This is a genomic window from Lentibacillus salicampi (assembly GCF_004565465.1).
Taxonomy (GTDB): Bacteria; Bacillota; Bacilli; order Bacillales; family Amphibacillaceae; genus Lentibacillus; species Lentibacillus salicampi.
The window spans coordinates 1-57671 of the sequence record NZ_SRHY01000010.1 but is presented as its reverse complement, the minus strand read 5'-3'; the positions used below and the strand labels follow the sequence as shown (position 1 = coordinate 57671).

Here is a 57671-nt window from a genome sequence, read left to right as displayed (position 1 = left end):
TAAGATGTGGAAAGGCATGAAAAGCGTGATGGTGTTTGACCCGAAGGATAGCCAAGTGGAGACCGACAGGAAATGGCGGGAATGGATGCAACATAAAAGCGCCGTTGGTGACAAATATGTACCAACGGCAGCTGAAACAAGAAAATATCTTCATGAACTGGAAAACAGAAAGCAACGACACGCCTAAATATCAAACTTTCTGATGTTCAAAAAGATATTTTCAATTATACCATGCTTAGCTGATATGTGGAATCGTCAAATAAATAAATCTAATCGAGGAGGATATAGATGCAAGTGATCAATAAAAGTGATGACAAGACATTGGTGATTCATGCCGGCTATTCGGAAGCACACCTTATGCGAGAAGCGTTATCTTTATACAGGCTGCGGATGGAAGCATTGAATGGAAAAAATAGTGAAGAAGAAAAAATGATAGGTGAGTTGCTGCATGATCTCATGAATCCGGATCCAGAAAAGACAATGACTGAATGATAGGGGGATCAAAATGAACATCAATCAGTCTATTTGCGAAGCTAAAAGTAACTTGACGTATATGAAAGCAGTGAAGAGAAGGTTGTTTTGGCTAAAAATCACGAATCCGAAAGCCGGATTTTATGAGCGCTTGTGTTTAGCAAATGGTTATTCCAAAAGTCATATCGAGAATTTAGCAAACGAATATGGCATTACGTGTGAGGAGTTCTGCGAGGAAGAAGTGGTGGCATGGCAAAGCTGATTAAAGCTGTTTATATAAGATTTAATAAACGGGGTGAGTGTAAAATGGCCGACCAACTGCCTAACAAGATCATTCATATGGATCAAATTCGAATCAATCGGGGGATGGAAAAGATATGTAAATGCCAAAAAAGAAAATACATGCTTGATACACGAAACAGAAGGGTCATGTGCTCAAGCTGCGGGGCAATGATTGATCCCTATGATGCCATGTATGATATGGCATCACGTTGGGAGCAAATGAATGAACAATTGGAATACATGCTTGAACAACGAAAGCGAATGATTAATTATAAACCATGGTTAAAGACAATACGCTATTTAGAGCAAAAGTATCGAGGAAAAAAGATGCTGCCATCCTGTCCGCGTTGTGAAGAACCATTTTATTTGGAGGAATTGACGATTTGGACCGGACGTAACTTCGCAGATGCAAGAATACGCAGATGGAAGGAAGAGCATCGTGATTGACATAGCTCATCAATTAAACGTTTATGAATACCTGGGAAAAGCCTCTGATCCTTTATATATTGCCATCGGTATGTTGCAAGGTGAAGAATCATTGTTTGTTTCTGAAATAAAGGCAACTGTTCAAGTCAATCAGCACGGCCTGTACGAAATGATCACTAAATCCAACCATGAATGCTATTCCAATATAGAAGATTTATATGATTGTGTCAGTGAGCTTTTAAGTAACAACTTATAAAGGGGGATATAGTTGTGTCTCAAATTGATCAAGCGTATATGAAACAAGAATGGAATTATTATGATATGAATCTAGCTAAAGCCTTGGAAGCTATCCAACAAGATGATTTGGATCATGCCTCAATTTATTTTCAACGGCTAGCATGGGTCATACATTCATTGGCTAAGCTTCATCCTGCCAATTAAAAAAAATCGAGCTTGAAATCAATACCTAAGATGTCAGAAAGGGTGAACCATTTCATGCAATTCAGCACGGATGTTGAGAACATATTCACGCAAGAGGAAATTAAAGACATTTTGAGGGATGAACAGAATTTCTATATTGAACATGCGGAAAAGAACTGGCTAAACCGGTATTTTAAAGTTAAAGCAATGGCAAACGAAACGCAAGTACCGAGCATTGTTTCATCCATATCGGATATGCCTCATGGGTCCAGCAATTTTAAAAAGAGCAAGACGGAAATGTACGCCATAAGAACAATACAAGTATCGGAATGGTTGGAAATGCTGCATTCAGCCATTCAATCATTAAGTCCAATAGAACAAGAGTTGATTGATTTAAAGTATTTGCGAAAACGAAATGATGGATCAAGGTATAGTGATGAAATTATTTATCCCCAATTATATATTGGAAGAAAGAAATACTACAAAATGAAAAGAGAAGCATTAGATATATTGGGGCGCAAACTGTATGGGGTTTTTTCTGAAAGAGGATATTCTTAATGATTACTTTTGTTCATACAGTTAAGAAAACGTTATTCGCAATGCTGCTTATATTTTTGTTTATTGCTTTTTCAGTTTTCTGTGGTATTGTGTTTTTGTCTCTCTTTCAGTGGTTTATGCACACTGACTTTTATTTAAACATGCTCAACTCACCTGAATTTTGGATGTGGGTGCTAGGAATTCCATTCGTCATTCTCTTTCTTATTTTTTGCACAAGGATTTAACATGAACCAACTAATTAACACAAATTTGATTTGATCCATGATAATTCTTTTTCAGAAATAAATTTAAAATGAAGTTGCGAAGATTTTCCCCTTTGAGATATGATTATCTTAAAGGGTGTTTTTTTTGGAAAAAAAACTGTGATGATTATTCCATTAACGGGCCAGATTCTGGAATAATAGAGGGAAACCGTGGCTTCAATTAAAGAGGTGATAAATTATGTGGGGGATAATGACTCTAGAATCTTTTCTGGGCACAGGATTAACATTTATAATAAGTTTATTACTTACTTTACGATATAAAAAAATGAAACTTGTTCTTATAATTCCAATAAGCGCTATAGCTGGAAGCTTGTTTTCTGAAATCATTGAATGGAATCTGGAAGGAATTTTATACGGTAGACTTATAACCAATGGACTTGTTTCACTTTGCACGATTGGGTTAACGAAAATGTTTATAAAAATATTTTTAACACTAAGACCTAAACTATTGAAATTGAGCAACTTTCTTGAACGAAATTCTTTAGATTATGAAGAGTTAACAGATAAAGAAATAAAACAGCTAAATGAACTGGATTCAGAAAATGTATTTGGATTACCAATATTAATTTTGGGTATTATTGGTTTTCTTTTTGGTCCTCAATTTTTATTCATTCCAATAGCCACTTTACTTTTAGGTGTAATACTGCTTGGAAGTTTGGATAGAAGTAAAGGTCAAAATCCCTGGACTTTTTATATGGGAATAATGTTTTCCATTATTGGCATCTTTCTTCACCAAGCAGATTATGTCCACATTTTAAATCTTTAAAATGCAGATTATCTTTTCGTGAGGCTTGCAAATACTTGGTTAAATTACTTAAGCAATCGGGCGCAGTTACGGAATAAGAATTGCGTCCTTTTTGATTCATCGGGTCATTTTGTGGAGCAAAGTATGGGGAGGGGTAATTTTGTGAAATTGATTACTACCGTGTACATAACAGTGATTATTGCGGGTTTAATAGGGTTAATAGTGATATACATAGACAATAATATACTTCGTGCTACACTTCTTGGATTATTAGTTCTTATTGTTGGACTGTTTTCAAAATATGTAAAGGAACGGAATTAAAAGACTTTCCTCAATCGGGCGCGATTCGCTAATAAGAGATCGCGCCAATATCGCATATAAGGGTTATTAATGAATGCCTGGGGGAAGGAAGTTATACATTTGATTCTTTTTGCAGAAATTTTGCGAGTCGTAGCTAGCGTTTTGCTTATTTTAAGTTCTGGTTTCTATCTAAGGCATTTAGAAAAAACTAAAAGACAAAGAAAACTTGGGTCACTTGAATTGATTATGTACATCATGATACAGCTAGCATTTATCCTTTTTACCATCAGTTTATTGATTGGAGTATTTTTTATATAAAAATTGCTCATCAATCTGGCGTTATTTGAATACCGCAAGCATAGGTATTGTGGAATGAAACGAATAAGACAGATTAATGGGATAGGAGAATGTTTAATGTTTGAAGACAAGATACCTTCTAAGGAATCCGTGAAACAATATGAAGATACTTTGAAAAGTGTAAATATGATGAATGGAGAGGATGCCAAAGCTTTTTTAAAGCAAGTGTATGCGAGGTTGGATATTGTCCAGAATGGAAACGGTGAATATAAAAGTGAGCAATGTGTAAGAGACTTAATATCTAAATTCCAAGACCTTACAAAAATAACATTGAAAAATAATCGGGAACAAAATTGAAGATCACTACCGCCAACATAACATACATCTATCTTCTGTAAACGGGTGCATTTCTGAAAGAAAATTTCTTGACACTCGGCTTTGTATAGCAATTTGATAGGTATAGATGGGGTACATGAAAATGTGCTCCTTATTTTGTATACTAAACTGGGAGGGATACCGTGAAGCATGATATAGAATTAAATAACCGGCAAGCTCTTGAAAAATTCTTAATGGATGTAGAAATATTGGAGAAAATCGAAAGCAAATTATCTAACTTCAATGTGTTTGAAACAATGGGAATGATTAACACGGAAATACGTCACAGTAATGTTTTAAGCTGGCTGTTAACGCCAATGGAAAATCATGAGCTTGGTGATTATATTATAAAAAATTTAGTTCAAAAAGTAGTGTATCAAACTAGTAACGACATTCCAGGCATAAATTATAATCCACTGGAAGTATCATTGCTTGACTACCATGATTTTTCCGTCAGAAGAGAATGGAAAAACATTGACATATTGGCCGTATCAGAAGCAAATAAGTTTGTAATTGTCATCGAAAACAAAGTGTGGAGCAGTGAATCTAATCATCAGTTAAAGAAGTACTACGACATTATTCAAGAGGAATTTTGGGATTACCACAAATTATTGATTTTTTTAACTCCGTTTGGTGAAGAGGCAAGTGATTCACAAAATTGGATAAGTTTTGATTATAATTCTTTGATAAACATCTTAGAAAAAGGAGTATCTTTCAAAGGTGATTCATTGAAGGATAGCGTTAGGTTATTCCTAGAACAATATATAGCAACTGTCAGGAGGTATATTGTGGGAGACAATGAATTAGAAGAAATATGCAGGAAAATTTATTATAAGCACAAAAAAGCACTTGATCTAATATATGAATATAAGCCTGACATATATTCGGACATTGCAAACGACCTAGAAAAACTAATTGAACAAACACCTTCTTTGATTTTGGATAATTCAAATAAAAGTTATATCCGTTTTACTACCGAAAAACTGGATAAAATTTTTGAGAAGAAAGGTTATGGGTGGACAGCAACTAAAAGACTATTGTTGTTTGAATTTCAAAACAAAAATAATAAGGTAGAGCTTAAACTTATGATTGGCCCGGGAGATACTGATCAAAGAAAAAATATTTATGAAATTGCGGAACACAATCAAGGTATTTTTAAGCCAAGAAAATATAGCCCTCAATATACACAAATATTTACTAAAGAGTTTTTACCAAATCATTTTGATGAAAATCCAGATTACGAAAAAATTTATAAACAAATTGAGAAAAAGTTTCAACAGTTCATTGACCAAGATTTGGCGAAAATACAAGAAGTGTTTGAGCAAAGCGTTTTATAGTGAGGTATTTTATCCTACCTTTAGGTATAATCATCCTTATATTGAATTGAGATTGCAAATAAAAACAGTCACTTTTTCACTCTTCAATAATACGAACGGGCGCGAATCTGGAACAAAGTTAAGATTCCACTTGAATTAATTGGTATAGAATAGTAAATGAGATTGTGAAAATAACACTTCAATATTAACACAAAGTCGCCCGCACTCAGTCTTCTATTATAGGGTTAACCGTCCCTCTCCGGGTACATATATACAATATAATAGGATGATTGACAGGATTTTTTGAAGGAGCTATGAAATATGGATTTAAACATACTAATCAGTTCGATTATCGCCGCAACAGCAGCGCTGGTTGCCATCATCGGCGGTTTTTTGGTGAGTAGGGTGATATCCCTTTCCAGTGAACGTTCTACAATTGAACGGAGACTGCGGGAAATCAATAATGATATTTCGGTAAAAGAGGAAATGTACGAGAGATCCAATGCTGCACTGCTTGAAGAGGATGCGAATGATTTCATCACAGAGCACCATGAAGATCTTATCCTCACCGATAAATCAATCGAGCAGTTGATTAATGAGAGCGACTATAATGGATTCACAAAAGCGAAATTGGATCCCTTCATCAAACAGTTTAACTCTGTAAAAGATGAAGTAATAACAATCATTCAAAAGCATGAGGGTAGTACCATTCCAGGTGATTTTGACGATATTATCACTGGGAAGTCCGATTTAAGTAATCCCGATAAAAAGTCTTGGTACGAACTTATATATGATGTTGTATACAAAAATCTACCGGAGGAAAAACCAGCAAACAGATTTGGGATTCCACATTTTACGCCACCTTCATTCGACTTTCCTGCTATTAAACCTGCCGGGGAGTACCAACGATATAGGGACATGGTAAAAGAATGCGATCAGCTGGCTGATGACCTCAGGGCTCTTAGAGCACAAAAGAAGGAACAGCAAAAAATACTGGATGATTACGGAACACCTCATGGCATGTGGGGCGGGTTAGGCGTACTCATTTATGCCTGTGTAGTTGGAATCGCATATCCAAGCACATTACTTCCTTATCCTGCGGATTATTATGATGATGTGGAAACCAAATGGTTTTTACTTATCTTGTTCTTCAGCGAACTGATCGTTTTGTTTGTCTATCTTGCATTTAGTCTGTATCGGCTAACAAGCAACCAAAAATAAAATTGACCTTATCGGACTTAAAAGATATTATTCATACAAAAGCATTTTATTTATAGTCGGTGTTGCAGGGAGTACTTTGAACAATAACAACGGCAAAGGATGGCTTGATTTATCAATGTATTTTCAATTATCGGGCGCCATTACGGAATAAAGGAAAACGCCCAATATGCAATTTAGATCCAGATTGGTTGAAGAGTGAATGTCTTAAATGCAATCTTAATGTAAGGGGACTAAATACTGTGATAATCACATTTAAACGTCCAATGTTTATGACAAAAAAATATTTAGATGTACATCAAGATGCCAAGAAAATAGGAAAAATGCGTTATTGGCGTCAAGGCAATTCCCATAATGCTAAATACGATGTGAATATTGAAATGTTAGGATTCGATAAAACGTATGAAATTACCCAACAATATTTCACCATTCGCGATGGTGTGCAATGGGATGTCTTGAATAATGGGAATTTAATTGCAAAAATGAGTACTGGTAAAGGGTTATTAGCCAAGGACGGGGTGGGGTTCCAATTATTAAATGAAGAAATGACTCTTGCTATTGAAGCAAAAGCATTTAAAACGGAAGGCCATTTAATGCTTGATAATGAACATATCGGAAAAACAAAAGCAAAAGGATTGTTTTTCAATAGTCGTTATGTAGTTGATGTATTTGATTCACGTTTAACACTGGAGCCGATTCTGCTGGCAGGGGTGGTCTATGCATTTTGGGCGGCATCGAATCAGCGTTAGAGTATTTTTCCGGCGTACTTTCATAGTTCAGCATTAATTTGCCTTATACCACAATACGTTCGGGCGAATCACCAAATAATTGGGAGCGTTTATATGACAATATTTATACCAGCAATAATTTTATTTGTTATATTATTTTTGTTTCTGTCTATATGGATCTACAAAGGTACAAAAAAAGAACGTGAAGAAACAAAAGCAAATTTATTCCACGTTATTGGAACTGCTTTTATCCTTGCAATGGCTCCTACAGTGGCAATTACGTTAGTTTTATTAGCGTTGTTTGGGTCAACAAACGTTGCTAATACAGTGTTTTCATTGAATATAAGCACGAGTCAACTTATATTTTTAACTATTTCTCTGTTCCTATATTTATATACTATTGACAGCTTCATATGTGTATTAGTAGAACATATTATGGGGAACAACATATTTAATCACATTGCCTTGCTGCTCATACGGATACTTGCTTTTTATGGTATTGGCTTAATTTTTGGTTTAAGTCAAACAAGTAACTTCTTGATTGCAATAGTAGTAGCCTGTATTGTCTTTTTTATTGAGTACTTACAGGAAAATAATAAAGCAGAGAACAAAAGTTCAAGATAGCTGTCAATATAGATACAACGGATGTAATAAATAGTGAACGACTTTGTTAAAGAAAAGGGTGCTTACCAGGAACAAAAGTGCGATCATTGTGGTTCATCGGCCAAAATATGTAATGAAAAGGGAACGTAAGAAAGAATGCTTTAAAGGATGGTATTAAGTGTTTGAAGATTTCATTATTCCCTCTATTATTGCGGTAATCGTTGTTGTTACTTTATCCATTGTTTTTAAAGGGACAGCTAAAGTGGATAAAGGATTTAAATTAAATTATTTTAAATTATCTTACAGAAGAAAAATGATTAGAACCCTAACAAGCCTCCCCGTCGTAATATTAGCTCTGATTGTTGTCTACTTTTTTTCAGACTTCAGTATCTTAGCAAATATAATTATTGGATTATTACTTTTCTTGGTTTTTGCTATTCAACTACTTTATAATTTTAAAATGTGGAGGAAAATGGAAAGGTGACAACTATTCAATCATCGGGCGCATTAATCTAATAACTTTGTGTATGAATCGGTTATTGGTTAGGGGGGTTTTAAAATGAGCAAAAAAACTATCTTGATTTTAGGGATTGTTTATGCGGTTGCGACTCTTATCTTGAACAATGTCCTGCAAACTACTATCGGAGGATTTATGATGACATTAAGTTTCTTAGCATTGGTAGTGGCAATTGTAGGTGCTATCTATTGCTTAATTAAATTTTCTATCAAACAATTTATTTATAATCGAAAAAATCGGAACATCATTGAATAACTCAAAGTTCTTAAAATTACTACAATCAGGCGCGTTTCCCTAATACGAAAATGCGTTAGTATCCCATAGGGCCATTTAACGGAATAAATTAAATTAAAATTGAATCAATTAAAGAGCGAAGAAGGGAGCATTCTAATATGAGCTTGTCTTTGGAAATTGCGCGCATTTTACTACCTGTTGTAATAATAGGTGGGATTTCAGTATTTGTAATTTTAAGAATGGAATATAAGGATAAGAAAGGAACTCTGGGTAAGAAAGAAACAAAAAGTGCTGAAAATTTATTAGATAGTTTAATACCACTTGGAACGATGTCTGGTTGTGTTGTTGCTGTACTTCTTAGCATATTCACCCCCGTTTCCTTTCTATATGCAATGGCTTGGGGTTCTGGAATAGGGTTATTATTTGGATATTTTGCTTATGAAATTTATAGCCAAAAAAGAGAAAGTAATCTTCCAGAATAGGGCGCCATTCCGGAATAAGATTTGGTGCCTAGTCCATACATAGGGGCCACTAGGGGCCACATTTTCGGAAAAGGGAGAATAATTTTGTGGTTTCGTACATCCCTTATACGAGGGGGGTACATATGAAAAAAATAATTTCTTTTATTTCGTTAATTATGGTTTTAGCTATTGGTTCGGTGTTAGTTTTTACATCATTAGAGGATACTCAAGAGGTAAATGACACTTTTTTCTCCAGTCAACACATTGACGATACTGGAGTAAGAATGGCCGTGAAATCGGGAAAGGGCCAAGTACTTGACCAAACCTTCTACGACAAAGAACATGACATAAAGGTGCAATTTAAAAGGATTTTGACCGATGATAAAGAAACAAAACTCCTTTTGACCTATCATAGTAAAAAGACAAATTTAAAGAATTATTATATTGATCTTTGGGAAGGCGTTAGTAAGATTAATTTGATTGAGAATAATTTTTTCGGTGATGAAAAGAAATCCTTAGAAAATGTGGGGTGGGGAAGCCGATATTACAGTGAAACGGAAAACAAAGTATATGAGGCCTTATCTTTTGGATCAGTAAAGGAATATGAGGGAAAAAACATTCGTTTAGAGATTGAAGATTTGACTATCTGGAAAAACAGCGGAAATGGAAGTGTACAGACAACTTGGCCACTAGAGTTTAAGCTTAAACCATCTGCCACCTTTAACAGAAAAACAGTCAAGGCCAATAAAGAATTCACTTTTAAAGGTGAAACATACAACATTAAGAAGGTAGAGTTTTCTGCCTTGGAAACAAGAGTCGTCGCTACTGGCTCCGATATTACAACCTATACGGATGAAAGTGGAACACTATATGAAAAGCGAAGTAAACTAGAAGAACTATTCTTTAATCCCAGAGAATCAGGTAAGGAATATGGATATAGAGCTAATACGAATAAAACGGGTGTCTTTTTGAAGTCAGCTGGAAAAAAGGTTGTTCCGATTTATAGCAAGGAAGAAGTACATGATAAAGATAACTATGAAATGGTTTTTGCTCCAGTGAAGAATCGACAAAATTTGCTTCTTGAGGTTGGTAAGGATATCGAAATTCCATTAACCAAATAGGACGGAGCTTTAATAAGTCATTTTCAAAAAGGTTATTTACTAATAAACATGGGATAAGGGCGCGATTTGTCAGCGCTAATATGTTAAGATTAAAAGTGAGTCTTTTCCTTATCGGGGCGCCTATCTGGAATACAATAATAGCAAAGCCCTTGATTATTATTGGGGTGATTTTATTAATTGCTTCAAATTTTTTCAGGAAAGATAAAGATACGGATCAAAACTTAAATGAAGGAATTCTAGCGTAATAACAATCAAGGAACGTTCTTCCAGAAAAGGGCGCAAACCCGGCATAGGTGTCGGTTCCATACATAAGGTCCATATTATGGAATAACTATAGTTTGGGATTATTTGTGGGGGCGTAGTATGTTTAAAAAATATATTTGGATACCAGTATTTGTGTTTGTCTTTGGGACAGTACTGCAATTAATTTTTAATAATGAAATTGGTTGGGTACATAACATTTTATTTTCTATTTTATTCTATTTAATTTATGTTTTTTGGGAGTGGTCAAAAAAGCCATATGATTGGAATGAAAATAAATCTACACTACAAGATAACAGCCTTTGTTCTTTTAACGGGCGCACTTATGGAGTAAAGATACGCTTGGGGAATCTATCTGTTTTAAACGTATCTCATATGAGGAGTATGAGGAGAATTTTAGATGAAAAGAAGAAAAGTAGGCATTTTACTTTATGATTTTGTAGATATTTTAGATTTTACTGGTCCTGCAGAAGTGTTATCTCTTACCTCATACAATAAAGCAGATCAAATGATTAATCTCTATAAAAAGCATTTATTACCTACCAATCCATTTGAAGTATTTACAATTACAGAGTTGGGAAAGCGAATAAGAACCCACTCAGGAGTGAAAATAGAGCCTGATTTTAGCATTGCTGATGCTCCCGAAATGGATATTATCATAATCCCTGGAGGACCTCTAAGGGCGGTACAATCTGTGGCCAAAAACCAAAAGGTAAAAGGTTGGATTATTAAACATAAAGATATTGAATATTTATGTTCAGTTTGCACTGGAGCGTATATCTTAGCTGCAACTGGATTGTTGGATGGAAAAGAGACAGCAACTCATCATCTAACTACGAAAGATTTACAAGAAAAAAACCCAAATATTCAGGTTTTATCGGATCGGAAAGTAGTTCATACTCATAATCTGATATCTTCTGGTGGAGTTTCTTCTGGAATTAATATGGCATTGTATCTTGTTGAACAAATTTTGGGCAAAGCTACTGCCGAAAGAACTGCTAAAACTATTGAGTATGTGTATTAAATGTTTTATTCTCTGATTGCCACAATACCAGCTAATAACTGTCAACATTTAAAGGTAAAAAAGTTTAAAAAAACATGTTACACTAAAATTGAACATGCCAAATAACCTTACCGTTCAATCGATAAGGTTTCGGAATATTATGAATTTAATTGTTTCTTTTTATTGATCTACAAAGACTTCCTCACGCTTGAACATGGCATGAATCCAGTGAACGAGTTTATTGGCACAGGCAATCACAGCGACCCTGTGTGGCTTGCCCTCGTTTCTTTTGCGATTATAAAAGGCTATCAGTTTCTTGTTTCGGTTTTGGGTTAAACCACAATCCACAGCTGTATAAAGGGCATGACGCAATCTTGATGAACCTCTTTTGGTGATGCGATTGATTGTTGCTTTAAACTTACCTGATTCAAAAACACTAGGGTCAATACCTGCGTAGGCAACAAGTTTTTTTGGATGATTGAACTGATCAATGTTCCCCATCTCGGCAATAATTGTGGCGGCAATTTTAGTTCCGATACCGGGGATTGATCGGATTAAATCATATTCTTCAAATGTTGTAGCCAGGGCATCTATCTCTTTTTCTAGCTTGGATAGATGCTCTTGGTATTGAAAAAGCAATTGTATATATAGCCGCAGGCTAATAAGCTGTCCCTGATTGATAGGATTTAGAAAGGGATTACGTTCTGCGGCATCCTTTAATTCAGATGCTTTATTCCAAAACCATGCATGAGAACGTTTGGCTCCAAATTGACGCATTTCAGTGGCCAACACCTGGTGAGAAACGTTTTGAATATCCCAAGAAGTCGGATACTGCTGTAAGATGTTCAACGAAAGGCTGCCATAAAGCTTACTGAAAACACCATGATACTCCGGAAAAATCTGATCTAAAGCAGCCTGAAACTGAAGTTTTACTTCAACATAGCTATCCGTTAAAGCGCTGTGTTGTCTGGTTAATTGCCGAAGATTCAAAAACTGTTCCGTCTTCTTCTGATAGACTTCCAGATCTTCTTTATAGTAAAGCTCACCCAGATGGAAGGCATCGATTTTGTCTGTTTTCACTTTGCGCAGGTTCGTTTTTCTGGCTTCATAAGAAATAACTGGGTTGATTAAATAATATGTCACGCCATGCTCTTCAAGGAATTGGAGCACAGGCTCATGATAATGGCCAGTGGATTCAAAAATGACAGCCGGAGGTTGTCCGGAAACCTGTTCCACTTCCTGATAAAACTGATAAAAGATATGAAGTCCTTGTAGATTGTGTTCAAACTTAAAGCTTTGCTTATAAGTTTTTTTCCTTTGTAAGAAGGCTTGGACCTGGCTTTCTCCTTTGGCGACATCCAGGCCGATGACAGGGTCCATAAGTAATCATAGCTCCTTTAATAGATTCGCCGGTACGCCCCTAACATCACTTGTAGTGTCATAGCTTCGCTTGTTATGCGGGATCTAAGTCCCAACCAGCCTCAAACATGTTTCTACAAGTAGGGGGTGAACAGTATTGCGGACGGGATTGGTGTCCCACGGGCGCCTACGTTCTACCCCGGCTACTTCAAGCATAAAACCTATTAAAAATAGGTCAACCAGAAATGACTGGCTGACCATATAATACGATCGGGCGCCATTCTGGAATAGAACTTGGCGCCCCTTCCATACATAAGGCTCATTTAATGGAATAAATTATGTGGATAATGTAAAAACCTTTTGACATAAACCAGCCAATACGATATTGTAAAATGGAAAGAACTTTTGACGTTTTTAAATGAGGTGACATTTTTGTTAGTCAATTGGATTGTTCCATTTTTAGTTGGAATAGCAATATTTTTTATTATCGGATGGTTTACTGGTAGTGATGAATATGGAGGGATAAAAACAAAGGATGATGAACGCTCTCAATTTATTAAACAAAAGGCCATTGTAAGCAGTTGGATACTGCTGCTAGTGTTTTTTGTTATTAATTTTATATTTGATTTATTTGATTTAAATAATGAGCATTTAGCAATGATACAGTTTCAATATCCAGAATTATTCTATTTATTGTTTTCAGTTGGCAGTTATTTTGTGTACTATTGGATTTATAATAGACGGATGAGCAGTAATGAAAAATAAAATTTTGGAACTTCGAAAAAGCAAGGGGTATACACAGGATACACTTGCAAAAAAATGCAACGTATCAAGGCAAACAATTAATGCTATCGCAAATGATCGATACGACCCTACCTTACAACTTGCATTTAAAATAGCGAGGATTCTTAGCACAACAGTTGATGCCGTTTTTCAGCCATAATCTTTTGTTACATTAACGGGCGCAAATCAGGAATAAATAACTTCGCTCTTTCTTTGTTTGTTGGGCCATTTAACAGAGAGTAGGAGGTTGATGTAAAATTGACAGATAATATTGCCCCAGAATCAAAAAGACCCTGGTATTTAAAGAAAACTTGGGTGTATGTAATGATTCTAGTGCTTTACCCTATAGGTTTAATAAACGTCTTGATACATTGGAATTATTGGCAGTATGAAGAACGTAGAAGATATATGGGTGTACTGATTATTCTAGGATCCTTATGGCTCATAAACTTTTTATCTGATCGTTTTTCGTGGCCGATCCTTCCCATAGTACTAATTATCCTTTTAGTTGTTGGTTCATTGCAGTTGCTAAGAAAGTGATACTTATTTGTTAAGCAATCGGCCGCTTAACTGGAATAAGGGTATCCCCTCGTTCTTGCGGAAAAGGGCGCGATTGCAGAATAAGCATTGTGCCCCGATCGGGCCATTTTGTAAAAAATTTTTAAGAGAATAATGTAAAGACTTTTTGACACCAAAGACTAAAAGTGATAAATTCAAATGTAAAGACATTTTTACATTTGAATGAGGTGATGTAATTGTTAATTAGGGCAGTTGTGCCACTAATAGTAGGCTTAATTATTTTCTTTATTATAGGCTGGGTTACTGGTACAGATGAATACGGTGGGGTTAAAACAAAAGATGATGAACGTTCACAGTTAATTAAACAAAAGGCGATTGTAAGAAGTTGGTTATTACTTCTTATGTTTTTCATTATTAACTTTGTTTTTGACTTCTTTAATTTAAATGACGAGCGTCTAGCATTAGTTCCGTTTGTTTATCCAGAATTACTTTATTTGTTGATTGCGGTTATTAGTTATTTTGTATATTACTGGATTTATAGCCGTCGGATGAGCAGCAATGAAAAATAAAATTCTTAAATTTCGTAAGGATAAAGGATTTACACAAGATGCATTAGCAAAAAAATGTAATGTATCAAGGCAAACAATTAATGCTATCGAAAATGACCGATACGACCCTACTTTACAACTTGCTTTTAAAATAGCGAGAGTTCTTAATACAACAGTTGATGATATATTTCAGCCATGATTTTTTCTTTCACAATACCAGCCAATAGCTGTCAACATTTAAAGGTGAAAACGTTCAAAAAAACATGTTACACTAAAATTGGGCATGCCAAATAGCCTTACCGTTAAACCGATAAGGGATTGGAAAATTTTGGAGTTAATACGTTGTTTATTATTGATCTACAAAGGCTTCTTGACGTTTTAACATGGCATGGATCCAGTGAACGAGTTTATTGGCACAGGCAATCACAGCGACCTTGTGTGGCTTGCCCTCGTTTCTTTTGCAATCATAATAGGCTATAAGTTTCTTGTTTCGGTTTTTGGCCAGACCGCATTGCACAGCCGTATAAAGGGCCTGACGCAATCTTGATGATCCCCTTTTGGTGATACGATTAATGGATGCTTTATATTTGCCTGACTCAAAAACACTTGGATCCAGTCCTGCGTAGGCAGTCAAGTTCTTGGCATGAGGGAACTGATTGATATCCCCCATTTCGGAGGTAATGGTTGCTGCAATCTTATCTCCAATGCCGGGAATTGACTGGATCAATCCACAGTTTTCAAAAGCCTGAGCCAGGGCATCTATCTCTTTTTTTAGCTTGGATAGGTGCTCCTGGTATTGAAAAAGCATTTGAATGTACATCTGCAGGCTGACGATATGGCCATGACAGACAGGATGCTGAAAGGGATTGCGATTCGCTGCAGCCTTTAATTGATCTGCTTTGTCCAAAAACCATTTATAGGAACGTTTCGCCCCGAATTGACGCATCTCGACGGCTAACGTCTGTTGAGAGACCTTTTGAATATCCGAAGCAGTCGGATAATGAAGTAACGTATTCAACGAGAGGTTGCCACAAAGATCACTGAAGACCCCATGATATTCCGGGAAAATATGATCCACAGCAGCCTGAAACTGAAGCTTGATTTCAACATAGCTATCCGTTAGAGCGCTGTGCTGCCTGGTTAATTGACGCAGATTCAGGTATTGTTCGGTTTTCTTCTGAAAGACTTCCAGATCCTCTTTGTAGTACAACTCACCCAGATGGAAGGCATCGATTTTGTCCGTTTTCACCTTGCGCAGGCTGGTTTTTCTTGCCTCATAAGAAACCACCGGATTGATCAAATAATATGTTATATCATGATCCTCAAGAAATTGGAGCACAGGCTCATGATAGTGCCCGGTGGATTCAAAGATGACAGCCGGAGACTGACCGGAGACCTGTTCCACTTCCTGATAGAAACGATAAAACGCATGAAGTCCTTGTAGATGGTGCTCAAATTTAAAGCTTTGCTTATAAGTCTTTTTCCTTTGTAAGAAAGCTTGGACCTGGCTTTCTCTTTGGCGATATCCAGGCCGATGACAGGATCCATAGAAATCACAACTCCTTTGATAGATTCGCCGGTGCGCCCCTCAGATCCCTTGTAGTCTCATAGCTTCGTTTGTTATACGGGATCGCGTCCCAACCAGCCTCAAACATGTTTCTACAAGGAAGGGGTGGACAGTATTGCGGACGGGATCAGTGTCCCACGGGCGCGAGCGTCCTACCCCGGCTTCCTCAAGCATAAAACCTATTAAAATAGGTCAGCCAGTACAATGACTGACTGACCATATAATACGATCGGGCGCGATTGTATAAAAGTCATTAGCTTTAATCAAGTACTTGCTATAGTTGATTTTTTGTCCTCCATTGCCTATAATAAGAACAAATGTTCTTGTTAGGGGGAGTTATAATTGAGAATTAAAGATGTAACTGCTAACTGTCAAAACGAAGTCAAAATGGTTAAAATATTTTCGCCTGATGAATCACCAAAGATAAAGGTTTATGATAGTGAATCAACACATTTTTTACACGAAGTCGGCAATAATAGACAGGTTCTCAGCATTTCCTGTAAGCGAGGACGCGTAACGGAAAAAGAATGGCTATTTGGTATCAGGGAAATAATGGAGTTGGAACTTGAAGGAGTTGAAATTGAAACTAAACCTAGCGGGGTCGTATTTATACGTGAAAAAGATGAATCAATGCCCAGAACGGCAGACTGTTATCACTAAGAAGGTCAGTGCTTCATGAATCAGAAAATTTGTTAAACCGCCTTTCTCGTAGTATCTAAACTTTTCTAAGTGATTATAAAGAAATACTAATGTTCATTAGAGGTGATTTAATGGATGCTCAAATGAATAAACTTGTCCATCAGTTTATTTTACTTCCTCTTGCTATTCGAGTATTACAACACGATAAAAAGAGCTTTTCAGATTTTAAAATGCGTAATGTATATCAGGGTAAGATAGATTCATCCATTAAGCAATTACAGAAAGATTTATCTTCCACTAAAAAGCTTATGTACACGCAATATCATATAAATGTAAAGCAAATCGCACAATGTTCTTATCGATGGTCTAGCAGGCATGATACAGGCGTCATAACGTATACGCCTGGTGAATTAAAAGAAATGACAAGGAAGGTTATAGAAGTTTATTTATACGGTAGTAAATCAACAGCTTTTGAGCCTCGAGATCTGGGATGGTAAAACTCTAAAAGGAAACAAAATGGAAACAAAACAGGGTACAAAAAAGATACAAAATAGGTGACAAAATTTCATGAAAACGGTGTTAAATTATTAGTATCAGGAAGTTTAGTACTTCCCATTAACTCTTTTCTTTCACGGAAAAGGGTTTTTATTTTGGTCAGATAAGGAGGTGAAACCATGTCCAATACTGGATTTGAAAAGGAAACAAAATCGATGGAAGAAAACCGGGCCAAAGATATTAAGCAGGACGATAAGGCAGTCACTAAAAACTCTGCTGAAACATCGAAGAAAGAATCATCATCAAAAAGGAACCGCAGACCTGTTAAACCTGAAGGATTCAAAGAATTTGAAGCTCTGGCAAAAGGCATTATCGAAGCTGACGGGTCTTCGTATTATGAGTGGCTTCATGAACGACACCAAGACATCATCTTGAATTTTAATGTATCGAACCAGAAACAGATCACGAATGTGGCGAAGAAAGGAGAGTGAGATACGTGCAAGACGCAATTCAAACCGTACAAAATATTACAGATGGGATTAAACCAATCGCACCAGTCTTAGCCGGACTGGTGTTAGTTGTCATTGGACTATTATGGACATTTGCAAAAGATCCGCAGAAAAAGGAAATGTATACGGGATGGATGGTCAACGTTGCAATCGGCTTTGGCATTGTTTACTTGGCTGCCAGTCTTGTTTCTTGGTTGGGCGGTCGTGTTGTTGGATTTTAAAGGAGGTGAAGCATTGTGAGTACGGAATACAAATATTTCATAAGTTACCTTTATGAAGATGGCGGCGGCAATGTTGATATAACATTAGCGGAACCCATTCAATCGATAGATGATATTCGTGGTGTCGAAAAGGCCATCAGTGATGAATTTAATCTGGGCGATTCTGTCACCATCCAAAACTTTATACAGTTAAACCATTAATTAAACGGGCTTTCCAATGGATGGAGGCCTTTTTTTATAGAGGAGGTTGAACATGCCAGATACACAAGGTTTTGAAACAGAATTGGCAAACAAGTACGCTGACTTTCTGTCGGCAAAGGAAAAGGAAATGTTGAATCCTGATCAAGAAGGATTCAAATGGAAGCGACAGAAACTGGAATCCCTTTATCAAGATACCGTTCTGAAATCGAAGTATCCGAAGGAAAAGCTTCAAACAATCGAAGATGCGGTGCAAAAAGAACATGATGATGAGGTGAATCAATCAGAGCAGTTTAAACAGGCCTATAAACAAAATGTGCTGGAAAAGCTGCAGCCTACAAAGGAAGAAACCAATTATAAAGAATCTTATAAGCAACACGTGCTGGACGCCTTAGATAAACAACCAGATGAAAAGGAAGCGTCACCCGAAGATGTTCAAAAAAGAGAACAAGAGATGGAAGAATTTGAAGCAAAACACGGTTATGAGAAAGTCTATGAACTCAAACGAGAGGTGCTGGATGACATAAAAGATATGGACTTAACGCCGGTGCAAAAGGAAAAGTTAGGTCAAATTGAAAAGGACTTGGAAAACGAAAAGGTGATGAAACTTGGGAAGAAGCAAAACAAGACACATGAACAAGAGATGGACATGTAGGGCTTCCGATCAGGGAGTCCTTTTTTGGAGGTGATATGAATGAAGATGAAAGATAAACTGCTTTCCAATGTCAAAGCTGTAAAGCCGGAAGATAACGCATTTAAGGCTTTCAAAAAACGATTTTCTACTGTCATGGGCGATCAACTAGACCTGACGGATGACCAATTAAAACAAATTTATGATGGTATGTCCCCCTATATTGAAACGAGCATTTACGCGGAAATGGAGGATGTGCTGGCAGCGATACGAAACACCTATCACGCGCTTGTAAACTGGGTGAGCGAAGAGACAGCTAAATCCTCTGAGAAACACGAGGACCAATCAGACAAGCACTCAGGCGTTCGGACATTGGGAAGCCATAAGTCGTTTTCAAAGCATAAACAGTCGAATCACCCGGTTACGGAAGAAAAGCAAAGTAAAGATGAATTACCCAAGCAAGACGCGATTCAACGCTATATGAGCGATGAAAAATCGTTCAATCGGTTTGTGACGCATGTGGTCACGAATTACCAATCGCTTCCCAAACAGCGAATTGATGTATTGGTGTTCAAACATGAAGGGTATCAGCGTCTGGAACTGACGTTATTTGGCGGATCATTCGTACAACATTACGGATTTAGAACAGCCTATCATCTTCATAACGACTTGATGCATGCATTTCACACAGCTTTTGATGACTTATTAGCTAAGGGAACAGTCCTGACATCAGATCAAGCTATTCAAGAACAAGTCCTTGCACCTGTTTTAAAACGATTTGAAGCTAAAATAGCTGTCAAAGTAGGTAACGATGATGAGCAAGCTGAATCCCTATAAGAAACTGGTTTTTCAAAATATCGAAAATGCGTTAAGTGATTTGAATGCTGAAGATAAAGGACGTTATTTTATCTGCAACTGCCCGGAATGTAACCAGCATGAAGCCTTCATGTATAAAAATAACAAGCATTTTATCCAGTGCAACCGGGAAAACCATTGCGGCTCACGGATGATGCTTGAATTTCATGAAAAGGGAAACATGTCAGCTTATGAACAAAATATGGTAAAACACTATCCCAACCTGACGACACAACAACGGCAGTCGTTAGATTGGTCAAATCGTGTGTTTTCGTATGCGAAAAACTACTTTAAAAGTGAGGCTTTAGATAGTGGATATCGCGGCCTGTCAAAACAGACAACACGCGGTTATGTAGCTGACTTACAAGATGAGGCTATCGTGCAGCATGTCCTCCAAAAAGCCGAACCCTTATTGAACAAAGATTATTCGAACAATAGCTGGATGTGCAAACGAAACTTAATTTTCCCATTGTACGGCGAAGACCATACGTTGGATCGCGTTTTACTCCGTTCCAGCATCGATGAAAACCTTGATCCCAAGGAAATACAGCTTATTTTTAATCCCTCCAAAGAAACGAAGGATTTTTTTATGGACATTCCGCAGGATGCCGACAATGTGGTGGTGAGTGAATCCATTTTGGATGCGTTGTCCTTTCGTGAGATCGATGAAAACGTTGGTATCATCGCATTAACAGGCGCAACCAAAACAAGACAGGTCAAAGATTTTTTGGCCAAACACAAGGAACAGTTTTCGGATAAACAGCTTTTAATCGCCATGGATGATGATCAGGCTGGCTGGAAGGCAACAAGAGACATCGTGAATACAATCGAAGAAGCTGGAATAGGCAGGGATTGGTTAACTTTTGCTTATTCCCCAGGAACGAAAGATGCGAATGAGAACTTGCAGCAAAACCGCAAAGCATTCACTAAAACGTATAACCAAATGGCAGCACATACGAAACAACATGAAAGGGTGATGGCCATTGAACACGAACCATAAGCCACTGACCGAACGCTTAAGCAACTGGCAGATTATAGTGCTTTTCATACTGCTTATCGTCATAATGGGCTTCTTCCTTGCAAACTTTTTATTACACTTTTTCCAGCAATTGCTGCATTTGATTGAAGGATTTGCCAACAATCCGGAACAAGTTAACTTGAACACATTCTCAGTCGATTGGCATTACGTGTTCGTCTTTCAGAAAGAATGGCTTGCGTTTTATGTAGGCTTTTATATCCTTGTCGGGATTAGTCTTTTGAAACTCTTATATAATATCAAAATGAATTATCAAACCATTAACCGTGGGCAACATGGCACGAATGAATTTGAATCCGTGAAGAACATGAAAAATCAGTATCAGATTATCCCGGCATCCAAAACGGAATACGACGGAAAAGGCGGGACGATTGTTGGGGGATTGCAGGAAGCAGGTAAACCATACCGGCTTTTGCTTGATGATGCCCCTGTTCACACCATGGTCATCGGGATTACCCGTTCCGGGAAGGGTGAGACATTCGTTGTGCCAATGATTGATGTTCAAAGCAGGGCTAGTGAGAAACCCTCCATGGTGATTAACGATCCGAAAGGGGAACTTGCCGGGGCATCCTATGAAACTTTACAGGCACGTGGCTATGATGTGTACGTGTTTAATTTAATAGAGCATGCCATGAGCATGGGATTCAATCCTTTACAGTTGGTCATTGATTCATGGAAACAGGGCAGGGTGAGTGATGCGCAAAAATATGCCAACAGTGTGGCATTCAGTTTGTATCATAATCCAAATGCCAAAGATCCGTTTTGGTCAAACAGTGCGAAGTCACTGGTAACGGCCATTATTTTAGCATTAACGGAGGATATGGTGAAAATCGGCAAGGAAGAACGGGTCACGATGTATTCTGTTGCCAACTTCCTTTCCAGCAAAGGAAGCGAGACAGACGAAGAAGGCAATAATGCATTGGATGAATTCTTCCAGGCACGGGATGAAAATAATCCGGCCCGGTTAATGTATGCCACCAGTAATTTTTCAACCGGCAATACACGCGGCAGTATCTTCAGTGTTGCCATGGATAAACTGCAAATATTCACACTTGAACCGAACGCTAAAGTGACAGGGCATAACAGTTTGGATTTAACAGACATCGGGTTTGGCGACAGACCAGTAGCTGTCTTTTTGGCAACGCCTGATTCGGATAAATCAAACGATGTGCTGGCCAGTATCTTTGTTAGTCAGTTGTACCGTGTCAACTCAGAAAAAGCAACTAAAAGCAAAAATGGCAAAATGAAACGACATGTGCAATTCATCCTTGATGAGTTTGGGAATATGCCGGCCATCGATGGCATGGCCAGTATGGTAACAGTCGGTGCCGGACGCGGCTTTAGGTATCACTTAATTGTTCAAGCCTATTCCCAGGTGAAATCGGCTTATGGTGACGAATCGGATACGATTATTGGCAACTGTTCCAATCAAATCTATATCCTCACCGAAGATAAGAGTACCGCTGAACATTATTCGAGCATGCTTGGGGCGAAAACGATTACCGATGTCAGCCGCAGTGGTGATTATCATTCATTCGATAAGTCGCACAGTGAATCGACAAAAGAACGCTCGCTTTTAACATCTGATGAACTGATGCGGTTAAAGGAAGGGCAGTCCGTGTTGATACGCGTGAATAAACGGCAGGATAAGAACCGAAGGAAGATCGAGCCTAAGCCTATCTTTAATCAGGACAAAACCAGTCATAAATTCCGTTATCAATACTTGGCCAATGACTTTGATACAGATCATTCCGTCATGATGCTCCCGATTATGTCCGAAACGTATCATGATATGGACCTAAACAGCATGGTCTATTCTGCGGGGTCAAATGACGACTTATTTTTACGAATGGCTGACGTCATGGCAGATAAGGAGTTTGAGCGATTTAAACGGCATATCTTACAGATTGAACAAAGTCAGGGTGAACTGGATGAAGCAAGAACCAAAGTATTGCTTCAAGAAGTTGATCATTGGTCATTTCTTCATTATATAAGTTTTATAGTCTATCATCCTCACTTTTCACGCATTCACTTAAAGGTACTGGCAGCATTAGCGGATTATTTACCTGTTGATGTGATGCAAACGTGGCAGGATCAAGCCATGAAACGAATTGAAGAGCAAGTTAATCAAAATGAGAAAGCCAGTGAAGCAACCGACCAACAGTCATCTGATGAACAGTCCGATGACGAACAAGAAGCCGAAAAGTTACGAGAACAGGCACTATCTTAAAAGAAATACAAGGAGTGATAAGTTATGAAAGAACCAAAATATCGTGTGGATTGGGAAGTTATCGAAGAAATTGCCATATTGCATGAAAGTCAAGCCGGATGGACAAAAGAGCTTAACATCATTAGCTGGAATGGTGATGAACCGAAATATGATGTGCGGTGGTGGAACCCGGATAAAACGAGGCTGGGCAAAGGCTTTACGTTTACAGCTAAGGAGCTAAGTAAGCTAAAAACGATCATTGATATAAAATTACCGGATGATCCGGATAGGACAAGATAATCATTTCACGTGTCAAAAAGGACTGTTATACTGTTGCTAAAAGGTTGTATGGGAGATGATCGTAACTTGTTGCGGAAACGAACGGTATTGACCCTGATTTTAATAGCCGTTTTACTGGTTTTAAGTGCCTGTGGCGGATCTGACAGTGCTGCAGAAGATAGCGATGAAGAGACAGAATCACCGAAAACTGGATTGAATGAAATTACGTTAGATGACATGATTACGAAAAAGGATAATAACGAAGCTTTTTATGTGTTGATCTATGATGCTAAGACAGAATATGTGAAAAACACTAAATTGCTTGAAGCCTATGATAAAGCACTAAAAGATAAGGATATGACAGCATTTCATGTGAATCTTAATACGCTTGATGATGAACAAAAGCAAAAGGTAGACTCTTTAATTGAAGAATATGAATCTCATTCAGGCTCTTCTCACAGCCCTTTTGAAGACGGTGGATTTGCTGTAGTTTATGATGGACAGATTAACTCTGCCTTTGAATATGTTGGGAAAGCATGGCTCTTAAATACGACTATTGATGAAGCCAATGAAGATAGTACATTTCTGGATGACGATTTATACAGTGATGTAAAAGAAGGGATTCAAATCAATGTTGATTATGTGAAAAATGAAGGGATAAATTTAACGTATTAAATCAATGCCATAGTTATCATGCGGGAACTTACCTGTACCTTAGGTGAGTTCTTTTTTTATGGCAAAAAAGGAGGGGAGGACATTAATGAGCGATGAGTTGAAAAAGCTTTATGAAGATTTAGCTGCCATTTTAGATATCAGCAGTGGCTGGCTGTATGATGACCTCATCCGAAACATTGGATGGGGAATGATTCAAGCGTTCGTTTGGATTAACAATTGGATCGAAGGTGTGGCAATAGATGTTGTTACACTTGGCGGCGTGTATGACAATCCGGCCATGAATCGATTTATCGAAACAATTCAGCCCTACGTGTTTGGCATGTTTGTTGTCACACTAACTGTTGTAGGGTTCCAGTTTATGTTGAATAAAATTGAGAAACGAAATGACGTGCTGATGAATGTTTTGATTGCTGTGAGTGTCATCGTTATCCTACCGAATCTCATGAGTATGATGGATGATTTGTTGAACGAAGGCATAACCGCATTAGATGAACCCGGAACACTATCCGATAACGTCCTTAAAAGGAACATTGCGGATGTGATGTATTATGTTGAAAGTGATTTCAATTATGCTAATGGAAGCAATGAAGAGACTGTGGCGGGTAATGAAAACTTGCTGCCACATCCACCAGATCCCCAAAATAAAGATATCGGGACAACGGATTATACCTTCGGAAACCAATTGAAAAATCCTAGTTCAATTGAAGTCAATGAAAAGCTTGACATATATGAGGATGAGGGATGGTTTAGCTGGACAACTGAGAAGTGGGTAAAACAATTATCTGAACAAGATAAGGATTTTCTAAAAAAGCGTCTTATCTCGACAGGTGATGGTGATACAAGGATTGTTGATCTTAACAAAAACACAGTCCCAGCTACCAATTTGGGCCAACAAAGCTACTACAGGTATCACGTGAATTGGGGCATTACAATAGCCACATTAGCCGTGACGGCCTTTGCATTAGTCATCACAACCATCAAAATTGGGCGTGCCATGTTTGACTTGGCGTTCCATCAATTATTTGCCATGTTCACAGCAGCAACGGATTTAACAGGCGGTCAACGTTTGAAAAAAGTGTTAGTCGAGATTGCCAGTACCTTTGCTGTGATCTTTGTCATGATGGTGCTATTACAGATGTTCATCATTTATGCGCAATGGGCGAATGATATGGAACAGCACATCGGCATTATTGGTACCATCCTACTGCTGATTGCTGGTGCCTGGGCATTAATTGATGCACCTGATATTGTTCAACGCTTGTTGGGCATTGATGCCGGACTGCGTTCTGGCTGGCAGGCCATGATGGGCGGTTATGCTGCCGGTCGTATGGTTGGCGCAGGTGGCAAAATGGCGGCCGAAGCAGGCGGTAAAACCATCAAAGCAGGTGGCAAAGTTGGCGGTGGCGCAGTTGCCGGTGGTGTTGGCATGACAAGGGCATTGAAAAATAACAGCCATGTGACACCAATGCCGTCTCATCGACATACTGAACCGCCACGTCAAGAAGGCAGGTTTTCAACAAACATGACCAATGGAAGTGCGCCACATCATGAAACCAACGGGGGAAGCACTGTTGGAAAAGGACAACCAACTCAGGAAGCCCGGCCGTCATCTGTCAAACCAACGCAACAACAATCTCAATCGACTAGTAGTCGTCCCAATCATTCAGGTGGTGTCACACCATCATCTGTTCAGGGTGGCCAGTCGCAAGAACCATCTGGCCATGTTAATATCCCAACATCACCGAAGATGACGAATCAGCCAAATGTGAGAACTTCAGATGGCCATATTCATCCAAAACCAAAGCATACCTTGTTTGGTGGCAATCGTACGGTACAGCGAGCTAGTCATTTCCTGACACGGGCACATAACACCGGTTACGATGCTGGACAAAAAATGAATCATGTTCGTGGACGTATCCGAGAGGGCTTGAATAAAAAAATGTGAAAAAACCAAAAGATATGCAAAAGGGGCTGAGAGACCATGACATACGAGATTCCGAAAGAGATTAAGGCAAAACCAAAAATTTTAGGATTGGAAATGCGAGAGCTAGTCATTCTACTGATTAGCTCTCTTTTAGTTTTAACGATTTTGCGGGATTTAGTTCATAGTGTTTTTATGATTCCGTACTTTGTGGCCGTGATTGGCATCATGATTTATCTATTCATGCCATCCGGTCACAATCCGAAAAAGAGACATTATGAATCACTCATTCTATTTTTTCGCCATAAAAAGGCGGCTTACCATGCCATGGATCAACACGAACAGGAAAATCGTCAATTGCGTCAATAACGGGTAAACGAAAGGAGGTCAACAGTAAACATGAGCCAAAAAGATAAAATGACTTCCGATGAGTCTAATGACAAACAGACGAACCGAAGGTCATGGGCAACTAAAATTAAGAGTGTTTTTCAAACGAAACAACGTGACGAATCTTCAAGCATCAAGAAAGAGAGAATGTTACGACAGACACCGGAATTACTGCCATTTATTCAAATACATGATGACCATATTTTGTTGAAGAATGGTGTGATGGACATACTCCAGATCCAAACGAAAAACATTCATGCCTTGAATGATGCTGATTTGAATTATTTGCTAATGATCCGGACCCGTTTTTTGCGGAGTTATTTCCGGTCCTATAAAGAGATTATTTTAAACTTTCCAGCAAATACCGAAGTCCAACGCACGTATTGGCTGCAGAAACGTGAACAGATAACCAGCCCGATTCGTTTGGAATATATCGACCAAAAATTACGTGAGTTTGATTTTTTAGAACGTGAACGTTCGAACCGTGAATTTTTCATTTTTGTATATGCCGATGACAAGCAGGAACTGACTGATCGAAAACATGATGCCATGCAAGGCATGCAGAAGGCTTTCCCCTTAACAGAATTAACACGAACGAAAAAGGAACAGATTCTATTCCTATTAAACAATCAAAACACCAAATTATAGAAAGGATGGTTACAATGGCACTGCAGTCGAAACAAATTAGGAAACCAAAACCACCTCAATTGGATAAAGATTTTTTAACGTCGATACAACCACAAGGCGGTATGCGTTTTAAAGACAAGTTCATCAAAAAAGGAGATGGCTATGAAGCGTGCATTCATGTTTTTGACTATCCATCCAGCGTTGATGTGTTGTGGCTCGATAAAATCATGGCCATGTATGATGTGACTGTTGTAACAGATGTGGCAACCATGAACCAGGATGAGACGGTAAGCGCGATTAATAAAAGCATGATGGAACAGGATGTCCGGTTCAGAAGTTCCAAACATGAATCGGAACGGATGGACGCCCAACGTGGTTATCAGGAGATGGAAGACTTGTATCGTCAGATAAGCGAAATGGGGGAAGTCATTAAATTACTGCATATTCGTTTATTTGTGGCGTCACCTACTATATGGGAACTGGAAAAGAAAGTGGAACGAACCATGTCCAAGTTACAGTCATTCGGATTTAAAGGCCAAATCTTTTTAAATGAAACCTATTGGGAATGGCAATCTTTATTCCTTCCTTATGAACAGCAGCTGGCTTTTCCAAACAAACGGGAAGGAAAAGGGATGCCGGCTGTGACACTCGCATCAGGCTTGCCTTATCACTTCTCGGAATTAAATGATCGAACCGGCAGTTACTTAGGGACATCGTTTACCGGAGGTAATGTGCTGTTTGATTTGTTTCATAAGGATAAAATGAGACGATTCTTTAATGCGGTGGTTGTTGGAAAAATGGGTGCCGGCAAGTCAACGACGCTTAAAAAGTTATTAATGGATAATGAAGCACGCGGCCATTTTATTCGTGGTTTTGATGTGACCGGTGAATTTAAGACACTCGTTAAGTCAGTGAATGGACACACCATTAGTCTCGATGGCAGTGATGGCGTCATCAATCCGTTGCAAATCTTTCGTACAGAAGACAACAGTAATCCGGAAAAGAATGAGGAAATCAGTTTTATGCAGCATATATCCAAGGTGGCAACCTTTTATATGTTTCTGGCTGGTAATCCTTCTTCTGAGGAAATCGAAGAATTCAAAAAGATGCTGCGGCTATTTTATGAGTCACTTGGTTTTACGGACAAAATGCATACAACAGGTATTACGTCACTGGCTAATGAGGACTATCCCATATTCAGTGATTTTTTAATGTTCATTCGTGATCAACTCTATGGCAATACTGAGAAGCGAATCATTCGTTCAGAACTATCTTCCACAAGGGTTAAGCGACTCGAAAAAATTGAATTGGTCATTGATAATCTGGTGAACAGTTTTTCGTATTTGTTTAATGGTCATACAACGATTCCTGACATTACGGAAGAACAGGTTATTTTCTTTTCGATTCGTAATTTAACAGGACTCGAAAAAAGTGTGTTCAACGCTCAGATGTTTAATGCATTGAACTTAATTTGGGATAACTTGATCCAAATAGGCTCATCACAAAAGAAGCTCATGTATGACGATGAGGCGTTTGATATTGATGACGCGACACGTTTTCTCGTGATGATTGATGAAGCGCATCGACTGGTCAATTCGGAAAATATGCTGGCGGTGAAGTTTTTAACGGATTTTGCACGTGAAGCACGGAAGTATTTCGGAGGTCTCATCTTGGCCAGCCAATCCATCCGCGATTTTGTTCCGGACCATTCCGACACGGATACGGTTACCAAAATACGGACGTTATTTGAACTGACCCAATATAAATTGGTGATGCAGCAGGATGCCAATTCATTGGACACGTTACGGACCGTTTTTGAAGGACAGTTGACCGACAGTGAATTAGACCATGTACCGCAATTACAACAAGGAGAATGTTTGTTAAGTATCAGTGGAGTTGGTAATTTGATGCTCTCCATTGAAGCGTCTGACGACGAATTGCAACTATTTGAGGGGGGCTTGTGATGGAGAAACGCGTTCTTTACAAGTTTACATTTCTTCTTATCATTGCAATAATAATCATAGCGATGTTCGTATGGAAATGGGCAACTGATGACGAAGAACCACAAAATCCGGAGGATTTATTCGATGCATCACAGCAAGAAAAAGAGCAACCACCAGAACTTCAGGAAGACAAAATCGATGAAGCTTTAGGCGCTAAATCTGATTCAAATGCTGCAGATGGAACACAAAATGATACAGAAGATAAGGATAACCAGCAAACGGAAGATCAACATGAAACCACATATCAAAAACAATTTGGTGATCAAGCAGTTACCGAGGCAAAAGAGCAGGCTAAGCAAGGGCTTGCTCTTTATTTATCGCAAATCGCCGATTGGAATAAATGGCAAGGTGTTGTAACAGCTTCATATTTGGAGGAAATCAAGCAAGCTATTCCAGCAGTGAAGGAAGCAAATGTTGAACGGGGTATTGAATCCATAGAGTTGTTTGTTTCTGATGCAACACAAAAAAACAACATGATATTCGGTGCATTTGCCTCGTGGCATGTTACATCAAATGGACGTATAACCAATCAGCGAACGAAGCTTTTTTATGTGACCGTTGTGAACCAAAACGATCAATGGCTGGTGAAGAAGATGGTAACCCCTGATGACGGCATGGAAGGAAAGAAGAATACATGAAACATATTTGGGGTGCCGTAAAAGCCATTGGTAAGACAAAAGCGATTGGATGGATGATTGGTATTGCTGCAGTGAATATCATTCCGATACTGATTGGCTTAGTTTTAATGAGCATTATGTTTGCGATTATTGGTGCGTTAGGCGGGAGCGTTGATGAACAACAATCAACACAAAACAATCCATCTGCCGGTTATGTATGTTCGGCAACAGGTGAAGTCAATCAGAAAAAATGGGATGATATTTTTCAAAATCAAAAGCGTTCAGGAGCCCTAAAAGGGCATGGCGATGACATCATTCGAATGTCAGAGGAAAAGGGCATTGATCCTGTTTTGTTTGCTTCTATTGCGTTACATGAAACCGCCTGGGGGGAATCCAATGCCATTCAACAAAAAAATAATCCAGGAGGTTTGATGAACCCGGATGGCAGTGGTCTTTATTCCTTTTCAACATTGAAAGAAGGATTAGAGTCCATGTCGCAAACGTTATATAACCGTATCGAAGTTGATGGTTTGGTAACCATTAAACAATTAGGACGTGTCTATGCGCCGGTTGGTGCTGAGAATGATCCCAACAATTTGAATGAACATTGGGTGCCGACAACGAAAAAGATTGCGCAAAAGTTGGGCGGTTTGACGATGCATTGTGACACATCTGCCCAACCGGACATGGAACTGATTGGTGACAAATCGTGGATATCATCACACACCAAAAACATTACATCCGGTTTTGGCAACCGGAGTTGCGGTGGCTGTTCGTCGTTTCATGGTGCTATTGATGTCGCATCGAATGGCATTCGCGGAACACCCATCACAGCATTTGCGGATGGTGAGATTGTTATCAGTAAAGCAAACGGTACGACATTTCAATCAAGCAGCAGCAACATGGGAACAGGGTATGGCTGGTATGTGGAAGTGAAACATGAGAATGGTATGCGGACACGATATGGACACATGATGGCAAAAGGAAAGCCAGTCGGAACTAAAGTTAAAGCAGGTGATGTCATTGGAAAAGTCGGGTCAACGGGTGCTTCCACCGGAGCGCACTTGCATTTTGAAGTGATTATAAACGGTGAAAAAGTTGATCCGATGCCATACGTTAAACCATTTTTAACCGGTAAACAGTAAAGAAAGGACGGGTTGATTGCGTGAAAACTAAATTGAATCGCGGACGTGAAAACAAAACCTATATCAGTCTATTGCTCCTCGCCGGCCTAGCGTTTGGCGTTTTTTTTACGTCTAAAACATGGATGTATGATGATAGTGCGATTGCCCAAACGTCTTTTAATGAATCAATTGGCGGCCTTAGTCAAACGACATTAACGCTTCGTGATTGGGAATATAACCCGAAAAATGAATTGATGGAGGTCACATTGGAACGTCATCATACCGGAACAGATGCAGTCGAACCGACGTTTTCTTTTTACGCGAAAGAACAAAATGAGAGTCAACAATACAATGCAGAATTGGTATATCAGTCAGACAATAATATGGTCGTTCAGATTGAAGGCGTCCCTGAATCTTTTCAAGTGATTGGGTTATTCGTGACGGAACACCGTGACCAAAACATCCTGAAACAGGAGTACAAGAAACAAATAGAAAATAAAGGTGGTGAAACAACTGTAACCGACCAAGACATCAGAGAATCAGATTTGCCTGGACCGGAACAAGTCATTATCGTCGGAGATTACCGAAAAATTGACACCAACAAATCATTGGTAACGAAAACGGACAAAGGGTACAAGAAAGAAAATATTATCGCTGATATGGAACGTACGAAACAAGAAATTACTACCATCATTGAGGAGGATATACCGTTCCAGGAAGATCTGATCACGACACTTAAAAAGGAAAAAGAATCATTGAAACAAGACATGGCATTTGAAACGAAGGAAGAGCAAGCTGACACAAAACGGGAAATTGAACAAAAGGATAAAGCCATTGATGATGCGAAAAATGAAATCGAAAAACTGAAAAATAAAGTAAAAGAACTTCGGGATAAATACCAAAATCGTGAAGAAAAACTGAATGCTTTGACGCAAAATAAGGATGCCAATAAGCAACAAGAACATGACAAAGCGGATGCTGATAAAGCTACAAATGATGAACAAGCTGCGAACAAAAACAGACAAGATAAAAGTCATGATAGAACCAACAAGTCATCCAATAATAAGGAAAAGCCCGATAAAAAGAATGATCATTAAAGGATTTAGTTGTACGCCAAATGTACGCCAGCAAGGGCGCCAAGTGTACGCCTTTGCTCAAAAAAATGGGCTTACCGGAAAACTAGGCTCTGCCTAGTTCCCCACCTTGTGTGGGGACATTTTCCCCTTATCCTGTTCAACACTATTGGCAATCTCATGAGGATGTTGCATGCACTGAATGGAGCTGACAGATAGGGGATGCATTCACATCATATTGTGTTGTAATCATGCAGCAAATTAACGGAAAGGAATGATGCAGTGATGGAACTTAAAGTACGGGATGTCGATACCGGTGCCGTCAAAGTTTTAAATGACGAAGCACGAAAACAAAACGTGTCACGGAATGAATTGTTAAAAAGACACATTGAAGATTTAGCACAGTTTAATGGCATTAAACGCGCTGAAAAAGAATTGGATTCAACATTAAGTCGCGTTGGTGATGCATTAGAGATGACGTACAATCGGCTAGACCAATTGGAAAAACAATCTATGAAAATGTATTTGTTGTTAGCCACTGTATTGGACATTGATCCTGGAGAAACAGATGACTATTTGGAAAACATGTTCAACATCAACGGGAAGGAGATGAATTAAATTGCATGCAACGAAACAACGGTTACATGCCCGGTTGTCACCGGACACTGTTGAAAAGATACAGACCATTGCAGATGAAAAGCATGTATCACAAGCCGATGCCATAACGAAAGCCATTGATCACTTTTACGCAGACCGTGATGAAAAGTATGTTGTGTTTAAAGACATGATTTCGGATTTAATGGATGAAAAACTTGCGGCCATGCAAGATAAATTACATCGTATTCAAGTCACCGGCAATGTGGTTGACCGTGATACGAAAATTCTTTTGGAGTTTGTGAACCACTATTACTTGATCAATGAATTTAAAGATTTGATAACCACTGAAAAATACAAGACAAATGGGATGCAACAAGCAGAAGACTTGATTCAAAAACGTATCCATAAACATCGTCAAAAGAAGCTGGATTATGAAAAGCGAAAGGAACAAAAGCAACAGGAAAGCGAGGCTTAATGCATGAGCAGTCCTGCGGTTGTGTTACGAAGCAAATTTGTCACACCTGGGTCCAATACATTTAATAGTTACATCAATTATATCGATCGTGAAGATGCCAAGCGTCATATCCATGTGAACCAATCATCCAAAGAAACGGATGATTTTTTTGTCTTTCATGACTTCATGGATTATATGGATGATGAAGCAAAACAAGGTGACCTATTCACAAAAGATGATGATCAGTTGAATCCGAATGACAAGAAAACATTGAAGCAACAATTTCAAAAAGCACAACAACATGAATCACCCATGTGGCAGGATGTTATTAGTTTTGATAACGATTGGTTGGCGAAACAAGGTCTTTATAATCAGACAACACATGCCGTTTACGAAACAAGCATGCGCAAGGTTGTCCGCGAAACAATGGCTACTGTGTTGAAGTCAGAGGGCATGGAAAAATCAGCCGTATGGACAGCATCTTTACACTATAATACCGACAACATTCATGTCCATATTGCTTCAACGGAACCGCACCCAACGCGTGAAAAAATGGACGTTTTCGATAAGGAAAGTCAAACATGGCGGGAAGAATATCGTGCCAAACGTAAACCCAAGACACTGGATAAAATGAAATCCAAAGTGGCCAACATGATTCTGGATAGAACGCATGAACGGAATAAAATTGATGACCTTGTCCGCGGTACCGTTCATCATAAAAAAGAAAATGGTGTTTCCTTGTCGACTTATCGCCAAACAAAAGCATTATTTCAGGAAGCCATGAATTACCTTCCATCAGATAAGAAACAATGGCGATATGGTTATCAATCGATTAACGATGCAAGACAGTATATAGATGAAATAACAACGATTTATTTGCAGCAATTCCACGCGGATGACATGGAACAGTTGCACCAGCAATTGGATGTTGAAGTGAACGTGATGAAAGAGATGTACGGTGAAAGCAGCGACTATGAGCAGTATAAACAAACAAAACTGGATGACTTGAAGAAGCGAATGGGGAATGCAGTGCTGTCTGAAATGCGTAACTTTGCGAAAGCGCAAAACGATTTATCGTTTCAGCCAAAACGATTAAATGGATGGCCATCATTCAATCAGCAGCAGTCTTTTACTAATTCAAACCAGACTGTGTATACATTTAATGCTTCCATGATGAAATTAAGTAAAGCGATGCGCCGAACATTTCATGATTATCAAAAAGATCGAAACATGCAGGAATTTGACCGACTAATGGATGGGTATGAATAACTTTCAAAAAGGTGGTGATGTGAATGGACTATCTATTATTCTATTTCAGTGTTATGTTGATAATACTGTTTGTTTTACCAATGATGATTAAATACGTTAAGAAGAAAAAACAGTTTACCCTGATGAAAAAGTCAGGTATAAAAGATATTGACCGTATGAAAGGCTATCAATTTGAAGCATACCTGCAAGTATTGTTTAAGGAACTGGGATATCGGCCAGTTGTGACGCAAAAATCAGGTGACTACGGGGCAGATGTGGTGCTTAAAGGTAGAAATAAAATTGTGATACAGGCAAAACGCTATGGTTATAAACACAATGTCAGCATGGATGCCGTACGTGAAGTATTGGCAGCCATGTTTTTTTATAAGGCAGATGAAGCGTGGGTGATTACGAATTCCTTTTTCACGAAACAGGCTACAACATTAGCCAAAACATGCGGTGTTACATTATTAAACCGTTATGATTTAGAAAAGTTTATTGTCAAGATTAATCCAACGAAGCAGCCAAAACAATTCACACGAAAAAGGAGCGAATTAAGTTGACCGTTACGGTATTAGCCGAGAAGCCAAGTCAAGCTACGCACTATGCAGGAGCGTTTCAACATGTCAGTCAAAAAGATGGGTACATGGAGGTGAACGATGACCGATTCTTTCAAAGCAAAACATATATCACGTGGGGAGTTGGTCATTTAGTGGAACTGGTTTCACCGGATGCTTATAGCGATTCCTGGAAGCAGTGGCGTTTAGACAACTTACCCATATTCCCGAAAACATTTCAATTTCAAGTAAGTGAGGATAAAACGAAACAGTTTAACATTGTGAAGCAATTATTGAAAGAAACGGATGACATTATTGTCGCAACTGATTGCGACCGTGAAGGGGAGAATATTGCCAGAAGTATTATTAAAATGGCAGGCGCTGCCAATAAACCAACCAAGCGTCTATGGATCAACTCATTGGAAGTGGATGAAATTCAGAAAGGGTTCAAGCAACTTAAGGATGGGAACAACTATGTTTCATTGTATAAAGAAGCCCAGACAAGACAATTAAGTGACTGGCTGGTTGGTATGAATGCATCCCGTTTATATACATTGCTTTTGCAACAGAATGGCATGAAAGGCGTCTTTAGTGTTGGCAGGGTTCAAACGGCCACACTCTATTTATTGTATAAACGACAGCAGGAAATCGAGAACTTTGTCTCCAAACCTTTCTTTGAACTGGTTGGTAATGTGAACGTCAATAACGGCTCGTTTGATGCCAAAGTGAAAGCACGTTATCAAACGAAAGAAGACGCCATGAACATCCTGGATTCTCATAGTCTGTTATCCAGCGAAAATCAAGGCACCATACAACAGGTTACAAAAGAACAGAAGAAGAAGAAAGCACCGAAGCTGCATTCATTATCGACGCTCCAAGCAACTGCCAATAAACAATGGAAATATAGTCCGTCTGACGTGTTAAAGACTGCGCAATCGTTGTATGAGAAAAAACTGTTATCTTACCCAAGAACGGATAGTCATTATATTACGGATAGTGAGTTTGCTTACTTAAAAAGCTATCTATCAACCTATCAATCCTGTTTAAACGTCACCATGGCTATCGCCTATCCTGATGCACGAAAGCGTTATGTGGATGGTTCCAAAGTACAGGAGCATTATGCGATTATTCCAACAAAACAGATACCGAACAAGCGGGATCTGACTGATAAAGAATGGCATATTTATCAGGAAGTCGTTGCAACAACATTGGCTATGTTCGCTGGCGATTATGAATATGAAGAAACCAAGGTCGAGGTTGACGTAAACGGTTTGTGTTTTGAGAAAACCGGCCAAGTGGAGCTAAAGAAAGGCTGGAAAGCTTTATTTACGGAAGATACATCGGATACAGAGGATGAAGCTGAACAAGACAATACGGTTCTTCCGTCAATAAAAGAAGGGGAATCTTGTAACGTTGCCATTGATATATCTGAGGGAAAAACGAAGCCACCGAAGCCTTATACGCAAGGACAATTAATTAATGTCATGAAACAGGCTGGTAAGGAAATCGATGATGAAACATTGCAGCATACATTGAAAGAGAATGAAGGTATTGGGACTGAAGCAACACGAGCAAATATCCTTGTTACATTGAAAAAGCAGCAATATATCGAGATAAAAAAGAATAAAGTGTCGGTTACGGGGAAAGGCCAAATTTTATGTCAGGCTGTTGAAGGAACTGTTTTGGCCAGTCCGGAGATGACGGCCAAATGGGAAACGTACTTACACAAAATCGGGCAAAATGAAGGCTCCCAAGAACACTTTATATCCAAGATAAAACAGATGCTGGCATCACTTTTGGAGGATGCACCAGCTAAAATGAAGAGGCTTGAATCAGAATTTCAGGAAGCTAAAGAACAGAACATTGTTGGTGAATGTCCGGTATGTGGTAAAGCAGGAGGGAAGATTGAGGATAAAGGAAAGTTTTATGGCTGTTCCCGTTATCGAGATAACTGCACGTTTACTTTGCCTAAACGATTTTTAGGAAAAACAATTAGTGAAACCAATCTAAAAAAGTTGTTGACAGGTAACAAAACCAATTTAGTGAAAGGATTCAAAAGCAAGAAAGGAAAAACATTTGATGCGTATTTGCGCTATGATGCGTCAGAACAAAAACTAACATTTGAATTTCCGAAAGGGTGATTGTATGGATTTGTATGTAAATGGTAAGTATCAGTCCGTTGATATCGGTTATGTAAAAGAAATTAAAGAATCCAGTGTTGTATTTATTGTCAAAGACGGTGAAGTCGAAATGGCTATTGATCCTATAACGCTGGATGCGATTCAAACTATTTGTATGGCTGATGAGGATGCTTTGATCCCGTTAGATTTGGAGACGAATTCCATCATCTTAGATGGTGAGCCAACCAAATAAAACGATTTTTTATGAGTATTTCCATTTAGGGAGTCTTTTTTATTTTGGAGATGATTGATGGTGCAAAACGTATACAAGATTGTTTCATCCAGTGCAGCGAATTCTCCGGCTGAATTCGTCATGAAAGATGGAAAGTAACAGAAAGAAGTGACAATAGGCATATGGAATCCAGAGCCGGATGACAGGGATGATTTGTATGTATGTTTATTTAATCCGGCTGAATATGAAGCTCCAGGGTTGAATGACTGGGACGATGCATTAGATGTTTTTCAAATGGACGATATCCTGATACCAGATGCCTATGAGCAGTTACAAAGTGCTCTTTTTGATTATGACGATCATTTTGAGATGGCATTATCTGAAAAAGATTTTTCAACTCATCCGACTGAAATATTGGAAGATGAACTGAAAGGTGAATTGGCAAAAAAAGAGATGAGATCGATTGAGAAGCAGTAACAATTTGATATGGAGATGTGAGGGCTTCCTTTGTGGAGGTCCTCTTTTATTTATAATCATTTTTTATAAAGGGTGATACCGTATGGCTAAACGTAAAACATTGGAACAAAAGAAGGAAGAAGTAAAGGACCTGACAACGAAAATGAATGACGCCATTGATTATTATTTTGAGTCGCCGGAACAAATGAATGAGTTAATGGCGTTTATGTTGAAGTTTTATCATTATTCACCGAAGAATGCGGCGCTAATTCGTAATCAATTTGAAGGTGCGCAGGCTGTCGGTAGCTATAATTTTTGGAAGGATAAAGGATTTCAAGTTCAGAAAGGTGAAAAAGCCCTTAAGGTTTTGGTGCCAAATAAAACGGCGCCAAAATTCAAAACGTCTGAGGGCAAGTGGAAAAACATGAAATATGCAACGGATCAAGAGAAAGAACGGGTTGATAAAGGGGAACTGGAACAATGCAAAAGCCGATTATATTTTTCCACCGGCAATGTGTTTGATATAAGTCAGACGAATGCCAAAGAAAGTGATTTGCCAGAGATTTTCCCGAATAAGTGGATGGAAGGTGATGTTGCCAATTATCAAACGATGCTGGCGAGTATGCATAGAATAAGCGACAAGCTGAATGTCACGATTGGCGAGCCGTTTGATGAATTGGGAGCAGCAAAAGGAGCCTTTTATCATAGCGTTCATGACAAAAATAATGGCCATATTGGATTGAATCCCCGAAATGGTGAACTACAGAATGTCAAGACATTATTGCATGAACTCGGCCATGGCAAGCTGCATAACCCAAAGAATGAAAATTATCAAGCTATGCCGGCAGAGGAAAAGGAATTTCAGGCGGAAATGATAGCTTATGCGGTAGCATCTTATTTTGATATTGATACAAGCGATTATTCTCTTCGTTACTTGGCCAATTGGACACAGGATAAAGAGATGAAAGATAAAGCCAAACTCTTGGACGATGTTCGTCAAACGGCTGTTGAATTTATTGATGAAATAGAACCTGATTTGGTAAAAGAACGTGATAAAGAACAAGAGCAAGAAAAGGATATGTTGTTACTGGAGTACGGTATGAATCAGGTTATTGATGTAAAGGAAATATCTTTACAGGAAATGAAGTCATTTGCCAAAGAGAATACAAATGGTGATGCATCTATTAAAATTCAAGCATCTGAGGATCTAACGGAACGAGAGTATCTGAAGCATTTTAATGAAGTATTTGCAAGTAAATATGCTGTCATCGATAAAACAATTGATGAACCGCAGTTATTGATTCAGTGGTCGGAAGCACCTGAGTTAAAGGATAATACGATGTATCCTTTTGCAGAGGTTAATGAAAAGATGGAAGCATTAGAGGAAAAGTATCAGCAGGAATCAGGCTATCGTAAAACCCGATACCGTGTCGTTCTTCCGGCAAAAGACCATTCAAACCTGCCAAACGTTGTGAGTATACCAGATAGATTGGATATCGGTGATGGGGCGTATGTCCATCCTTATCATCATATTCGAAAAGTGGGAGAGATGAAACCAGAACATCAAAGAATTTTAGATGATGCTTACCACAATCACCTAATTGAAACAGAAAAAAAGGGGTTAGAAGAGTTGAAGATACAACAGCAACCAGAGCAGGTACAAAATAATTATGATGACGGCTTATATTGGTATGAAATGTGTCAACGTCCAGTATCGTTAGGCTGTCAGCCAAAAGGGTTTGTTGAATTTGACGATGATGAAGGAAAACATGGAATTGTAGCTTACGATAGGGAATTGACGAATAAGGAACTGAATGATTATGAGATGAAAGAATGGGATGTCAAAAAAGCGAAGGAAAAGATAGTGTGCCATGTTCAAGAAAAAGAGATGGGGTTGTAGGGGGATATCTTGATGGCATACCTATGTATAGAGTTCTATGGAAATAAAGTTCTTTACTTTGGTTTATAAAACTATTGACAAAATAATTGGAATATTTTTCGGTTATATTGAATCGATTTCATTAAATTGTTTTACTAAGAGGATTGTTACTGATTAGATCAAGCAAGACCGAAGTTTTCCCTTACTTCGGTCTTGCTTTTTTTATTATATGGAAATGTACTTTTGGATATGGGGTGTCATTGTAAAGATTCTAAACAATAACGCTCTTCTTTCAGTGGGTGGAAATATTATATGTAATTCGTTAAAATTACGTATATTTTGTTGACGGGATATTTTATGAATGATATGATTTAATTGCATTTAAGTAATTTTAAAGAATTACTTAAAATGGGAGGGTGGGATATGAAGCTTGAAGACATTGTTACTGTTAAAGTAGGAAGAAATATTTCCAGAGTAAATGATAAACATGATTTAACTTTAGATACCTATACGTATGAGAATCTAATGGATGATTTAGATGGGTTGTTTCTCAATTCGAATGCTAGTTATTATAGTGTAAACTACAGTGATAAAGACAATCATTTGAGTAAACCAGGAGAAGTCGTTTTCAGCTTTGTTAGTTCCAAAGCTGCCATAGTGAGTGATGTAAATAAAGGAAAGATTATTAATCAAAACTTTGCTAAACTTATTATTGAACATAGACAATTGGATCATAGCTATCTTTGTTATGCGTTGAATGAATCACACTCTATGAAGAAGCAAATGGCAAATTCGATGCAAGGAAGTACTGTACGAAAATTGACGCCAGCTATTCTTAAATCTTTGGACATGGGACTACCAAGCATGGAGAAACAACAGACGATAGGAAATGCTTATCTAAATTTAAAAAAACGTCAAGATTTAGCAAGGAAACAAGCTGATTTCGAAGAGATACTTTATTTAGAAGTATTAAAGCAATTAGATCAATAATAGAAAAGTGGGGAATATATTATGTCGGAATTAAATTCAAAATTATTTAGTGCTGCAGATAGCTTGCGCAGTAAAATGGATGCATCCGAATACAAAGATTATTTACTAGGATTAATTTTCTATAAGTACTTATCGGATAAGTTATTAGTGAAAGTTGTGGAACTAGCAGAAGAATCACTGGAAAACTATAATACACAAGAAAAACAATCCCAATTATATCGGAATTTATTAGCAGATGGAGATATAAAAGATGACTTGATTGAAACATTAGTCGATACGTTAGGACATCATATGGAACCAGATTACTTATTTAATGTATTGGCTGATCAAGCGAAACAAAATACGTTTCAATTGAATGATTTAAATAAAGCTTTTATTGATTTGTCCACGAAATACGATCAATTTAGTGGTTTGTTTGATGATGTAGACTTGACTTCCAAAAAACTCGGTTCAGACGATCCACAACGAAACATTACCATTTCCGACGTCTTGAAGAAATTAAGTGAAATTGATGTTATAGGACATGACGGTGATGTAATCGGGGATGCTTATGAATTCTTGATTGGTGAATTTGCTTCAGAGGCTGGAAAGAAAGCAGGCGAATTCTATACGCCAAGTAAAGTATCGGACATGATGGCTCAGATAGTAGCAGTCGGTCAAGAGAATAGAAAATTATTTAGTGTCTATGACCCAACGATGGGATCAGGTTCCCTGATGCTGAATGTACGAAACTATATTAATTATCCAGAAAGTGTAAAATATCACGGACAGGAATTAAATACAACAACGTATAATCTAGCAAAGATGAACTTAATCTTGCATGGTATTGGTAAAGAAGATATGCGTTTACGCAATGGGGATACATTGAATGAAGATTGGCCAACAGATGAACCTTATACTTTTGATTCAGTCCTAATGAATCCTCCATACTCTGCTAAATGGTCTGCAGATAAAACATTCTTAGATGATTCTCGTTTCAATCGTTACGGGAAGTTAGCACCAAAATCAAAAGCAGATTTCTCCTTTCTTTTACATGGTTACTACCATTTGAAAGACTCAGGAATAATGGCAATCGTCTTACCACATGGTGTATTGTTCCGCGGGGCTGCAGAAGGTGTAATCCGGAAGAAATTACTGGAGGATGGAAGTATTGATGCGATCATAGGGATGCCAGCCAACTTGTTCTTCGGGACATCCATTCCAACAACCGTTATCATTTTAAAGAAAAACCGCAACAATCGTGATGTATTATTTATTGATGCAAGTAAAGAGTTTGAAAAAGGAAAGAATCAAAATAGACTTACCAAAGAAAATATTGATAAGATTGTCGAAACGTATAAAAACCGAGAAGACGTGGAGAAATATGCTCACTTAGCTTCTTTTGAGGAAATCAAAGAGAATGATTTTAATTTGAATATTCCTCGGTACGTAGACACCTTTGAGGAAGAAGAACCTGTGGATATGGCTGCGCTTAGTTCATCCATTCAAGACATTCGAAAAGAAAAAGCAGAACTAGAATCGAGCTTGTATGAAACGATTTCTTCACTACAATTTGATAAAGAAAACGAAGAATGGATTAAAGGGGCATTAGAGGTGTTTAATCGTGAAAAATAAGCAGATACCAGAAATTCGCCTTCTGGGATTTACTGGAAAATGGGAACAGCGTAAGTTGGGGGAAGTGTTTGAACAGACTTCTAATCATCTCAATCCAAAAGAAGAAAATCTTGAGTTGTGGAGCCTAACTGTTGAAAATGGACTAACACCAAAAACAGACCGTTACAATAGAGAGTTTTTAGTTAAAAAAGAAGACCAATTTAAGTCTGTTTCAAATAATGAATTTATATACAATCCTATGAATATGACTTTGGGTGCAGTTGATTTAAATTTGACTGGAAAAAAGGTTGCGGTATCGGGATATTACATCACAATGAAGTCAAAGAATGGTTTTGATAGTAAGTTCTTTAGTGTTTGGCTAAAATCTTCCTCAGCCATAAAGATGTATAAAACGTATGCAACAGGCTCACTAATTGAAAGACAACGAGTACAGTTTTCAACACTTTCTCAAATAAAAGCCTTGGTTCCTTCAGAGGAGGAACAAATTCAGATTGGAGACTTTTTTAAGAAACTAGATGACACAATCACTATTCAACAGCGAGAACTAGACATTCTCAAACAAACAAAACAGGGATTCTTGCAAAAAATGTTTCCAAAAGAAGGAGAGTCTGTGCCTGAGATTCGTTTTCCAGGGTTTACTGGAGATTGGGAACAGCGTAAATTAGGCGATATGTCGAATGGTTTTGAGTATGGACTTAGTGCAAGTGCAACTGAATATGATGGAAAAAATAAGTATATTCGAATTACTGATATTGATGATGACACTCGTGAGTTTTTAAAAGATAATTTAACATCACCCAATATTGATTTACCAGCGGTTGAAAATTATTTGGTTAAAGAAGGAGATATACTCTTTGCACGTACAGGTGCAAGTGTTGGTAAATCTTACATTTACAATAAAAAGGACGGTAAAGTTTATTATGCAGGATTTTTAATTCGAGCAAGAATCAGACCTGAATACGATCCTGAGTTTATTTTTCAAAATACACTTACTTCAAAATATAGCAAATTTATCAAAATAACCTCTCAACGATCTGGACAACCTGGTGTAAATGCTAAAGAATATGCAAATTTTACAATGATGGTACCAACTTATGACGAACAAGCCAAAATCGGTAATTTTTTTAAACACCTAGACGAAACGATTGCCCTTCATCAACGTGGATTAGAAGCCTTGCAAGAAACGAAAAATGCATTCCTGCAAAAAATGTTTGTATAAGCACTTAGAAGGGAGAGAGAAACATGACAAAGAAATCCCATAACGATGAAGCTGCAGTAGAACGTCGGCTCATTGAAGTGTTAGGGGAAGGGTATAATCAATGGAATTATCGTCCTGATTTAAAGTCTGAATATGACCTCTGGAAGAATTTACGAAAAATCATCACACAAAACAACTTATCAGAAATTGGGGAACACCCCATTACGGATAAAGAATTCGACACGCTTAAAACAGAACTGTTATTAAAAACAAAAACCCCTTTTGATGCTGCAAAATGGCTCAAAGGGGAGAATGGCATTGCTCGTATTACAATTGAACGGGAAAATGCTTCTTTGGGTCCGATGTCATTGGTATTGTATTCGAATCATGACATAGGCGGAGGAATCTCTACATACGAAGTCGTTCACCAAATTGCAAAACAAAAAACAAATATGGATGATCGTGACCGTCGCTTTGATGTAACTCTCTTAATCAATGGCTTACCGATTGTTCAAATAGAATTAAAACAAGCTAGTGCCAAAGATGGTGTATTCCAAGCGTTTAATCAGATTAAGAAATATGCAGAAGAAGGCATGTTTAGAGGAAATATCTTTTCCACACTTCAATTATTTGTTGTTTCCAATGAGCAAACAACGCGTTATTTTGCAAATGCGATGCCAAAAGACATGCATGGAAAATTTCTATTTAGTTGGCGAACGACGGACAATCAAAAGGTAGAAAATCTCTATGAGTTTGTGAAACAGGTTTTAAATATACCAGAGGCACACCGGTTAATTGCTGATTATACAATTGTTAGTGAAGATCAAGGCAATAAAACATTAATGGTTTTGCAACCCTACCAAATTCATGCCATCCAAGCCTTATATAAATCTGCTATGCAACATAAGTCTGGATTTGTTTGGCATGCAACTGGTTCTGGAAAAACATTAACAAGTTTTGTATCTACCAAATTATTAGCTCAAAAACCAGGTATCGATCGTACGATTATGCTCATAGACCGCAAAGACTTAGATAACCAAACGACTTCAGAGTTCACAAAATTTGCATCGGAATATAATACTGGCATCTCTTCTGGTAATGCAAGATCTAATAGTTTAATTGTTGGCACTGGTAGCGCAAAAGAGTTAAGTAGTACATTGCTTTCAGATGCTAATACCAATACAGTTATTATCACGACTCGTCAAAAGCTAGAAACTGCGTTACGCCATGCGCAAAAGATAGAAGAGAATAAAGGTACACAACGCTTTAAGAAATTACTTGGACAACATATCGTTTTTATCGTTGATGAATGTCACCGTGCATTAAGTGCAGAGGGAATGGAAAAGATGAAAGGATATTTTCCTAATTCTACATGGTTTGGCTTTACAGGCACCCCTATATTTAATGTCAATAAAAAGCAAGCGAAAGGGCAATTAGCACGCACGACTCGTGACCAGTACGGAGATCAATTGCACACCTATACAATTAAAAACGCATTAGAAGATGGTGCTGTTTTAGGGTTTCAAGTAGAACATGAAGATACGATTGGACCAACATCACTTAGTAATAATATTTTCGAGCAACTACGTCAAAATGAAAAGTATGCAGACTCTACAGATGATGAAATAAATGATTTAATTGATCAAATGGATGGTATAGAAAAGGAAACATATATTGAAAACTCTTCTTTTGAAAAGGATGAACATATTCAAAAGGTCATTCATAAGATTTTTAGGCCAGATAATGCTTATATGAAATTTGATTTTCAAAATGGCCGCCCTCAAAAATCTGCCATATTAACAACGAGTTCAATCGATATGGCAAAACGGTATTATCATGCCATTAAAGAAATGACAAAAGATCCAGATTGGCTAAATCAAGAATTTGCTAACCATCCCATTCGAAAGGGACGTACAATTGAAGACCCAGATTTTCCACGAGTTGCTATCACTTATTCGTTAGAGGAAAACGAAGAGAATGCAACAGAGAATCAAGAAGAAATGAAACAAATTATGAAAGACTATAATGGTTATTACGGTACAGCATGGTCCTTAGAAAGTGTAGAACGATATAATGGTGATATTAATAATCGATTAGCTCGGAAGAAAGCAGAATTTAAAGAGTTTGGCAAACAAGTAGACCTTGTCATTGTCGTTGAGCGTTTATTAACAGGGTTTGATGTACCAACCGTTCAAACACTCTTTGTCGATCGGAATTTAAGCTATGCGAATTTGATTCAGGCTTTTTCCCGAACAAATCGGACGTATCCAGAAAAAACAAAGGGATTAATCGTGACCTTTCGAAAGCCTTATACAATGGAACAAAATGTACAGGAAGCAACAAAGGTTTATTCCAATGAGCGAGAAGAATCTACATTGATTTATCCAACGTATGAAGAATCAAAGAAACGATTCAAAAAGGCACATAAAGCATTACAAACAATTGCACCTAATATAGAGGATATAAACGAACATACACCTCTTGTAACTCGAATTGAATTTGTGAAGGCATTTCAAGAATTAAATAATTCCTATGAAGCGTTAGTAACTTATAACGAATATAACGATGATGTGGAATATTCCAATGCACTTCAAGATCAAGTTATGACGATAGGAGAAACTGTCGGAATATATAACACTGTTAAAGGATCGCTGAAGGATGAAGAGGAATCTGAAGAACCAGAAGCTGATTTCTCTGATATCGAATTCTACGGCGAAAATTCGGCTAAGATTTATGATATCGATGCAACCTATATTGATAAACTATTAGAAACCTATTCAGCTAATAATAAGAACATCCGTGAGGATATTGAAAATGCGCTTCAAAAACTAGAGAAAACAGAAATTGTTAAAAATGTATACCGTGCGATTTTAAACGCAATTGATAATGAAGAGGTAGATGAAGATGAGGATATTTTCATCATTAAAAGAGCATTCTTTACAGAAGCAAAAAATAATACGGTTGAAGCGTTTGCAAACACATGGTTTGTAGAAAAAGATTCATTACATTTATCTGCAATTCAATATGTGATTGGGATGGATCCAATACCGAATATTAGTGACATCATTAACAGCAGGGATTTTGATAAATATAAAAATGTAAACCCTGATGCCAAACCACTGAAATATGGACCGGAAATGAAGCGTCAGTGGAGGAAGACATTGGATGAAGTGATTGTACCATTGGATGATGAATTGAGGTAGAGTTGACTATTCTTTCACTTTATATCTTTAAAAATTGGTGAATCACGTATTTCATTGATTTAAAAATAGTGATTAAGATAGAATAAGAGATATTTAGAAAACTAAATGAGGCAAAATTTAAAGGTACAATGAACGGTTGATGAATACTTAATGCTAGTCTTTTCACTTAAAGGGGGAGTTTTTATTGTTTCTTAAAGAAGTAAAGTTAAATAATTGGAGAAAATTTAAAGCGTCTGAAGATGGAAGTCCAGGTCTTGTTCTTCGCTTTAAGAAAGGATTAAATATTTTAATTGGCGAAAATGATTCTGGTAAGACTGCGATTATTGACGCAATTCGTATGGTCTTAGGAACAAATAGTAGAATGACAGATTGGGTTACAGATGAGGATTTTTCTGAAGAAACAGAGAGCTTAGAGATAGAGTGCGTATTTAGTGACTTATCTGAAAAAGAGGAAGCTTACTTTTTAGAATGGTTAACTACTGAGGGAAAACAACTTGAAAAAACTTCTCTGCGAGTTATATTAAGGGCTAATAAATATTTAGATGTCAATCAAATTGAAAAAATTAATAAGGATATTGTAGCTGGACCTATAAATCATGAGCAGGGGATGCATTCTATTGCACAAGAATACTTACGTGTTACATATTTGAAGCCATTACGCGATGCCGAAAATGAACTAAAACCGGGATATAGGTCACGTGTAGCCAAAGTGATTGAAGGACTAGAAGCTTTCCGTAGTGACGATAAGAAAACTGAAGTGATAGAAGACTTTGAAAATGCGTTCAGTGCTTTGGAACACAAATTAAATGAACCTGTTCTAGACAAGGTGGATGGACATTTAAAAAGGCTTTTATCTAGAACAGACTCTAGAGAGGCACAAATTCAAAATAAATCTCTTACTTTTCAGGAAGTATTACGGCGTTTAGAACTTAATTATGATGATATTAAGAGTGGTTTAGGGAGTACAAACATATTATTTATGGCATTAGAGTTAATTGCATTAAGAGAACAAGAAATTGGTGTGCAATTGACATTAATTGAGGAAATTGAAGCACATTTACACCCACAGGCTCAATTACGTGTAATTAAATCCTTTGAAAAATATTTAGCAGATCATCCTTCTTTGAATGCTCAATATATTTTAACAACACATAGTCCGACCTTAGCGGCATCTGTAAAGTTGGAAAACTTAATTTTAATATTTAACGACAACGCTTTCCCTATGAGTGAAGAATATACTAAACTTGAAAGCGATGATTATAGGTTTTTAGATCGCTTTTTAGATGCAACAAAAGCAAATCTTTTTTTTGCGAAAGGGGTAATTCTTGTGGAGGGATTTGCTGAAAATATTTTAGTGCCAGCTATAGCAGAAGCAATTGGAAGACCTTTACATCAATATGGAATATCTGTAGTGAATGTACAAGGAACTCAGTTTAATCGCTATATTCCAATCTTTTTAAGAAAAAAAGAATCAATGAATTTTCCTGTATCCGTAATAACAGATATGGATGTTTCACCAGAAAGTCATTATCTACATAAGTCGGAAGAATCGGAAAAAAAATATTCACAAATTAACAAGCCACAAACAATTCAAGAAATTAAAAACAAAATTAACAGTCATTGGACCAATGAACAGGCAAAAGAGCATTTTAAAATTTGGGAATATACAATAGAACAAATAGGATTAGTTAGTGAAGATGTTGCAAAAGAAAAAAAGGAAGAATATCAAGACACTAAAGAAGAAATTAAAGTGTTTTTAGCAGAACCTTGGACTCTAGAGCATTCTATTGCTAAAAGCATGTTAAAAGAAGAGTTTGAACAAATTATAGTAGATCTTAGAGATTATAAAAAAGAGGAGACTTCAAGTGAAAAGCTAGAAACATGGAAGGAAATAAGTGATACTCATGACCGTGCAACCAAAACATATCAATTTGTGTTAACTAATTCAATTTCAAAAGCAGTGATAGCTCAACAACTCTCCGAAAAGATTCTAAATTTCACAGAGGATGAAAAGGAAAAGCTAATAAATGATTATGAATTAAAATACATAATTGATGGCATTAAGCATGTGACAGGTGGTGAATTGAGTGCAGACACTTAAAGTACCATATGATACTTTTTCAGATGAATGGTTTAAAAAAATCGAGAAAATTGTTCTGGGAGACTATAAATTTAATGAGGAACAAAAGAAATTTATTCATTATTGTGAGTCCGCGGTGATTAAAGCTGGACCAGGCTCTGGGAAAACTACTGCACTTGCTGCTAAAGTAGCACTTCTACTGAAGAAAATTGAGGTTGAAGGTAGTTTAACGGGTGTTTGTGTTATTACCCACACTAATTCTGCTGTAGATGAGATTCTTAAAGTGCTGAAGAAGTTAGGATATAAAGACATTCCCCATCCACACTTCATAGGAACTGTAAATGAGTTTTTTAATAAATATGGTATGCTTCCTTTTTTAAAAAGAGCAAATAAAGGGTTGGTTGATATATATTTCTCTGAAGAAAAAATTCTTAAGAAGTATTTTCGGAATGAGCTTGCTAAAAAACATCCTTGGTTTAGAGCAACTGGTCAAAGTTATATTCAGAATTCAAACGGTGTAATAGAGAGGTTAATAAATTCCCATTTGTATTTTGATACGGACGGAAAATTAAATACAGAAACATTTCAACATGGATCATTTGATAAGTATAAGGATGACTATTTATTTTCTAAAAAGGAAAGTTGGAAAAAGGGTCTTTTTCATGTAAATGACACATTTAGTTTAGCGCAAAAATATTTTAAGTTTGATAGTGTAAAAAGAAGACTTCAAGGGCGTTTTAAATATTTATTAATGGACGAATTTCAAGATGTCTCTCCACTAGCACTGCAATTACTTAAAAAGGTATTTCTTTTGGAGGGAAATATATTTCAAATGATAGGCGATAGCAATCAGCATATTGCATATAGTAACCCAGAGGTTTCGACCAAGGGATTTAAAACTTATTACTTAAATCAAACAAACCGTTTTGGTGATAGCATCGCTACTGTATTAAATAAAATGTTTCAAGATAATTTAAAACCAACTGAGTCTAAGAAATCGTTACAACCGATTTTACTTTTGTATAAGGATCCAAAAAAATTATCTGATTGCTTTAAACTAATATTAAATCAAAAAGATATAATGATGGCAAATGAACATACAGCTATGTTAGTAGCAGCTCGATCCCATGCTCAAATATTGGGTGGAAAGATTAATAAAACTAATAAACAGAAATTAGAATCGACTTTTCAAAAGGCTAAAAATGAAATCTACCGATTGTTGGCAGAAGAAACAAAATTTAATATACAATCAATTAAAAGGGAATTACAAAGAGAGTACGCAAGTTATGATTTGAAAATCAATAAGACACTAATCGAATATTATAGAGGTACTGCCAATCATACTTTAATAAGGGATTCAATTAACTTATTTTTAAATGTTTTTGGATCAAATTCTAAAATAAATAAAACCAATGGCTTATTTAGGATATTGGAAGAATTAAAAGAAGTTGAATCTATTAGTCCAACAAAGATATCCGATAAAAATTCAATGAAAACCATACACGACCTTAAAGGACAGACTTTAAAAGCCAACATGGTGTATCTTTATAAAAATTCTCGAGAAGAACATGGTTTTTTAAAAAGCTACACCTCTTTACTAGAACCCCCTAGATATTATAATGACATAAATAAAAGAGTTGTTTTTGTTGCAATGAGTCGCGCTACTACTTTTTTAGCTGTAGCATTGCATGTGGATACTTACGATAGTTTGACGGAAGAGGCGCAAATGAAATTGAAAGAAGATTTTATAGTTCAAAGGGATAGTAAGATTTTAAAAGAGCATACGAGTAAATCTATTTGATTTTGCCTTTTAAATGGGGGATTGAAATGGGGTTGTAATTCATTATTTGGGGTTGGGTAATATTATTATTAATCATATTAGTGTATAATAAAAGCCCGTTGCATCAAGTTCCTTTGTGGATTGTTTGTTTCTGTCATGGTAATATCAACAGCCTTCTAAGCTGTGAGTCCCATAAGTCTCAAATGATTTTGGACAATAAGAGTATTATTTACACTGAAACTTATATGGGGCAAGGGTTTATGTGAGGTTTGAAAAACCTCACATAAATCAACAAAAACATGAAACTGAGTGAAAGTGAGTTCTTAATTACCAAGCCCTTAATAACGCAATGTGCTGAAATAAGGCACAACATGCGAAACCCCAAATAAAACAGTCAAGTACGGACGGGATGATGTAAACCTTTTCGCTAAATAAAAAAGACAGGGGCCTCCTAAATTGCCAGGAGCGTGAGCTGATTAAGTAAAAAATATATGGTTTAATCATAATCTAATTGCTTCCAAAAACCTGTGGATAAGCATATATAATATACAGGTAATATACAAAAATAGCTTTAACCCCTTATCTTACAATGACTAATAATTCTCAAAACGCATCAAAAGTTCTTTTTTCTGATTGGAAAGACAAGAATTCGACTAGGTAAGTCGGGTGTAAGCGTAAAAATAATCCCCACATGTTACACAGATGGGGATTATTTGACGCTTACTTTGCAATTCATTTCACCACTCCCTCTATTTATTTCGACTTCCTTAAAATATCGCTGTTTTTCTCACCTTTTCTACCATATTTGATGAAGCCATCTGATAAAGCTGAAGGCTATACATCCGTAAAGGAAAAATATGGAAGTGTTTAGTTAACCTTGATACACTTAGCGCCCATATTTCTGAAAACTAAGAAAAATGTATCGTATGATTGCACCTTGGGTGTTTTTGCCCAACCCCTCGAAAAGGTATATTTCAGAATAGTCAAACATATATAGTGCTCAATATGATTCAAGGATTAAAAATTAGTTTCGTATTCCTTGACCCTTCTGTAAAACGTGTTGCTTTTCATGCCTACTCGTTTCATGGCTTCTACAGCCGTGATTTTGTTTTGTTTCCATTCGGGATAGACAGCTTTAAAGGTATCATCAATCTCGTATTTCTTTCTGCCGAATTTAATGCCGTTTTGCCTAGCTATTCGAATCCCTTCTTCCTGTCTTTCCCTTGTTCGTTTGCGTTCGTCCTCGGCCATATAACTCAATAATTGCAGGATTAAATCGGAGATCAAGGTTTCAATCCCGTTTAAATCTTTGTATTTCATCGTGTTAAGCAAAGGCATATCTAACACGGCAATATCAATTTGTTTGGATTTGACCAGATCCTGCCATTCATCCAGTATCATTTGTTTATTACGTCCCAATCGATCCAGTGACTGAATGTACAAAGCGTCTCCACTTCGAAGCATCCGTTTCATTAATTGATATTCTGGCCTTTTAAAGTCCTTACCACTTGCCTTTTCTACGAATATATAATCTTCCTCAATGCCGACTTCTTTAGCGGCAGAAAGTTGTCTCTCCAACGACTGGTCTTTGCTACTGACCCTTGCATAGAAAAAAGATCTCATGATGATTGTCCCACACTTTCCAAAAAATAAATGAACGATAATTTTTGACCACGAATGTTATTCGAATACCCGTAACATATATCTATTATATTTCCTTTTCAAAACATCTACAAGTTTATAGCCGTGTTTCAAATTAAATTATGTTATAATTATGACATAATAAAATAGAGATAAATAGACTCTTTCAAAAAGTAAACTTTTTGAAACAGGGAAAGGAAGGGGAAACTATGACTGTTGAAACCACTGGAACCCACCAAAAACGAATAAGCATTCTGGGGGAGGATGAATTCAAAGCACTCTTTGAAAGGCCGCATTTTACATATGAAGATCGCTGTTATTATTTTTCTCTTTCCCAGCCCGAGAAAGAGTTGCTACAAAGTCTGCATTCCTTTAAATCTAAAGTTTATTTCGTGCTGCAACTTGGTTATTTCAAGGCCAAGCACCTATTTTTCACATTTGATCTCCATGAAGTGAAGGAAGATCTTCAATACGTGTTGAAACAACATTTTAATGATAGAAAAATGGTTGATTTGAGTACCGTTCATAAGTCAACTCGTTTCAAGCAGCAGCAACTGATTATGGAACGATTCGATTACCACAGTTGTGGTCCTGAAGAAAGAAAACAAATTGAACAAAAAGCCTATCATGCCGTTACAATTTCCGGTAAACCGATTTTTATCTTCCGTGAAATCATGAATTATTTAAATGAACAACGCATTGTTGTGCCAGGATACAGTTTTATTCAAGAAACAGTGAGTCAGGCGATCACCTTTGAACAAAATCGACTAACAGCCATCATGCAGAACCATCTAAAACAGTCCGATATTCAGGCCTTGAGGACATTGCTCGAGGATACCCAAGGGTTGTATGAAATAACACTGCTCAAACGTGAACCCAAGGATTTTAGCCTGAAAGAAATCAAACGTGAGATTGACCGAGGGAAGCAAATCCAGTCTTTATATCAACTCGCTCACACACTGTTGCCCAAATTAGGCGTTTCAAATGAAAGCATCAAATACTTTGCTTCGTTGGTTAATTATTACTCTGTTTACAAACTCAAAAGGCTGGATGAGTGGCTGGTGTACGTTTATTTATTATGCTTTGTTTATTATCGCTATCAACGCATGAATGACAATCTGATTAATACCTTAATTTATAATGTTCGGCTACATCGATGAATCCAAGTCAACGGCTAAAGATCAAATATATCAGCACTATGCGGAAAATCGACAAAACATGAAAAGGGCTGGCGAGGTGCTTCAATTACTCACCGACGATAGCATTGAAGCCGACACCCCTTTTGGCGATATTCAAGCGAGAGCCTTTGCTATCTTGGAACGCCAAAAACTTACTAATCTTGCCGATCAAATCGCCACGAATGCAAAGTGGAATGAAACAGTTCTCCAATGGGAACACATTGACCAATTAGCTCGTCAATTTAAACGTCATTTACGCCCTTTACTGCTTATGGTTAATTTTGCAGCTCCCTCCAAAAATGATCCACTCATGGAGGCCATTGATTTTATAAAACGGGCTTTTCATCAAAATAAATCGTTAGGGCAATATGCTGCGGAAAGTTTACCCCAGCGATTTATATCGGATAATATAAAGCGTTACGTTTATGAGCAAGAACCTAATGGAGAAAAGATCATCAGGGTAGATCGCTATGAGTTTCTTATTTATCGGCTTTTACGTAACCGACTGGAAGCAGGGGATGCTTTTTGTCGTGAAAGCATCCGATTTCGTAGTTTTGAGGATGATCTCATTGATGATGAAAAGTGGCAACAAAAAGATAAACTATTGGTTGACGCCGGTCTAACAACCTTCTATCAACCTATCCATGAACATTTAGCCGAATTAAAGCAACAGCTTGAAGGGCGTTTAACAGAGGTCAACCAACGAATTGCGTCTGGCGAAAATGAACATGTCCATAAAAAACGGGGACGCTATGGTCGATGGGCACTTTCCAATACTCGAGATACGGAATCCATCAATCATACCTTTTTTGATGCACTGAGGCCGATTGATATTGGAAGTGTTTTACATTACGCCAATCAACACTGTTCTTTTATGGAAGCGTTTGATCACATTTTAGGTCGTTATGCCAAACAGTCAAGAGAGGATCACGTTTTAGTCGCTTGTCTGATTGCTTGGGGTACAAACATGGGCTTAGGAAGAATGGGGGAAATCTCTGATATCCGTTATCCTTCGCTTGTAGCTACGTCCGATAACTTTATTCGATTAGAGACGTTAAAGGAAGCCAATGATCGGATCAGTAATGCAGTAACAGAGCTTCCAATCTTTCACCATTACGATATAGACGATACCATTCATTCCAGCAGTGATGGCCAAAAATTCGAGACGCAAATCAATACCATGAATTCGCGGCATTCACCTAAATATTTCGGCTTGAAAAAAGGGATTGTTTCTTACACCATGGTTGCTAACCATATTCCCGTCAATGCCCGGATTATTGGGGCGAATGAGCATGAAAGTCATTACGTATTTGATATCCTATATAACAACACAACTGACATTCAGCCTGAAGTGCATTCTACCGACACTCATGGAACCAATGAGGTTAATTTTGCCATTCTTCACTTTTTCGGTTATCAGTTTGCCCCTCGATACAAGGATATTTATGGCACCGTAAGCAGATCATTATATGGCTTCCGACATCCAAGCCAATATGGCGATGTATTGGTCAAACCCGTTCGAAAAATCAACACAAATCTGATTGCCGAGGAATGGGAGAATATCCAGCGTATTGTTTTATCTTTGGCGCTAAAAACCACAACACAGAGTATCATCGTTGGGAAATTAAGTGCTTATGCTCGTAAAAACAAAACCAAGCGTGCATTGTGGGAGTATGATAACATCATCAAGAGCCTATACTTTCTAGATTACATTGATTCGCCACCCTTACGCCGAAATGTGCAACGAACCTTAAACCGGGGTGAGAGTTACCATAAATTACGCCGAGCCGTGTCGCATGCTAATTTTGGCAGACTACGTTTTAAAACCGAACAAGAGCAACAAATTTGGAGCGAGTGCAGCCGTCTCATCGCCAATTGCATCATCTATTACAATGCCAGCATTTTATCAAATATATTGACTTACAGAGAAAGGCAGGGGAAGGATTCAGATGTATTAAAGCAAATTTCACCCGTGGCATGGCAACACATCAATTTATATGGCCATTACGAATTTAATAAATTCCATGAATCGGTCAACATGGAGGCTATTATTCAGGAATTGGCTCAGTTAAAAGTATTCTCGGAGTAAATCGTTCATTTCTGTGCTAATTTGTATGCTGTAGACAAACCACATGGTTGATAAATTATTGGAATGGAGTTTAGCTTAGAGTTCTTAAGTCGTGTTGATTTATTGTGTAATAATTAACTTTTTGATCATTAAGGTTGCACTTTCCTTTTACAGATAATATACTATTATTAAATCAAAAAAAATTGATATATTAATCGGGAGGTAAAAAATGGAGTTGATAAAAAATGCAAATGAATTAAATGAAGATGCAGCACTCGATTTTTATGAAAAGATGTTCAGTGCCTTAGCGGATAAAATTCGACTTAAAATTATTAATGAAATCAGTCAAAGTCCAAATATGAATTTATGTGTCTGTGATTTAGAAGAAAAATTAGAGTTACAACAATCCAAGCTTTCGTATCACCTGAAGAAATTAGTTGATGCCAATATACTTATACCTGAAAAACATGGCACTTGGAATTACTATCGAATTAATGAAGAACAAATACAGGTTGTTTTATCTAAAGATACTTGTTGTAAGATTTTTTAACAGGTATCTGTTATTTGCTCATTAAATCAAAAAAAACTGATTTATGTATCAAAAAAAGTTGATTAATAATAGGGAAAGGAGTTATACTAATGGCAGATTCCATTATGGAATTTTTAAAAACATTTCTCATGCTATCTGCTGAATTGCTCGCTTTATTTATTGTCGTTAGTTTTATTGTGAGTTTAATTCAACAGGTCGTATCAGAGGAAAAAATTAAACGATTCTTAAACCGGCCAAACAAAGCTGTAAATTATATACTCGGTACATTCTTTGGTGCCGTTACACCATTTTGTTCCTGTTCAACTATACCTATCCTTGCCGGATTATTAAATTCAAAAGTACCATTTGGTCCGTCGATGAGTTTTTTAATAGCTTCACCATTAATGAACCCGGTTATGATTTTCATGCTTTGGGCACTCTTGGGCTGGAAGATTGCACTTGTATATTTTATCGTACTAAGTATTTTCAGTATTGTAGCAGGGCTTATATTTTCAAAACTTAATTTGGCAGAAACATATAAAGGTGTAACGGTTAAAGGAGATGGCTTCTTCAGTAATAATCAAGGGTCTAAAATGAAGCAAGCTCTGAATGATGCATGGGCATTTCTTTATCCAATGCTTCCCTACTTATTTATAGGGGTATTTATTGGAGCATTTATTTACGGATTTATCCCGGCAGATTTCATTACAAAATACGCCAGTGGTGATGGCATATTTTCAGTTATGATTGCTTCTGTTATCGGGGTTCCCATGTACATTCGCCCTGAAACGATGTTACCTATTGCGGAAGCACTGGTCTCAAAGGGTATGTCAATGGGAACTGTTATTGCATTAGTTATCGGTGGTGCAGGTGCAAGTATTCCGGAAGTCGCTATGTTATCCAAATTGTTTAAAAAGAAATTTTTGGTGGCATTCATTGCAACTATTTTAATTGTAGCTACAGGAACTGGTCTTATGATTAATTCAATATTTTAAAGGTATGGTGATATTTAAATGAGTACGGAATCCTCAGTAATCAATCGTTATGGTAGTGCCGCAATTAACCATGAACAAAATCTTTGTTGTCCAGTTGAATACGATACCAAATATCTAAAAATAATTCCTGATGAAATTATAGAAAAGGACTATGGCTGCGGTGATCCTTTAGGAAAAATCAAAGAGGGAGATACTGTTTTAGATTTAGGTTCGGGCGGTGGCAAAGTTCCTTATATTGTTTCACAAATCGTTGGTCAGACTGGAACGGTCATTGGCGTGGATATGAATGATGATATGCTTGCTCTTGCTAAAAAGTATCAACAAGAAATAATTGATACTTTAGGTTATGATAACGTTACGTTCCATAAAGGTAAAATCCAAAATTTAAAACTAAATTTAGATGAATTGAACAAATATATAGAAGCCAATCCAGCAACCAATATACACGATTTTAATGCTATTAATGATCATATCAATTACTTAGAAGAAAAACTTCCAATAATTGAAGATAACAGTATCGATGTAGTCATTTCGAATTGTGTGTTAAATCTTGTCTCAACTAAGGAAAAAGAACAATTGTTTAATGAAGTATATCGGGTTTTAAAAGATGGCGGCAAAGCTGTTATATCTGATATTGTATCTAACATCGTTGTTCCAGAAGAAATGAGAAACGATGAAAACCTTTGGAGTGGCTGCTATTCAGGAGCAATAGAAGAAAATGAATTTATAAGTGCATTTGAAAATGCTGGTTTTTACGGCATTGAAATTGATAAACGGGAAGATACATGGACTACCATTAATGACATCGATTTTAGAAGTATGTGACTGTTATAGCACGTAAGGGTAAAGAATGATTACGGTCAACAAAATGTACCACTAGTGACATGTTATTTACCACCGAATGACAAGAAATGTACCATCAAATGACAAATAAATGTACCACTTACGCGATACCTTCTATATAATTAATGAGCACGC

General features: G+C 37.4%; 61 protein-coding genes and 2 pseudogenes (1 of these 63 running past the window's edge). 60 read left to right on the top strand and 3 right to left on the bottom strand.

Annotated elements, in window-relative coordinates; translation table 11 throughout:
* The 20 genes from E4U82_RS08760 to E4U82_RS08665 form a co-directional block, all read left to right on the top strand.
* A protein-coding gene (locus E4U82_RS08760; RefSeq protein ID WP_135109819.1) for an ATP-binding protein crosses the window boundary here: on the top strand, positions 1 to 3 show its end. 777 nt of this gene lie to the left of the window's left edge; the window shows 3 of its 780 coding nt (coding positions 778–780); the start codon falls outside the window, past its left edge; its stop codon occupies positions 1 to 3.
* Position 4: 1 nt separating this feature from the next.
* On the top strand, positions 5 to 187 hold the full coding sequence (locus E4U82_RS08755; protein ID WP_135109818.1) for a hypothetical protein: 183 nt from the start codon (positions 5 to 7) through the stop codon (positions 185 to 187).
* Positions 188 to 288: 101 nt separating this feature from the next.
* Complete coding sequence (locus tag E4U82_RS08750) at positions 289 to 492, top strand: hypothetical protein (protein ID WP_135109817.1); 204 nt, start codon at positions 289 to 291, stop codon at positions 490 to 492.
* Positions 493 to 505: 13 nt separating this feature from the next.
* Positions 506 to 733 carry a hypothetical protein gene (locus E4U82_RS08745; RefSeq protein WP_135109816.1) on the top strand — a complete coding sequence of 76 codons (228 nt, stop codon included), beginning with the start codon at positions 506 to 508 and terminating at the stop codon, positions 731 to 733.
* A 44-nt stretch (positions 734 to 777) separates the two neighbouring features.
* Positions 778 to 1200, top strand: a complete 423-nt coding sequence (locus E4U82_RS08740) for a hypothetical protein (RefSeq protein ID WP_135109815.1) — start codon at positions 778 to 780, stop codon at positions 1198 to 1200.
* Positions 1193 to 1435, top strand: coding sequence for a hypothetical protein (locus tag E4U82_RS08735; RefSeq protein ID WP_245183544.1), 243 nt, complete (start codon positions 1193 to 1195; stop codon positions 1433 to 1435). The genes E4U82_RS08740 and E4U82_RS08735 overlap by 8 nt, the downstream gene beginning before the upstream one ends.
* 14 nt (positions 1436 to 1449) lie before the next feature.
* Positions 1450 to 1620: a hypothetical protein gene (locus E4U82_RS19840; RefSeq protein WP_167751364.1), complete on the top strand. Its 171-nt coding sequence runs from the start codon at positions 1450 to 1452 to the stop codon at positions 1618 to 1620.
* Between the two features lie 54 nt (positions 1621 to 1674).
* Entirely contained in the window at positions 1675 to 2157 is a 483-nt protein-coding gene (locus E4U82_RS08730; RefSeq protein WP_135109814.1) for an ArpU family phage packaging/lysis transcriptional regulator, read from the top strand.
* Between the two features lie 441 nt (positions 2158 to 2598).
* Positions 2599 to 3186, top strand: a complete 588-nt coding sequence (locus tag E4U82_RS08725; protein WP_135109813.1) for a hypothetical protein — start codon at positions 2599 to 2601, stop codon at positions 3184 to 3186.
* Positions 3187 to 3879: 693 nt separating this feature from the next.
* Positions 3880 to 4119: a hypothetical protein gene (locus E4U82_RS08715; protein ID WP_135109811.1), complete on the top strand. Its 240-nt coding sequence runs from the start codon at positions 3880 to 3882 to the stop codon at positions 4117 to 4119.
* Positions 4120 to 4280: 161 nt separating this feature from the next.
* Positions 4281 to 5474: a PDDEXK-like family protein gene (locus E4U82_RS08710; protein ID WP_135109810.1), complete on the top strand. Its 1194-nt coding sequence runs from the start codon at positions 4281 to 4283 to the stop codon at positions 5472 to 5474.
* A 300-nt stretch (positions 5475 to 5774) separates the two neighbouring features.
* Complete coding sequence (locus E4U82_RS08705) at positions 5775 to 6674, top strand: hypothetical protein (protein WP_135109809.1); 900 nt, start codon at positions 5775 to 5777, stop codon at positions 6672 to 6674.
* Positions 6675 to 6913: 239 nt separating this feature from the next.
* Positions 6914 to 7420, top strand: a complete 507-nt coding sequence (locus E4U82_RS08700) for a hypothetical protein (RefSeq protein WP_135109808.1) — start codon at positions 6914 to 6916, stop codon at positions 7418 to 7420.
* A gap of 93 nt (positions 7421 to 7513) precedes the next feature.
* A complete protein-coding gene (locus tag E4U82_RS08695; RefSeq protein WP_135109807.1) occupies positions 7514 to 8023 on the top strand; it encodes a hypothetical protein in 510 nt (169 codons plus the stop codon).
* Positions 8024 to 8180: 157 nt separating this feature from the next.
* Positions 8181 to 8486 carry an ATPase gene (locus tag E4U82_RS08690; RefSeq protein WP_209300551.1) on the top strand — a complete coding sequence of 102 codons (306 nt, stop codon included), beginning with the start codon at positions 8181 to 8183 and terminating at the stop codon, positions 8484 to 8486.
* Between the two features lie 75 nt (positions 8487 to 8561).
* Positions 8562 to 8774 carry a hypothetical protein gene (locus E4U82_RS08685; RefSeq protein WP_135109806.1) on the top strand — a complete coding sequence of 71 codons (213 nt, stop codon included), beginning with the start codon at positions 8562 to 8564 and terminating at the stop codon, positions 8772 to 8774.
* Positions 8775 to 8911: 137 nt separating this feature from the next.
* On the top strand, positions 8912 to 9235 hold the full coding sequence (locus tag E4U82_RS08680; protein WP_135109805.1) for a hypothetical protein: 324 nt from the start codon (positions 8912 to 8914) through the stop codon (positions 9233 to 9235).
* Positions 9236 to 9357: 122 nt separating this feature from the next.
* Complete coding sequence (locus E4U82_RS08675; protein WP_135109804.1) at positions 9358 to 10335, top strand: hypothetical protein; 978 nt, start codon at positions 9358 to 9360, stop codon at positions 10333 to 10335.
* Positions 10336 to 10698: 363 nt separating this feature from the next.
* The gene (locus tag E4U82_RS08670; RefSeq protein ID WP_135109803.1) at positions 10699 to 11031 is read left to right on the top strand and encodes a hypothetical protein; all 333 of its coding nucleotides are present in this window, start codon (positions 10699 to 10701) and stop codon (positions 11029 to 11031) included.
* On the top strand, positions 10997 to 11620 hold the full coding sequence (locus E4U82_RS08665; RefSeq protein ID WP_135109802.1) for a DJ-1/PfpI family protein: 624 nt from the start codon (positions 10997 to 10999) through the stop codon (positions 11618 to 11620). Before E4U82_RS08670 ends, E4U82_RS08665 begins: the two co-directional genes overlap by 35 nt.
* 159 nt (positions 11621 to 11779) lie before the next feature.
* Here E4U82_RS08665 and E4U82_RS08660 read toward each other — a convergent pair whose 3' ends face one another.
* Positions 11780 to 12979: an IS110 family RNA-guided transposase gene (locus E4U82_RS08660; protein ID WP_135109801.1), complete on the bottom strand. Its 1200-nt coding sequence runs from the start codon at positions 12977 to 12979 to the stop codon at positions 11780 to 11782.
* Positions 12980 to 13390: 411 nt separating this feature from the next.
* On the opposite strand from E4U82_RS08660, the gene E4U82_RS08655 reads away from it, so the two are divergent.
* The 4 genes from E4U82_RS08655 (at position 13391) to E4U82_RS08640 (ending at position 15007) form a co-directional block, all read left to right on the top strand.
* A complete protein-coding gene (locus tag E4U82_RS08655; RefSeq protein ID WP_135109800.1) occupies positions 13391 to 13723 on the top strand; it encodes a hypothetical protein in 333 nt (110 codons plus the stop codon).
* Positions 13713 to 13901: a helix-turn-helix transcriptional regulator gene (locus E4U82_RS08650; protein ID WP_135109799.1), complete on the top strand. Its 189-nt coding sequence runs from the start codon at positions 13713 to 13715 to the stop codon at positions 13899 to 13901. The genes E4U82_RS08655 and E4U82_RS08650 overlap by 11 nt, the downstream gene beginning before the upstream one ends.
* 595 nt (positions 13902 to 14496) lie before the next feature.
* Positions 14497 to 14829, top strand: a complete 333-nt coding sequence (locus E4U82_RS08645; RefSeq protein ID WP_135109798.1) for a DUF2178 domain-containing protein — start codon at positions 14497 to 14499, stop codon at positions 14827 to 14829.
* On the top strand, positions 14819 to 15007 hold the full coding sequence (locus tag E4U82_RS08640) for a helix-turn-helix transcriptional regulator (RefSeq protein WP_135109797.1): 189 nt from the start codon (positions 14819 to 14821) through the stop codon (positions 15005 to 15007). Before E4U82_RS08645 ends, E4U82_RS08640 begins: the two co-directional genes overlap by 11 nt.
* A gap of 150 nt (positions 15008 to 15157) precedes the next feature.
* Here the strand turns inward: E4U82_RS08640 and E4U82_RS08635 are convergent.
* A pseudogene (locus tag E4U82_RS08635) lies at positions 15158 to 16356 on the bottom strand (IS110 family RNA-guided transposase).
* Between the two features lie 361 nt (positions 16357 to 16717).
* Here E4U82_RS08635 and E4U82_RS08630 point away from each other — a divergent pair.
* The 32 genes from E4U82_RS08630 (at position 16718) to E4U82_RS08475 (ending at position 50303) form a co-directional block, all read left to right on the top strand.
* Entirely contained in the window at positions 16718 to 17035 is a 318-nt protein-coding gene (locus tag E4U82_RS08630; RefSeq protein WP_135109796.1) for a hypothetical protein, read from the top strand.
* 110 nt (positions 17036 to 17145) lie between these two features.
* Positions 17146 to 17511 carry a YhjD family protein gene (locus E4U82_RS08625; protein ID WP_135109795.1) on the top strand — a complete coding sequence of 122 codons (366 nt, stop codon included), beginning with the start codon at positions 17146 to 17148 and terminating at the stop codon, positions 17509 to 17511.
* Between the two features lie 177 nt (positions 17512 to 17688).
* Entirely contained in the window at positions 17689 to 18000 is a 312-nt protein-coding gene (locus tag E4U82_RS08620) for a hypothetical protein (protein WP_135109794.1), read from the top strand.
* A 5-nt stretch (positions 18001 to 18005) separates the two neighbouring features.
* Positions 18006 to 18239 (top strand): pilin, encoded by a 234-nt coding sequence (locus tag E4U82_RS08615; RefSeq protein ID WP_135109793.1) that lies wholly within the window; start codon positions 18006 to 18008, stop codon positions 18237 to 18239.
* 15 nt (positions 18240 to 18254) lie between these two features.
* Positions 18255 to 18440 carry a hypothetical protein gene (locus E4U82_RS08610; RefSeq protein ID WP_135109792.1) on the top strand — a complete coding sequence of 62 codons (186 nt, stop codon included), beginning with the start codon at positions 18255 to 18257 and terminating at the stop codon, positions 18438 to 18440.
* Positions 18441 to 18492: 52 nt separating this feature from the next.
* Positions 18493 to 19092 carry a hypothetical protein gene (locus tag E4U82_RS08605; RefSeq protein ID WP_135109791.1) on the top strand — a complete coding sequence of 200 codons (600 nt, stop codon included), beginning with the start codon at positions 18493 to 18495 and terminating at the stop codon, positions 19090 to 19092.
* 39 nt (positions 19093 to 19131) lie between these two features.
* Positions 19132 to 19905 (top strand): hypothetical protein, encoded by a 774-nt coding sequence (locus tag E4U82_RS08600; RefSeq protein ID WP_135109790.1) that lies wholly within the window; start codon positions 19132 to 19134, stop codon positions 19903 to 19905.
* Positions 19883 to 20923: a toprim domain-containing protein gene (locus E4U82_RS08595; protein WP_135109789.1), complete on the top strand. Its 1041-nt coding sequence runs from the start codon at positions 19883 to 19885 to the stop codon at positions 20921 to 20923. The genes E4U82_RS08600 and E4U82_RS08595 overlap by 23 nt, the downstream gene beginning before the upstream one ends.
* Positions 20907 to 23189: a VirD4-like conjugal transfer protein, CD1115 family gene (locus E4U82_RS08590; protein WP_135109788.1), complete on the top strand. Its 2283-nt coding sequence runs from the start codon at positions 20907 to 20909 to the stop codon at positions 23187 to 23189. Before E4U82_RS08595 ends, E4U82_RS08590 begins: the two co-directional genes overlap by 17 nt.
* A 24-nt stretch (positions 23190 to 23213) precedes the next feature.
* Positions 23214 to 23468, top strand: coding sequence for a YdbC family protein (locus tag E4U82_RS08585; protein ID WP_135109787.1), 255 nt, complete (start codon positions 23214 to 23216; stop codon positions 23466 to 23468).
* A 66-nt stretch (positions 23469 to 23534) separates the two neighbouring features.
* The gene (locus E4U82_RS08580) at positions 23535 to 24122 is read left to right on the top strand and encodes a hypothetical protein (RefSeq protein WP_245183543.1); all 588 of its coding nucleotides are present in this window, start codon (positions 23535 to 23537) and stop codon (positions 24120 to 24122) included.
* Between the two features lie 85 nt (positions 24123 to 24207).
* Positions 24208 to 26067: a pLS20_p028 family conjugation system transmembrane protein gene (locus tag E4U82_RS08575; RefSeq protein ID WP_245183542.1), complete on the top strand. Its 1860-nt coding sequence runs from the start codon at positions 24208 to 24210 to the stop codon at positions 26065 to 26067.
* A 36-nt stretch (positions 26068 to 26103) separates the two neighbouring features.
* Positions 26104 to 26412, top strand: a complete 309-nt coding sequence (locus tag E4U82_RS08570) for a DUF5592 family protein (RefSeq protein ID WP_135109786.1) — start codon at positions 26104 to 26106, stop codon at positions 26410 to 26412.
* 30 nt (positions 26413 to 26442) lie between these two features.
* On the top strand, positions 26443 to 27078 hold the full coding sequence (locus E4U82_RS08565) for a hypothetical protein (RefSeq protein WP_135109785.1): 636 nt from the start codon (positions 26443 to 26445) through the stop codon (positions 27076 to 27078).
* A gap of 14 nt (positions 27079 to 27092) precedes the next feature.
* Positions 27093 to 29021 (top strand): VirB4 family type IV secretion system protein, encoded by a 1929-nt coding sequence (locus E4U82_RS08560; protein ID WP_135109784.1) that lies wholly within the window; start codon positions 27093 to 27095, stop codon positions 29019 to 29021.
* Positions 29021 to 29698, top strand: coding sequence for a hypothetical protein (locus E4U82_RS08555; protein WP_135109783.1), 678 nt, complete (start codon positions 29021 to 29023; stop codon positions 29696 to 29698). The genes E4U82_RS08560 and E4U82_RS08555 overlap by 1 nt, the downstream gene beginning before the upstream one ends.
* Positions 29695 to 30822, top strand: a complete 1128-nt coding sequence (locus tag E4U82_RS08550; protein ID WP_135109782.1) for a peptidoglycan DD-metalloendopeptidase family protein — start codon at positions 29695 to 29697, stop codon at positions 30820 to 30822. Before E4U82_RS08555 ends, E4U82_RS08550 begins: the two co-directional genes overlap by 4 nt.
* A 20-nt stretch (positions 30823 to 30842) precedes the next feature.
* Positions 30843 to 31898 carry a hypothetical protein gene (locus tag E4U82_RS08545; RefSeq protein WP_135109781.1) on the top strand — a complete coding sequence of 352 codons (1056 nt, stop codon included), beginning with the start codon at positions 30843 to 30845 and terminating at the stop codon, positions 31896 to 31898.
* Positions 31899 to 32159: 261 nt separating this feature from the next.
* Complete coding sequence (locus E4U82_RS08540) at positions 32160 to 32492, top strand: hypothetical protein (protein WP_135109780.1); 333 nt, start codon at positions 32160 to 32162, stop codon at positions 32490 to 32492.
* A 1-nt stretch (position 32493) separates the two neighbouring features.
* A complete protein-coding gene (locus E4U82_RS08535) occupies positions 32494 to 32946 on the top strand; it encodes a hypothetical protein (protein ID WP_135109779.1) in 453 nt (150 codons plus the stop codon).
* 3 nt (positions 32947 to 32949) lie between these two features.
* Positions 32950 to 34194 (top strand): MobP2 family relaxase, encoded by a 1245-nt coding sequence (gene mobP2, locus E4U82_RS08530; RefSeq protein WP_135109778.1) that lies wholly within the window; start codon positions 32950 to 32952, stop codon positions 34192 to 34194.
* Positions 34195 to 34217: 23 nt separating this feature from the next.
* Positions 34218 to 34736, top strand: a complete 519-nt coding sequence (locus E4U82_RS08525; RefSeq protein ID WP_135109777.1) for a restriction endonuclease — start codon at positions 34218 to 34220, stop codon at positions 34734 to 34736.
* Positions 34733 to 36871: a type IA DNA topoisomerase gene (locus E4U82_RS08520; RefSeq protein WP_135109776.1), complete on the top strand. Its 2139-nt coding sequence runs from the start codon at positions 34733 to 34735 to the stop codon at positions 36869 to 36871. Before E4U82_RS08525 ends, E4U82_RS08520 begins: the two co-directional genes overlap by 4 nt.
* A gap of 4 nt (positions 36872 to 36875) precedes the next feature.
* Positions 36876 to 37103, top strand: coding sequence for a hypothetical protein (locus E4U82_RS08515; protein ID WP_135109775.1), 228 nt, complete (start codon positions 36876 to 36878; stop codon positions 37101 to 37103).
* Between the two features lie 147 nt (positions 37104 to 37250).
* Entirely contained in the window at positions 37251 to 37559 is a 309-nt protein-coding gene (locus E4U82_RS08510; RefSeq protein WP_135109774.1) for a hypothetical protein, read from the top strand.
* Positions 37560 to 37641: 82 nt separating this feature from the next.
* Positions 37642 to 39438 (top strand): LPD25 domain-containing protein, encoded by a 1797-nt coding sequence (locus tag E4U82_RS08505; protein WP_135109773.1) that lies wholly within the window; start codon positions 37642 to 37644, stop codon positions 39436 to 39438.
* Between the two features lie 402 nt (positions 39439 to 39840).
* A complete protein-coding gene (locus tag E4U82_RS08500; RefSeq protein WP_135109772.1) occupies positions 39841 to 40407 on the top strand; it encodes a restriction endonuclease subunit S in 567 nt (188 codons plus the stop codon).
* 21 nt (positions 40408 to 40428) lie between these two features.
* On the top strand, positions 40429 to 42021 hold the full coding sequence (locus E4U82_RS08495; protein WP_135109771.1) for a type I restriction-modification system subunit M: 1593 nt from the start codon (positions 40429 to 40431) through the stop codon (positions 42019 to 42021).
* Positions 42011 to 43240 carry a restriction endonuclease subunit S gene (locus tag E4U82_RS08490; RefSeq protein WP_135109770.1) on the top strand — a complete coding sequence of 410 codons (1230 nt, stop codon included), beginning with the start codon at positions 42011 to 42013 and terminating at the stop codon, positions 43238 to 43240. The genes E4U82_RS08495 and E4U82_RS08490 overlap by 11 nt, the downstream gene beginning before the upstream one ends.
* A 23-nt stretch (positions 43241 to 43263) precedes the next feature.
* A complete protein-coding gene (locus E4U82_RS08485) occupies positions 43264 to 46422 on the top strand; it encodes a type I restriction endonuclease subunit R (protein WP_135109769.1) in 3159 nt (1052 codons plus the stop codon).
* Between the two features lie 184 nt (positions 46423 to 46606).
* Entirely contained in the window at positions 46607 to 48523 is a 1917-nt protein-coding gene (locus E4U82_RS08480) for an ATP-dependent nuclease (protein WP_135109768.1), read from the top strand.
* The gene (locus E4U82_RS08475; protein WP_135109767.1) at positions 48510 to 50303 is read left to right on the top strand and encodes a UvrD-helicase domain-containing protein; all 1794 of its coding nucleotides are present in this window, start codon (positions 48510 to 48512) and stop codon (positions 50301 to 50303) included. The genes E4U82_RS08480 and E4U82_RS08475 overlap by 14 nt, the downstream gene beginning before the upstream one ends.
* A gap of 996 nt (positions 50304 to 51299) precedes the next feature.
* Here E4U82_RS08475 and E4U82_RS08470 read toward each other — a convergent pair.
* The gene (locus E4U82_RS08470) at positions 51300 to 51905 is read right to left on the bottom strand and encodes a recombinase family protein (RefSeq protein ID WP_135109766.1); all 606 of its coding nucleotides are present in this window, start codon (positions 51903 to 51905) and stop codon (positions 51300 to 51302) included.
* Positions 51906 to 52132: 227 nt separating this feature from the next.
* Between E4U82_RS08470 and E4U82_RS08465 the strand changes: the two are divergent.
* The 4 genes and pseudogenes from E4U82_RS08465 (at position 52133) to E4U82_RS08450 (ending at position 57518) form a co-directional block, all read left to right on the top strand.
* Positions 52133 to 55190: pseudogene (locus E4U82_RS08465) on the top strand (Tn3 family transposase).
* A 208-nt stretch (positions 55191 to 55398) separates the two neighbouring features.
* The gene (locus tag E4U82_RS08460; RefSeq protein WP_135109765.1) at positions 55399 to 55719 is read left to right on the top strand and encodes an ArsR/SmtB family transcription factor; all 321 of its coding nucleotides are present in this window, start codon (positions 55399 to 55401) and stop codon (positions 55717 to 55719) included.
* 89 nt (positions 55720 to 55808) lie between these two features.
* Positions 55809 to 56693, top strand: a complete 885-nt coding sequence (locus E4U82_RS08455) for a permease (RefSeq protein ID WP_135109764.1) — start codon at positions 55809 to 55811, stop codon at positions 56691 to 56693.
* A gap of 18 nt (positions 56694 to 56711) precedes the next feature.
* On the top strand, positions 56712 to 57518 hold the full coding sequence (locus E4U82_RS08450) for a methyltransferase domain-containing protein (RefSeq protein WP_245183541.1): 807 nt from the start codon (positions 56712 to 56714) through the stop codon (positions 57516 to 57518).
* The last annotated feature ends 153 nt before the right edge of the window (positions 57519 to 57671 follow it).

Excerpts from the sequence above, each read along its gene's own strand:
- E4U82_RS08560 (WP_135109784.1), top strand. The coding sequence starts at position 27,093 with ATGGCACTGCAGTCGAAACAAATTAGGAAACCAAAACCACCTCAATTG.
- E4U82_RS08575 (WP_245183542.1), top strand. The coding sequence starts at position 24,208 with ATGAGCGATGAGTTGAAAAAGCTTTATGAAGATTTAGCTGCCATTTTA.
- E4U82_RS08695 (WP_135109807.1), top strand. The coding sequence starts at position 7,514 with ATGACAATATTTATACCAGCAATAATTTTATTTGTTATATTATTTTTG.
- E4U82_RS08555 (WP_135109783.1), top strand. The coding sequence starts at position 29,021 with ATGGAGAAACGCGTTCTTTACAAGTTTACATTTCTTCTTATCATTGCA.
- E4U82_RS08570 (WP_135109786.1), top strand. The coding sequence starts at position 26,104 with ATGACATACGAGATTCCGAAAGAGATTAAGGCAAAACCAAAAATTTTA.
- E4U82_RS08505 (WP_135109773.1), top strand. The coding sequence starts at position 37,642 with ATGGCTAAACGTAAAACATTGGAACAAAAGAAGGAAGAAGTAAAGGAC.
- E4U82_RS08740 (WP_135109815.1), top strand. The coding sequence starts at position 778 with ATGGCCGACCAACTGCCTAACAAGATCATTCATATGGATCAAATTCGA.
- E4U82_RS08455 (WP_135109764.1), top strand. The coding sequence starts at position 55,809 with ATGGCAGATTCCATTATGGAATTTTTAAAAACATTTCTCATGCTATCT.
- E4U82_RS08670 (WP_135109803.1), top strand. The coding sequence starts at position 10,699 with ATGTTTAAAAAATATATTTGGATACCAGTATTTGTGTTTGTCTTTGGG.
- E4U82_RS08620 (WP_135109794.1), top strand. The coding sequence starts at position 17,689 with ATGTCCAATACTGGATTTGAAAAGGAAACAAAATCGATGGAAGAAAAC.
- E4U82_RS08495 (WP_135109771.1), top strand. The coding sequence starts at position 40,429 with ATGTCGGAATTAAATTCAAAATTATTTAGTGCTGCAGATAGCTTGCGC.
- E4U82_RS08745 (WP_135109816.1), top strand. The coding sequence starts at position 506 with ATGAACATCAATCAGTCTATTTGCGAAGCTAAAAGTAACTTGACGTAT.
- E4U82_RS08595 (WP_135109789.1), top strand. The coding sequence starts at position 19,883 with ATGAGCAAGCTGAATCCCTATAAGAAACTGGTTTTTCAAAATATCGAA.
- E4U82_RS08565 (WP_135109785.1), top strand. The coding sequence starts at position 26,443 with ATGAGCCAAAAAGATAAAATGACTTCCGATGAGTCTAATGACAAACAG.
- E4U82_RS08605 (WP_135109791.1), top strand. The coding sequence starts at position 18,493 with ATGCCAGATACACAAGGTTTTGAAACAGAATTGGCAAACAAGTACGCT.
- E4U82_RS08625 (WP_135109795.1), top strand. The coding sequence starts at position 17,146 with ATGGATGCTCAAATGAATAAACTTGTCCATCAGTTTATTTTACTTCCT.
- mobP2 (WP_135109778.1), top strand. The coding sequence starts at position 32,950 with ATGAGCAGTCCTGCGGTTGTGTTACGAAGCAAATTTGTCACACCTGGG.
- E4U82_RS08585 (WP_135109787.1), top strand. The coding sequence starts at position 23,214 with ATGAAAGAACCAAAATATCGTGTGGATTGGGAAGTTATCGAAGAAATT.
- E4U82_RS08485 (WP_135109769.1), top strand. The coding sequence starts at position 43,264 with ATGACAAAGAAATCCCATAACGATGAAGCTGCAGTAGAACGTCGGCTC.
- E4U82_RS08460 (WP_135109765.1), top strand. The coding sequence starts at position 55,399 with ATGGAGTTGATAAAAAATGCAAATGAATTAAATGAAGATGCAGCACTC.
- E4U82_RS08450 (WP_245183541.1), top strand. The coding sequence starts at position 56,712 with ATGAGTACGGAATCCTCAGTAATCAATCGTTATGGTAGTGCCGCAATT.
- E4U82_RS08715 (WP_135109811.1), top strand. The coding sequence starts at position 3,880 with ATGTTTGAAGACAAGATACCTTCTAAGGAATCCGTGAAACAATATGAA.
- E4U82_RS08685 (WP_135109806.1), top strand. The coding sequence starts at position 8,562 with ATGAGCAAAAAAACTATCTTGATTTTAGGGATTGTTTATGCGGTTGCG.
- E4U82_RS08680 (WP_135109805.1), top strand. The coding sequence starts at position 8,912 with ATGAGCTTGTCTTTGGAAATTGCGCGCATTTTACTACCTGTTGTAATA.
- E4U82_RS08470 (WP_135109766.1), bottom strand. The coding sequence starts at position 51,905 with ATGAGATCTTTTTTCTATGCAAGGGTCAGTAGCAAAGACCAGTCGTTG.
- E4U82_RS08650 (WP_135109799.1), top strand. The coding sequence starts at position 13,713 with ATGAAAAATAAAATTTTGGAACTTCGAAAAAGCAAGGGGTATACACAG.
- E4U82_RS08500 (WP_135109772.1), top strand. The coding sequence starts at position 39,841 with ATGAAGCTTGAAGACATTGTTACTGTTAAAGTAGGAAGAAATATTTCC.
- E4U82_RS08725 (WP_135109813.1), top strand. The coding sequence starts at position 2,599 with ATGTGGGGGATAATGACTCTAGAATCTTTTCTGGGCACAGGATTAACA.
- E4U82_RS08550 (WP_135109782.1), top strand. The coding sequence starts at position 29,695 with ATGAAACATATTTGGGGTGCCGTAAAAGCCATTGGTAAGACAAAAGCG.
- E4U82_RS08515 (WP_135109775.1), top strand. The coding sequence starts at position 36,876 with ATGGATTTGTATGTAAATGGTAAGTATCAGTCCGTTGATATCGGTTAT.
- E4U82_RS08660 (WP_135109801.1), bottom strand. The coding sequence starts at position 12,979 with ATGGACCCTGTCATCGGCCTGGATGTCGCCAAAGGAGAAAGCCAGGTC.
- E4U82_RS08525 (WP_135109777.1), top strand. The coding sequence starts at position 34,218 with ATGGACTATCTATTATTCTATTTCAGTGTTATGTTGATAATACTGTTT.
- E4U82_RS08750 (WP_135109817.1), top strand. The coding sequence starts at position 289 with ATGCAAGTGATCAATAAAAGTGATGACAAGACATTGGTGATTCATGCC.
- E4U82_RS08540 (WP_135109780.1), top strand. The coding sequence starts at position 32,160 with ATGGAACTTAAAGTACGGGATGTCGATACCGGTGCCGTCAAAGTTTTA.
- E4U82_RS08640 (WP_135109797.1), top strand. The coding sequence starts at position 14,819 with ATGAAAAATAAAATTCTTAAATTTCGTAAGGATAAAGGATTTACACAA.
- E4U82_RS08600 (WP_135109790.1), top strand. The coding sequence starts at position 19,132 with ATGAAGATGAAAGATAAACTGCTTTCCAATGTCAAAGCTGTAAAGCCG.
- E4U82_RS08665 (WP_135109802.1), top strand. The coding sequence starts at position 10,997 with ATGAAAAGAAGAAAAGTAGGCATTTTACTTTATGATTTTGTAGATATT.
- E4U82_RS08675 (WP_135109804.1), top strand. The coding sequence starts at position 9,358 with ATGAAAAAAATAATTTCTTTTATTTCGTTAATTATGGTTTTAGCTATT.
- E4U82_RS08705 (WP_135109809.1), top strand. The coding sequence starts at position 5,775 with ATGGATTTAAACATACTAATCAGTTCGATTATCGCCGCAACAGCAGCG.
- E4U82_RS08755 (WP_135109818.1), top strand. The coding sequence starts at position 5 with ATGTGGAAAGGCATGAAAAGCGTGATGGTGTTTGACCCGAAGGATAGC.
- E4U82_RS08730 (WP_135109814.1), top strand. The coding sequence starts at position 1,675 with ATGCAATTCAGCACGGATGTTGAGAACATATTCACGCAAGAGGAAATT.